Below are 44,771 nucleotides of genomic sequence, written 5' to 3'. Positions count from 1 at the left end.
AGAATACCGAAAACTTGCCCTCCAAGAAGCTGCTTAACTAAATTTTTTTGATTGTCCAACCTCTTGGGTTCACATCACAACTGCAGTGCCTTTTTGGCAGCGGGCATGCGCTCAATAATCGGGATTGTAGATCGTATAAGTTTGATCTGCGGTCGTATGCCAACTAAATGAAGTGTTCGCATCGTTTTCTTTGGTACTTTGGTTGGCCACCGTCGTACTGTCTAGACCTAGTGCCGCGCGCAGCTTATCCGAAACGCGCTGGAGCTCGTCGTTAGAAGGCACTTGGTAGTCTAAGTAGTCGCCGTATAAGTTGGAATAGATCTTTGCGGATTGGCCTTGTAAGGTATCGGTTTTGATGGTGCCGGTGGCCGCACGGTAATTCGTGAAGATCGTGGTCATGTCATTGAAGGTCAAGTTGGTTTGGATATTATTGGAGACAGTTTTCAACAATTGGTTGAACTTGGTGAGGCCGTTGAGGGAGATCGCCTTTTTCAAGATCGCCTTGATCACTTGCTGCTGGCGCTGTTGGCGGCCATAGTCGCCTTGCGGGTCTTCATGGCGCATCCGCGCATAAGCCAGCGCCTTGGCCCCGTTGAGATGCATCGGGCCTTTGGTGAAGTGCCAATTGTGAGAATGTGAATCCGTATAAGAAAATGGCACGTTGACGTCGATCCCGCCAACGGCATCGACCACATTTTCCAAAGCACCCATATTGATCGTCATATAATATTTGATCGGGACATCCACCAGCTTAGACACGGTGTCGATGGCCATGTCGGAGCCGCCCACGTTATAAGCGGCGTTGATCTTTTGCATGTTGAATGATTCTGTGCCGATCAACTGGGCGACGGTATCGCGCGGGATCGACACCATGGTGGTGGTTTTCTTTTGCGGATTGACGACCGCAACGATCATCGTGTCGGAATTTCCTTTATACGAACGCCCTAAAGCGCCAGTATCCACGCCTAGCAATAGCGCGGCAAAAGGCTTCTTATCACTGATGGTGGTGGCGACGGCTTGATTTTTTAAGCCGGAATAGGTGCTGTCTAGGGCATATTTGGTTTGGCTATACAGCCTCAAAGCGTATGCTCCGCCGGAAAATGCCAAGATCCCAATGATCACAAGCACCCACCTGATCCAAGGAAAACGGGATTGCTTGGGGGGATGGCGTCTGGAACTGCGCGTTTGCATGGGCGGCCTCCTTATTTACTTATCCAGTGTACCGCCATCAGAATCTGTTGCGATGGTGAGACGGCCGATTTTAGCGCTTTTTAACGTTTGTGGGAAAATCCTTGCAGCTTTTAGTATAACATTGCCGGCTTAGGGGTTGCATTCTGTGACGAAACTGGTTATAGTATCAGTTGTGGTTAGCACTTAACTATTGCGAGTGCTAAAATCAAAAATGTTTATGGAGGGATTGCCTTGTTAAAGCCATTAGGAGACCGCGTTATCGTTCAAGTCGTCGAAGAAGAGGAACAGACTGTTGGAGGAATCGTATTAGCCAACAATGCCAAAGAAAAGCCTCAATCTGGTAAGGTCGTTGCGGTCGGTGCTGGCGCACAGACCCCAGAAGGAAAAGTCTTACCACTTACGGTTAAGGTCGGCGACGTCGTGGTTTATGACAAGTATGCCGGTTCTGAAGTGAAAAATGATGGTGAAAAATATCTGGTCTTACACGAAAAAGACCTGATGGCCATCGTTGAATAATCGTTGCTCAAACGCTGTTGAGTGACTTATTAAAATAACAATTATGAGGTGAAATTACACATGGCAAAAGAAATTAAGTTCTCTGAAGAAGCTCGCCGCTCCATGCTTGCCGGTGTTGACAAGCTGGCGGATACCGTCAAGACGACACTTGGGCCTAAGGGACGCAACGTTGTTTTGGAAAAGTCTTATGGCTCTCCTGAGATCACTAACGATGGTGTGACCATTGCCAAAGGGATCGAATTAGAAGATCACTATGAGAACATGGGCGCTAAGCTGGTCGCTGAAGTCGCATCCAAGACCAACGATATCGCTGGTGACGGGACCACGACTGCGACCGTATTGGCCCAAGCGATCATTCGCGAAGGCATGAAGAACGTGACTGCCGGGGCTAACCCAGTCGGCATTCGCCACGGGATCGAATTAGCCACTGCCGCTGCAGTTGACGAATTGCATAAGATCTCACATAAGGTTTCTGGCAAGAAGGAAATCGCCCAAGTCGCTTCGGTTTCTTCTGCTAATGAAGAAGTCGGCAACTTGATCGCTGACGCCATGGAAAAAGTTGGCCATGACGGTGTGATCACCATCGAAGAATCTAAAGGGATCCAAACTGAACTTTCCGTTGTGGAAGGGATGCAGTTTGATCGTGGCTACTTGTCTCAATACATGGTCACAGACAATGATAAGATGGAAGCGGATCTGGATAACCCGTATATCTTGATCACCGACAAGAAGATCTCCAACATCCAAGACGTCCTCCCATTGTTGCAAGAAATCGTGCAACAAGGTAAGGCATTATTGATCATTGCCGATGATGTTGACGGTGAAGCATTGCCAACCTTGGTCTTGAACAAGATCCGCGGCACCTTCAATGTGGTTGCTGTTAAGGCCCCAGGCTTTGGCGATCGCCGCAAGGAACAACTCCAAGACATCGCGACTTTGACCGGCGCAACAGTGATCACTGCCGACCTTGGGTTAGACTTGAAAGACACCAAGCTTGAACAATTAGGCCAAGCTGGCAAGGTCACCATTACTAAGGATAACACCACCATCGTTGAAGGGGCAGGCGACAAGGCTGCCATTGACGAACGTGTGGCAACGATCCGCAAGCAAATCGAAGAAACCACCAGTGATTTTGATCGCGAGAAGCTGCAAGAACGCTTGGCTAAGCTGGCTGGCGGCGTGGCTGTGATCAAAGTTGGGGCCGCAACTGAAACCGAACTCAAGGAACGCAAGTATCGGATCGAAGATGCGCTCAACGCGACTCGGGCTGCGGTTGAAGAAGGCTACGTTGCCGGTGGCGGTGTGGCTTTGATCAACACGATCAAAGCGGTCGCTGACCTCAAAGAAGACGGCGACGTTCAAACTGGGATCAACATCGTTTTGCGGGCCCTCGAAGAACCAGTGCGGCAGATCGCTGTTAACGCTGGTTTGGAAGGTTCCGTCATCGTTGACCGCATGAAGAAAGAAGACGTGGGCTTCGGCTACAACGCCGCTACAGATAAGTGGGAAGATATGGCCAAAGCTGGGATCATCGACCCGACTAAGGTGACCCGCTCTGCCTTACAAAATGCGGCTTCTGTGGCTGCTTTGATGTTGACCACTGAAGCGGTTGTGGCTGACAAGCCAGACGAAAATGCGCCAGCAGCCCCTGCAGCTAACCCTGCAGCCGGCATGGGCGGCATGATGTAATCAGCATCACACTAAAAGGCAAGCTGACTTTTCAGCTTGCCTTTTTCTTTGGCGCTTTTGGCCGGGTTTTAGATTGCTTTTCGCGTCGTGCGGGTGTATATTGTGCGCAAGTCAAACATCACGGGGGGATGCGTCATGTTTAAACGTCACAAACCGGACTTACACGTCCTATCAGCATTGACTGCCGCCATTGCGGCGACAGCGGCGATGCCGAAGTTGCAACAACAGTTGATGCAGTTTTCCAGTGATTACCAACAAGGTAAAGTGAGCCGGGTGGCCATTGGCGTGTTTTCCAGCCGCATTTCCCGTGTGATCTATCGGCATGATTACCAAGTGCCAACCGAGGTCTTGACCTTATTGTCTTTGCTCAATCAAAGTACGACGACAGCAGATCCTGGGTGGTCATAAGCAAAAAAGTCTGGCGGCAGCGCCAGACTTTTTTAATGCATCCGGCAATTATGCTATCATGAACTAAAGGAGTGAACGTCCATGAAATTAATTGAAAACCCGATCCGCTTAAATGCGAGTCTGCACAAGATGCTGCCTTATACCATGCGCTACCTTTATGGGAAGCATAACGGCACAGTCAAAATGTTTCGGTTGTATACCCTCGGTTCGGTGCATGTGCATTATGTCGAAGGGTTTACCAAAACCGACGTGATCTTGACGCATGAGCATCGCCAGATCAAGCAAGAAGAAATCGATTTCGTGATCGGCAAGCTGTTTCCTGAAGCAGCCAAAGACCAATTGCGGGTCGATCCAGAAGCAAAGCCCGAAATTGAAGCGGCGGTGCGGCGCAAGCTCCCATTCAAAGATATGGTGATCATTGAATTGCCAACCGCCTAAATGCGGAAAATCCCATCAAGAAGGCTTTTTGAAGCGCTTGGTAGGATTTTTATTTCGCTAGATTTAAAGTACTGATAGCTTTTCAGAAAGTGATGCGCTAGAATAGCTTCTGTTTGTTTTCTAGAAATGGGAATGGAGAAACGAAATGGCTCATTTGAAACGCTTATTAGTGGGGAAACCCCTCAAATCCAATGAGGAAGGGGGGCAAAAGCTCGGCAAGCTCAAGGCCTTGGCGATGCTATCCAGTGATGCTTTATCCAGTGTCGCATACGGGACTGAACAGATCGTCTTAGTATTGACGACGTTGTCGGCGGCGGCTATTTGGTATTCACTGCCGATCGCCGCGTTCGTGTTGATCTTACTGTTGGCCTTGACGATGTCGTATCGGCAGATCATCCATGCTTACCCAAGCGGCGGCGGCGCTTATGTCGTAGCCAGCGAGAATTTAGGGCAAAATGCCGGCTTGGCGGCTGGCGGGAGTTTGTTGATCGACTATATGCTGACGGTGGCGGTATCGACGTCAGCTGGGGCTGAGGCGATCACCAGTGCGATCCCAGCGTTATATGGCCATCAAGTCGCGATTTCATTGGTGATCATCGTGATCTTGGCACTGATGAACTTGCGCGGGATGAGTGAATCGGCGAATTTTTTGATGATCCCGGTTTATTTATTTGTCATTTCCATCACGGCGATGGTTTTTTGGGGCTTGTATCAAATCGCCACCGGGGCGATCCCGTTTCGGGCTACGGCAGTCGTTGGCGGCGTCGTGCCAGGGATCTCTGCGGCACTGATCTTCCGGGCTTTTTCCAGCGGGTCAAGTTCGTTGACCGGGGTCGAAGCGATCTCAAATGCCGTGCCGTTTTTCAAAAAGCCGCGTGAGCACAATGCGGCGTCGACCTTAGCGATCATGGCCGCGATCTTAGGCTTCTTCTTTGCCGGGATCACGTTTTTGAACTATTGGTATGGCATCGTGCCAGAAGCCAAAGTCACGGTGTTATCGCAAGTGGCTGCGCGGACGTTTGGCAATGGCGGCATCATGTATTATGTCGTTCAATTTGCCACCGCCTTGATCTTGGCAGTGGCGGCTAATACCGGATTTTCCGCGTTTCCAGTGTTAGCGTATAACTTGGCCAAAGACAAGTATCTCCCGCATATGTATATGGATCGCGGGGATCGGCTGGGCTATTCCAATGGGATCTTGACGCTGGCGGTAGGATCTGGGTTATTGATCACGATCTTCCAAGGGTCCACCGAGCGGTTGATCCCGTTGTATGCAGTGGGGGTGTTCATTCCGTTCACCTTGTCCCAATCAGGCATGATCCGCCATTGGTGGCGCAATCGCGGCCGCGGCTGGATCGGCAAGAGTTTTGCCAACTTCTCTGGGGCGTTGATCTCTTTTGCGATCTTGGTGATCTTGTTTGTTTACCGGCTGCCAGACATTTGGCCGTTTTTCATCATCATGCCATTGTTGATCGTGGTGTTTTATCAGATCCATACGCATTATAAAGAAGTGGCGGCGCAGCTGCGCTTGCCTGAAGAAGTCCAAAAACACGAGTACTCAGGCTCGACGGTGATCGTTTTGGTCGGTAATGTCACGCGGGTAACGCGCGGGGCGTTGAATTATGCCCAGACCATCGGGGATTATGTCATCGCCATGCATGTGTCGATGGATGAAAATCCGAACAAAGAACATGAGACGCAAGATGAATTCAAGCGCGATTTTCCAGATGTGCGGTTCGTCGATGTGCATTCGTCTTATCGCTCGATCACCGGGCCAACGATCCGATTTGTGGATATTATCGCCAAAAATGCGGCGAAGCGAAACTTCACTACCACGGTTTTGATCCCGCAATTCGTGCCGAAAAAGCCTTGGCAAAATATCTTGCACAACCAGACCAACGTCCGGCTGCGGACGGCATTTGCCTCGCGTGAAAATGTCATCATCGCCACGTATAGCTACCATCTCAAGCGTTAAGGCATGGTCGCGCAAGGAAAAAAAGAAGCTGAGAGCCAAAGCGGTTTTAGCCCATCACAACAGCGCCTTGGCGCCACGATTCGCCTTTAGAATCGCGACTCCAAGGCGTTTGTGTTGCTGGACGAAAATACACTTGTAATTAGTAAGCGAATATGGTGCGGTTTGGCCAAGATCCGACGGCTTGCTGCTAGTTGCCAAGCCGCACAACCAGTGCGTGGCCGGCTTTTGGCCAGTCGGATCGGTGCCGTTGCGTTGTTGCTATGGGCTTAGCAAGTTCATGGCTCGGCCAACACATGAGAGGAAGGGTCGTCTTTGGTCGGGATACGGCAAAGGCGCCTTTTTGCGTTTGAGCGACGCTGTGGCAATCATGATACAATAAAGACAGCCGCGCCAACGCGCAGAATTCGAAGATAAGGTGACAACATGCCCCAAAAAACCCAAGATACCCCAATGATGCAACAATATCAGGCCATCAAGGACCAGTATCCTGATGCCTTTTTGTTTTACCGCATCGGGGATTTTTATGAACTGTTCAATGATGATGCGATCAAAGGCGCGCAATTGCTTGAGTTGACGCTGACGGCGCGCAATAAATCAGCCGATGATCCGATCCCGATGTGTGGGGTGCCGCATCATGCGGCGCAAAGCTATGTCGATATTTTAGTGGATCAAGGCTACAAAGTGGCCATTTGTGAGCAAACTGAAGATCCTAAGCAAGCTGTAGGGATGGTCAAGCGCGAAGTGATCCAATTGGTCACGCCAGGCACGACCATGGACGTGCGCCCAGGCGCCGCCAAAGCCAATAACTATCTCACTGCGGTGCTGCCAAAAGCCGGTCAGTATGGCTTTGCTTATGCGGATCTTTCGACCGGGGAATTGAAGGTCACAGCATTAGCGCATCGCTTTGCCGTGCAAAATGAACTGGCTGCCTTAAGTACCCGCGAAATCGTGGTGCCAGATGATTTAAGCGATGAAGATGCCCAGTGGCTGGGGCAAGGGCGTCTGTTGTCGCCGCAGCCGGCAGTCGCAGCAACAGCAGAAGCCAGTTATGTCAGCCAAGACCTCAAAGACCCGTTGCAAACCGCGGTGGTCGTGATGTTGATGCAGTATTTGCTGACCACGCAAAAAAGGCGCTTGGCCCATATCCAAAAGGCCATCAGCTATCAGCCGTCGAGTTTTTTGGAAATGGATCAAGACGCCCGGACGAATCTTGATATTTTGAAGAATTCGCGGACCGGGCGCAAAGCCGATACGCTGTTGAGTATTTTAGATCAAACTAAAACCGCCATGGGTGGGCGTTTGCTGAAACAATGGCTGGATCGGCCTTTGCTTGATCTGCAACAGATCAAAGCGCGTCAAGACCAAGTGCAAGATCTGCTTGACCATTATTTTGAGCGCAGCGAATTGCAAGAGCGCTTGACGAAAGTGTATGATCTTGAACGCTTAGCCGGGCGGGTGGCGTATGGGAATGTCAACGGCCGCGACTTGATCCAATTACAAACGTCGTTAGACCAAGTGCCGGCGATCCAAGATATTATCGCCAAGCTTGACGATGGGGCCTTTGCCGCGCTGCAACAGCAAATCGATCCGGTACAAGATGTGGCTAATTTGATCCGGCGGGCGATCGAGCCGGAAGCGCCGATTTCGATCACTGAAGGCGGCGTGATCTTGCAAGGGTATGATCAACAGCTGGATACCTATCGCGATGCCATGGCCAACTCCAAGCAATGGATCGCGGATCTTGAAGCTAAAGAGCGTGAAGCAACTGGGATCCATAACTTGCGCATCCGCTACAACAAGGTGGCAGGGTATTATATCGAAGTGACCAAAGGCAACTTAGACAAGGTGCCTGAAGGCCGCTATGAGCGCAAGCAGACGCTGACCAACGCGGAGCGCTTCAGTACGCCGGAATTGAAAGAAAAAGAAACCTTGATCTTAACGGCGCAAGAGTCGGCGACTGCGTTAGAATATCAATTGTTTCAAGATATTCGCCAACAAGTTCAACAACAGATCACCCGCTTGCAAAAACTCGCGGCAGTAGTGGCGGCGTTAGATATTCTCCAAAGTTTTGCCGTGGTTGCCGAAAACAACCATTATGTGCGCCCGGTGATGCATGCCGGCTCGCATGCGGTGGCGATCCATGGCGGGCGGCATCCAGTGGTTGAACATGTGTTGGGCACGCAGCAATATATTCCCAATGATGTGATCATGCAAGACGATACAGACATGCTGTTGATCACCGGGCCGAACATGTCCGGGAAAAGCACGTACATGCGACAGTTGGCATTGATCGTGATCATGGCCCAAGCCGGGTGTTTTGTGCCGGCGGAATCGGCTGACTTGCCGGTATTTGACCAGATCTTCACCCGCATTGGCGCTGCTGACAATCTCGCCGCCGGGCAAAGTACGTTCATGGTCGAAATGATGGAAGCCAATGCCGCTTTGGCCCATGCAACAGCCAGTTCATTGATCTTGTTTGATGAAATCGGCCGCGGGACCGCCACGTATGACGGGATGGCGCTGGCTCAGGCGATCATTGAATACTTGCATGATCATGTGCATGCCAAGACCTTGTTTTCAACGCATTATCATGAGCTGACGAGTCTGGAAGAATCGTTGGTGAAGCTGCGCAACGTTCATGTCGGGGCGGTCGAAGAAAACGGTACCCTCGTCTTTTTGCACAAAATGCTCCCTGGGCCGGCGGATAAGTCTTATGGGATCCATGTCGCCAAGCTGGCCGGGCTGCCGGCTGACCTACTGGCGCGTGCAGATACGATCTTAACGACGCTGGAAGACAATGGCGCCAAAAAAGCGCCGGCTTTGCAAGCCACCCCGCAGGTGCAAGAAGCACAGCTCAGCTTATTTGAAGAAGCGCCGGCAGCTCCCAAGCATGATCCGCTATTGGCCAAGGTGAAGCGGTTTGATCTCATGAATGCTACGCCTATGGACGCGATGAATTTATTATATGACCTGCAAAAGCAATTGAAGAAGAAGTGAGTGTATGCCTAAAATCCATCAATTATCGGCGACGTTGAGCAACCAGATCAGCGCCGGCGAAGTGGTCGAACGACCCGCCAGTGTGGTCAAAGAGTTAGTCGAAAATGCGATCGATGCCAAAAGCACTCAGATCGACATCAATGTTAAAGAAGCCGGCATCGCGTTGGTGCAAGTGATCGATAATGGGATCGGGATCGCTGCCGAAGATGTGCCGACCGCTTTTTTGCGGCATGCGACTTCCAAGATCTTGACGGTCAAGGATCTGTTCAACGTCACCAGCCTCGGCTTTCGCGGCGAAGCGCTGGCATCGATTGCCGCAGTGGCAGATGTCACCTTAGAAACCGCCACTGAATCAGGGTTGGGGACCGTGGCCCAAGTCAAAGGCGGGGAGTTGTTATCTCAGCACACCGCAGCGGTGCGCCAAGGCACGCAGATCTCGGTGCGCGATTTGTTTTACAACACGCCGGCGCGCTTGAAGTACGTCAAATCGCAACAAACAGAATTAGGCAAGATCGTCGATATCGTCAATCGCTTGGCGTTAGCCCATCCAGAAATCGCCTTTACCTTGCGTCATGATGACAAGCTGGTGTTGAAAACTGCCGGCCATGATGACCTGCAGCAGACGATCGCCGGGATCTACGGTGTGGCGACCGCCAAAAACATGTTGGATTTTCAAGGTGAAGACCTTGATTTCAAGGTGTCAGGCTATTTTAGCTTGCCAGATACCACCAGGGCGTCGCGCAATTACTTGACCTTGATGATCAATGGGCGCTACATCAAAAACTACCAGCTCGCCAAAGCGGTGCTGGCTGGTTACGGCTCAAAGCTGATGGTGGGCCGTTATCCGATCGCTGTGATCGCCATTGAAATGGCCCCGTTGTTAGTGGATGTCAACGTCCATCCCACCAAACAAGAGGTGCGCTTAAGCAAAGAAGGACAACTTGCCGATTTGCTGACAACGACCATCAAAGCCCGCTTGAGCAAGGAAAACCTGATCCCAGAAGCGCTGCATAATTTGCGTCAGCGCCCGCCAGTCGATTTGGCGCAACTCAGCCAAACCTTGCAAGAAGTCGGCCCGACCACGTCTGCGACCACCCCGAATGCGCCGGCCCCAACAGCCGTGTCATCTGCAGCAGCGGCGCCGCCTGATTATGGGTTGACCATGGCGGAGCTGGACGCCGCGCCGATTTTTGCAGACCCTGCACGTTTAGCCGCTTGGGATGAAAAATATGGGCCGCAAGCGGTTGCTGACTCACCAAAAGCCGCCACCCAAGCGCCAGCCGCTCAGCCGCGTTTTCCAAAACTGCGCTATTTGGCCCAGTTACACGGGACGTATTTGTTGGCAGAAACACCAGAAGGGTTTTATTTGCTGGATCAACACGCTGCCCAAGAGCGGGTGAACTATGAGTATTATCGCGATGCGATCGGCCAAGTGGCCACCGACCAACAGCGCTTGTTAGTGCCTTTGGTATTGGATTATCCTGCCAGTGATGCGGTGATGATCAAAGCCCGCCAAGCCATCTTGCAAAGTGTGGGATTGTATTTGGAAGACTTCGGCCAAAACAGTTTCGTGGTGCGCCAGCATCCGACTTGGTTCAAGGCCGGTCAAGAAGAAGACACGATTCGAGAAATGGTCGATTGGATCTTGCGCGATGGCAAGTTGACTGTGGCAGAGTTTCGCGAAAAAACGGCCATCATGATGAGCTGCAAGCGCGCGATCAAAGCCAACCACCACCTTGATGACCAACAAGCGCAAGCGTTGTTAGAACATTTGGCCCAAGCCGAAAATCCCTTTAATTGTCCTCATGGCCGGCCAGTATTGGTGCATTTTTCCAATACTGACTTAGAAAAGATGTTCAAACGCATCCAAGACAGCCATGCCGCGCGCGGTGCAGAATAATGCTGGTGTTAGCCAGCCGCTCTCCGCGGCGCCAAGCGTTGATGACGCGGATCACCCCAGATTTTACCGTCTGTCCTGCGGCGATCGACGAGCGGGCACTGCCGGTTTTACCGCCGGCAGAATATGTGCAAGCCTTAGCGCTGGCCAAAGGGGCTGCAGTGGCCCAAACACATTCCAATGCGACGGTGGTGGCAGCAGATACCATGGTGGTGTGGCAAGGCACTCTATTAGGCAAACCCGCCGATCAAGCCGCAGCGGCGCAGATGCTGCACCAACTAAGCGGCCAGACCCACCAAGTGATGACCGGGTTGGCGGTGTATTTTCCCAATGGGCAAACCCGCCACACGGTCGTGACAACAGACGTCTTATTTTGGCCGTTGACGGAAGCGGTGATCGGTGCGTATCTGGCACTGGCGAGTATCAAGATAAAGCCGGAGCCTATGGCATCCAAGGCCAAGGGGCGCTTTTGGTCCAAGCGATCCAAGGCGATTACTACAATGTGGTGGGCTTGCCGATCAGCACCTTGGCGCGGATGCTTGAAATCACGCCCTTTAACGCCTAAAAGGCTACCAAAGCCGGGATTTTACCAGCTTTGATAGCCTTTCTTGCGGTGTTTCAGCCCAACCAATGCATAAGCCATTGGGCACCTGTGACCAAGCCCCATGAATAAGCGGCGATGGTGATCGGTTTGCCTAGGAAAATGATCAAACAAAAGCGCCGCCAAGACATTTGCGTCAACCCGGCGATCAAACATAACGCATCATCAGGGGCGACTGGCAAGACGATCGCTAGCGCAAAAAAGCGATCAAAGCGGCGTTGGTTTTTGGTGTAAGCCATATATTTGTTGAAGGTGTGGGCACTGATGATATGGCGGATGAAGGCTTGACCATAATGGCGGGCCAAGGCAAAATTGATCAGTGACCCAATGACGATGCCGATGTAGTTATAGCTGAAACCGGCAACCGGTCCGAATAATAAAACGCCTGCAGCGGTGCTCACCCCGCCTGGGATCACCGGGATCACGACTTGGATGATCTGGATCAGGATAAACGCCAGCGGCCCGAACCAACCGGCACTGTTGAGAAATCCTTGGAGGCTGTGCAGATCGTGAAAGACCCCAAGGTGGTACCAATAGACGCTGACGGTGATCGCAGCGGCAAAACAAACTAAGGTGCTGGCGTTGAGTACCTGACGTGAGCGGGGTGCTTCCATGGCTCTCCTCCTTCTTTGCTGCTATTAGTGTAGCAAAAAGCGCAGGCCATGCCGATTGGACTTCAGCCCGATATTGGGTGGACGCGCAAACTATGGTAGAATAAACCAAACGTATGTACTGAAAGGATGCCCCATGTACGAATTTATGCAAGGACGAGTCGCAGCAGTTGATCCTGGGTTTATTGTGCTTGCCGTCAACGGGATCGGTTATCGACTGTTAGTCGCTAATCCCTATCACTTTACGGTCGGGGATGAAACGACAGTTTACGTCCAATTGATCATTCGCGATAATGATCAAGCCCTTTACGGCTTTGTTGACGCCACAGACAAGCAGACGTTCAATCAATTGTTGACGGTCACAGGGATCGGCCCGAAATCGGCGTTGGCGATCTTAGCCAATGCCAACACTGAAGGCTTAGCCAATGCCATCGCCCAAGATGATGTGCATTTTTTGACGAAATTTCCTGGTATCGGCAAGAAAACCGCTCAACAGATTATCTTAGATTTGAAAGGCAAATTAGAAGCCAGCGGCCCGCTAATGCCTGACTTGACGGCACAACCGGTCCAAGACCCGCAATTGGCAGATGCTACCGCTGCGTTAGTGGCACTGGGCTATCCGCAAAAAGCCGTGGATAAACTGGTGCCCAAATTGACCGCTGCCGACGCGCAAACCACAGATGCGTATATGCGGCTGGGTTTATCATTGTTAAGTCAGTAAAGGAGGACGTTAATGACTGACGAGCGATTGATGGCAACCGGAGCCAATCCGGAAGAAGATCCGATCGAACGCAGCTTGCGGCCACAATTATTGGCTGATTACATTGGCCAAACCACGGTCAAACAGCAGTTAAGCGTCTATATCCAAGCGGCCAAGAAGCGGGAAGAAGCCTTAGACCACGTGTTGTTATATGGCCCGCCTGGTTTAGGTAAAACCACTTTAGCCTTAGTGATCGCCAATGAGCTGGCGGTGCATATCCGCACGACTTCCGGCCCAGCGATCGAAAAGCCAGGTGATTTGGTGGCGTTGTTAAATGAGCTGCAGCCGGGGGATGTTTTATTTATTGATGAGATCCATCGTCTGCCTAAGATCGTTGAAGAAATGCTGTATTCAGCGATGGAAGATTTCTATATCGATATCGTGGTGGGCCAAGGCCCAACGGCACATCCGGTGCATTTTCCGCTGCCGCCCTTTACGTTGGTAGGGGCCACGACGCGCGCTGGGATGTTGTCGGCACCATTGCGTGATCGGTTTGGCATCACTGAACACATGGCGTATTATACGGCCAAAGAGCTGACTCAAATCGTCCAGCGCACCGCGGGGATCTTCAATATGGCCTTGCCTGGTGAAAGTGCCTTAGCGCTGGCGAGCCGTTCGCGCGGCACGCCGCGGATCGCCAACCGCTTGTTGAAACGCGTGCGTGATTTTGCCGAAGTCGCATCAGCGGATTCGGTTTCGGTCGAGTTGGTCGATCACGCCTTAACGCAATTGCAAGTGGATGACCAAGGGCTTGATCAAATCGATCGCAAACTGTTGTTGATGATGATCCGTGATTATGATGGCGGGCCGGTGGGCTTGTCAACGATCGCGGCGAACATCGGTGAAGAAACTGCGACGATCGAAGAAATGTATGAGCCGTATTTGTTGCAGATCGGCTATCTGAAGCGCACACCGCGCGGCCGGATGGTCACACCAGCCGGTTTTGCCCATTTGCATATTCCCTATTTGACTAAGAAATGATTGGAAGGATAAATTTTGTTAACCACAGAAGATTTTGATTATGATCTGCCGCATGAACTGATCGCCCAAACCCCGTTGAAAGAGCGCGATGCCAGTCGCATGCTGGTCTTGAACGCCACGACTGGCGCCACGCAAGACCGACACTTTTATGACATCCTCGACTACATTCAACCAGGCGATGCGATCGTGATGAACGATACCCGTGTGATGCCAGCCCGCTTGTATGGCGTGAAAAAGGCCACTGGCGCGCATATGGAAGTCTTGCTTTTGCACAATACCGAAGGCGATCAATGGGAAACCTTGATGAAGCCTGCACGCAAAGCGCCAGTTGGCACTGAGATCGATTTTGGCGACGGGTTATTGACTGCCGTGGTCAAAGAAGAGCTCGATCACGGCGGTCGGATCGTAGAATTCCACTATGAAGGCATCTTCATGGAAGTCTTAGATCAACTTGGCGAAACACCGCTGCCGCCTTATATCAAGGAAAAGCTGGATGATCCCGAAATGTATCAAACGGTGTACGCCAAAGAAGTTGGCTCTGCCGCTGCGCCCACTGCCGGCTTGCATTGGACCGAAGACCTGTTGCAAAAAGCGCAAGCTAAAGGCGCTAAGCTGGTTTATTTGACCTTGCACGTAGGGTTAGGGACCTTTAGGCCGGTTTCGGTTGAAAACATCGAAGATCATAAGATGCATAGTGAATTCTATCGCTTCTCTCAAGAAGCAGCGGATACCTTGAATGCTGTGCGGCAAAATTGCGGCCGGATCATTGCCACCGGCACGACCTCGATTCGCACCTTAGAAACTATCGGCACCAAATTTGATGGGGAGATCAAGCCTTCTAGCGGGTGGACGGATATCTTCATCAAACCTGGCTATCAATGGCGCGTCGTGGATGCGTTCATCACCAATTTCCACTTGCCCAAGTCCACATTAGTGATGCTGGTGGCGTCATTTACCGGCCGTGAGAACATTTTGAATGCCTATCACCATGCCATCCAAGAGCGTTATCGCTTCTTCAGCTTTGGCGATGCGATGTTCATTCACAAATAGGGCCAAAAAACGCCGGTGCTGATCCAGCATCGGCGCCCCACGTGGTAGGCGGACCCCATTATCGTTAGTACCTTGACGACGGAGACGTTTCTTCTAGACGCAAACTTGCGCTAAAACATCGAATCAAAAATCGAACGCTTGAATGGCGGCAAAAAAGCTGCCGAGATCGGTTTTTGGATCCGCCTTAACCGCATTATCGCATGTCTTGTAAGCGCGAGCAACATATCTGCTCATCATAAAGGAGTGTTTATGGAACCAGCTGTTAAGTACCGCCTCAAACACGTCGATGCCCACACCGGAGCGCGCCTTGGCGAGTTGATCACCCCGCATGGGACTTTCCCCACGCCCATGTTTATGCCGGTTGGCACCCAAGCGTCTGTCAAGACGCTGGCGCCTGAAGAACTTGAGACGATGGGGGCCGGAGTGATCTTGGCCAACACCTATCATTTGTGGCTGCGGCCAGGTGAAGACATCGTAGAAGCGGCCGGTGGGTTGCACAAGTTTATGAATTGGGACAAAGGGATCTTAACGGATTCCGGCGGCTTTCAAGTCTTTTCGTTAGCTGAATTGCGCGACATCACCGAAGAAGGCGTGCATTTTAAAAATCATCTCAACGGCAGCAAGATGTTTTTATCGCCAGAAAAAGCGATCGCGATCGAAAACGCCTTAGGGCCGGATATCATGATGAGCTTTGATGAGTGCCCACCGTTTTTTGAAAGCTATGATTATGTGGCTAAAAGTGTGGCGCGCACCACCCGCTGGGCAGAACGCGGGTTGAAAGCCCATCAAAATCCTGATTGGCAAGCGCTGTTTGGGATCGTGCAAGGGGCCGGCTTCAAGGATCTGCGCCAACAAAGTGCCCGCGATTTGGTGAGCCTGGATTTTCCTGGCTATTCGATCGGCGGGTTGTCAGTTGGGGAGTCCAAAGAAGAAATGAATCACGTCTTGGATTTCACCACACCGTTATTGCCGGAAGACAAACCGCGCTATTTGATGGGCGTCGGGTCGCCAGATGCTTTGATCGATGGGGTGATGCGGGGGATCGATATGTTTGATTGCGTGTTGCCGACGCGGATCGCGCGCAATGGCACGACCATGACGTCTAACGGCCGCATCGTGATCAAAAACGCGAAATATGCCCGTGACTTTGGCCCCTTAGACCCTAATTGCGATTGCTATACTTGTCGGAATTACTCGCGCGCTTATATCCGCCATTTGATCCATGCGGATGAAGCTTTCGGGATCCGACTGACAAGTTATCACAATCTTTACTTTCTGTTACACCTCATGCAACAAGTCCGTGAGGCGATCGCCAATGACCAGTTAAGTGATTTTCGGGCCGCCTTTTTTGAACAGTATGGCTATAATCGCCCCGGGGCAAAGAGTTTCTAGGGTAGCTGAAAGCCGAATAATCTGTTACAGTGTTCTACGAACAATAAAAAAAACGAGGTGCCTACATTGGGTAATTATTCCATGATTCTACTGATCGTCGTCATGTTTGCCTTCATGTACTTTGGCATGATGCGGCCGCAAAAAAAGCAACAACAAAAGCGCGCCGAAATGCTGCAGCAAATGAAAAAAGGCGATAAGGTCGTGACGATCGGCGGGTTGCACGGTGTGATCGATAGCATCGATAACGCTAAAGGAACCGTTGATCTTGACCTAGACGGGATCTTTTTGACCTTCAACTTGAGTGCGATCCGCACGGTAGAGCCAACGACGACGACGCCGGCGGCCACAAGTGACGCTGTGCAGCCGCAAGATGACGCCAAGTCGACTGACGACAAGCCATATTCTGAACCTACTTCGGAAGATGAGCACAGCGATAAAGACTAACCAGCGTCAAGCCGCCCAGAGATGGGCGGCTTTTTTTGTCCAAATTTTTAGAGTTCGTGAAAAAGATAATACAGTTTTTAATCAGGGGACAAACAGAAATCCAGCTTAAGATTCGACTTAGTTCATGTGGTAACAATTAATAAGCAAGGCCGACTACTCCGTGAAAGCCGATAATACCGGCGTTCCTAAAAAAATCGTGAAAAAAATCACCGAACCTGTTTACAAATTCACAACCATCGGGTATATTGTTCTTGTGAAATGGTTAACGAAAATTTTTCGACTCGTGGAGGGACTGCAACATGCTGAAATCAACTGAGAAAGCGACTACTAAAGAACCCCAAGCTGTTGATGTGGATAAGATGATCGATGAGCTGGTCAAAAATGCCCATGCAGCATTGGAGGTCATGAAAGGCTTCGATCAAGCAAAAGTGGACCATATCGTGCACCGCATGGCGATTGCCGGCTTGGATCACCATATGGAGTTGGCTAAATTAGCGGTTGAAGAAACCGGCCGTGGGGTCTATGAAGATAAAGCTATCAAGAACATGTTTGCCACTGAAGAAATCTGGCACTCGATCAAAGACGATAAAACCGTTGGCGTGATCAACGAAGACAAGCAAAAAAACGTCGTGTCCATCGCGGAACCCATCGGTGTAATCGCCGGGGTAACGCCGGTGACCAACCCGACTTCGACGGTGATGTTTAAAGCTGAAATTGCCATTAAGACTCGCAACCCGATCATCTTCTCGTTCCACCCAGGGGCCCAAAAGTCTTCTGCACGGGCGCTGGAAGTCTTGCGTGATGAGGCAGTGAAAGCCGGATTGCCTGCAGGGGCGCTGCAGTACATCGCCGTGCCTAGCATCGAAGCGTGCCAAGCGTTGATGCATCATCCTGGCGTTGCCACGATCTTGGCGACTGGCGGTCCTGGCATGGTGAAGTCCGCTTATTCTTCCGGCAAGCCGGCTTTAGGCGTCGGCGCCGGGAATGCGCCGGCTTATATCGAAGCCAGTGCTGACATCAAACAAGCGGTCAACGACATCATGTTGTCGAAGAGTTTTGATCATGGGATGGTATGTGCATCTGAACAAGGGATGATCGTCGATGCACCGATTTATGACCAGGTCAAGCAAGAGTTCAAGGACCAAGGCGCTTACTTCATCCAGAAAAAAGACCTGCAAAAGTTCACCGAAACCGTGATCAATACGGAAAAGATGGCCGTCAATCCGCGGATCGTTGGCCAAAGTGCTTGGCAGATCGCCAATTGGGCAGGGATCGATATTCCTAAAGACACTCAGCTGATCATCGCTGAATTACCGGAACCAGGGGATAAATACCCTCTGTCTCATGAAAAGCTCAGCCCGGTATTGGCAATGTTCAAAGCCACTGATCACCAAGACGGCTTTGCTAAAGCCGAAAAGATGCTGGACATCGGCGGCCTTGGGCATACGGCAGTGATCCACACCCATGATCAAGACTTGGCGTTAGAATATGCTGATAAGATGCAAGCTTGCCGAATCTTAGTGAACACCCCATCGACCATGGGCGGCATCGGGGATCTGTATAACAACATGATCCCATCTTTGACACTAGGCTGCGGCTCTTACGGTGGTAACTCAATTTCGCATAACGTGGGGACGATCGACTTGCTCAACATTAAGACATTAGCTAAGCGCCGCAACAACATGCAATGGGTCAAATTGCCGCCGAAGATCTACTTCGAACGCAATTCGGTGCGCTACTTGGAAAAGATGGACGGCCTTGATCGCGTCTTGATCGTTGGCGACCGCGGCATGGAAAAGTTAGGCTATGTACGCATCGTTGAAGATGTCTTGAAGAACCGGACCAACAATGTCGATGTGCAGACGTTCTTGGATGTTGAACCAGATCCATCCAGCAACACCGTTTATAAAGGCACTGCGATCGCCAAAGACTTCAAGCCAGATGCGATCGTGGCAGTGGGCGGCGGTTCTGTGATGGATGCGGCCAAAGGGATCTGGCTGTTTTACGATGGTGATGGGGACTTCTTCGGCGCTAAGCAAAAGTTCTTGGATATTCGCAAGCGGACCTACAAGTTCCCTAAGCCAACTAAATCCAAGCTGGTTTGCATCCCGACTACTTCTGGGACGGGTTCTGAAGTGACGCCATTTGCCGTCATCACCGATTCTGATACAGGCATTAAGTATCCATTAGCAGATTATGCCTTGACCCCGGATGTCGCCTTAGTGGATTCACAATTCATTGAAACTGTACCGCCAAAGGTCGTCGCAGATACTGGCTTGGATGTGATCTGCCATGCCACTGAAAGTTTTGTTTCGACGATGGCCAGTTCTTATACCCGCGGACTGTCGCTGGAAGCGTTGAAGTTGGCCTTTGACAACTTGGAAGCTTCTTATAACGGGGACTTAGACGCCAAAGCCAAGATGCATGACGCATCCACGATCGCCGGGATGGCATTTGCCAATGCGCTGTTAGGGATCAACCACAGTATCGCGCATAAGCTGGGGCAAACCTATCACTTGCCTCATGGCCGCTGCATTGCCATCAGCTTCCCACATGTGGTGCGCTACAATGCCAAGACCCCGACCAAGCGGGCGGTATGGTCTAAGTATAACTACTTCAAAGCCGATGAAGACTATGCCCAAATTGCCCGTTACTTGGGACTCAAAGGCAACACCACGGCAGAATTGGTCGAAGCCTTTGTTCAAGCTTATATCGACTTGGCCGGCCGTGTCGGGGTCAAGATGAGCTTGAAGGAACAAGGCATTGCCAAAGAAGATGTCTTGGCTAATGCTGATCGGATCGCCGAATTAGCTTACGAAGACAACTGCACGGTCACCAATCCTGTGGAGCCGCTGATCGCAGACATGAAGCAGATCGTTTTAGATGAATATGAAGGCACCGCTTCGGATCCATCCGTTCGCGCCTAAGCACTGAATTGTCCCTCCGCATTTCAGTCTGAAGAAGTCGCACTTGTGCGGCTTCTTTTTTTGTGAGATTCATGCCATAATAGAAAAAGACAAATGGCTAAAAAGTAAGGATGCGCTATGACACCAAATAAAGAAGATTATTTAAAAATGATTTTTGAACTGGGCGGCGACACCCAGCTGATCTCTAATAAACAGATCGTGACCGGGCTTGATGTTTCGGCGGCGTCAGTCAGTGAAATGATCACTAAGCTCGTTGAGCAAAAATATGTGACGCATACGCCATATCAAGGGATCAAGCTGACTGCGGCAGGCCAAAAGCGCGCCGCGTTACTGGTGCGCAATCACCGCTTGTGGGAAGTCTTTTTGGTGGCGTCATTGAAATACCCCGTCGATAGCGTGCATCAAGAAGCCGAAAAACTGGAACACGCCACAACGCCTGAAATGGCAGATCGCTTGGCCAACATGCTGGGTGAGCCGCAGTATTGTCCGCATGGCGGGGTGATTCCAGATTCTGATGGCCATTATATCGATCAAAGCCGAGTCCCCTTAGCTAGTTTAGTGACGGGCCAAAAAGCCCATATCGAGCGCGTCGTGGATGAAGCGGCGGTGATCGATTATATTCACGACATCGATTTGCAGATCAATGACCATTTCACCGTCGTCGGTGTTGATCAAGCCACGATCACGATCCACCAGGTGCGCACCGATCGCGACGTGGCCGTTGATCGGGTGCGGGCGGCCCATATTTTTGTGGATCCAGCATTCAATTTGTAAGACATTATAGGAGCAGTGCAATGGCAGAAGAAAAAGCAGCAGTGATCATTTTATTTGGCGGTTCCGGTGATCTTGCCCGACGCAAGCTGTACCCAGCGATGTTCGGGCTGTATCAACGGGGCTTTTTGCAAGACCGGTTTGCCGTGATCGGCACGGCTCGGCGACCGTGGTCGGATGATTACTACCGCGACATCGTCACCAATGCCGTTAAAGACCAGCCTGGGGCGACCCCAGAAACCGCAGAGGCGTTTGCGACGCATTTTTATTATCAATCGCATGATGTGACCGATGCGGCGCATTACATCACCTTAAAAGAGCTGGCCGCAAAGTTGGATGCGCAATATCATGTTGGCGGCAATCGCTTGTATTATATGGCCATGGCACCGAACTTCTTTTCAACGATCGCAGAGCATTTGAAATCAGAATCCTTGTTGACCGCCACCGGGTTCAATCGGTTGGTGATCGAAAAGCCGTTCGGCCATGATTATCAAAGCGCCAAAGCCTTGAATGAATCGATCACGGCCACCTTTGCGGAAAAGCAGATTTACCGGATCGATCATTATCTAGGCAAAGAAATGACCCAAGCGATCATGGGGTTGCGATTTGCCAATCCCTTGGTCGCTGCCGCTTGGAACAAAGAGCACATTCAAAACATCCAGATCACGTTGGCTGAAGCAGTCGGGGTAGAAGAGCGCGCCGGGTATTACGAAAATTCCGGGGCGATGCGCGATATGGTCCAAAATCATGTCATGCAGCTATTGGCCTACTTAACGATGGCGCGGCCGCAAAGCCTCACGCCAGAAGCAGTGCATGCGGTCAAAGGCGCGGTTTTTGATCACTTGCACAGCTATTCTCAAAAAGAGGCGCTGGCTAATTTTGTTCGCGCCCAATATGCCCCAGCGGTGATCGATAAGCTGACCGTCGCAGGGTATCGTGATGAAGCCGGGGTGTCGCAATCGTCTTTGACGGAAACGTTTGTTGCCGGCAAGCTAATGGTCGATACGCCAGAATTTGCCGGGGTGCCGATTTATATTCGCACTGGGAAGCGTTTGACCCGCAAGTCGACGCAGATCTCCGTCGTCTTTAAACCCGTTGCCCATGATTTGTTTGGGACGCAAGCAAAAGCCAATGTGTTAACGATCTATGTTGAACCCAGTGAAGGCTTTTCGTTGACGTTAAACGGTAAAGTGTTAGGCCAATCCACAGAGCTGATGCCGGAAGAATTACGTTTTCGCCATGATGAACGTGCGGCTAAAGCGGCACCAGAAGCGTATGAGCGCTTGATCCAAGACGCTTTGCAAGGCAATCAAACCAACTTCACGCGCTGGACAGAGTTATCGCAAACCTGGCAGTTTGTCGATACGATCATCGCCGCATGGCAAACCACAACGGCAATGCCGACTTATCCCGCCGGTACCATGGGGCCAAAAGAAGCAACTGAGCTATTGGCACGAGATGGCAATCAATGGGTCTGGCAGCCGACGCGGGTGCAATTAGCAGACTGACACTAAAACACAAGAGGGCAAGCCGTTGCGGCCTGCCCTCTTGTGTTGCGCATTGGTCCTCAGACATGCGAAAGGAGGGATGGCGATGGCGTGGTTGGAAGTGCCGTTAACTAATGATATCAGTCGGCGAATTTTGCATATTGATATGGATGCGTTTTATGCGTCGATCGAACAGCGCGATGAGCCGTCCTTGCGGCAAAAGGCGTTGGTGATCGCGCATGATCCGCGCCAAACCGGCGGCAAAGGCGTGGTCACGACGGCTAATTATGTGGCGCGGCAATATGGCGTGCACTCAGCCATGCCTGCCAATGAAGCGTTGAAGCTGGTTCCGCGGCGGCTATTGGTGTTTAAAGCGCCAGACTTTACAAAATATCGCGCCGTGTCACAACAGATCCATGCGCTGTTTCATCAAGTGACCGACTTGATCGAGCCGGTGGCTTTAGACGAAGCATATTTGGATGTGTCGGCGAATCATGATTTTGCCACGAAGATCGACTTGGCCTTGTGGCTGCAAGCCCAGATTCAAGCGACTTGCCAGCTGACATGTAGTTTTGGGTTGTCTTATAACAAATTCTTAGCCAAAGAAGCGTCAGAATATAATAAGCCCAACGGCCGTACCGTGATCTTGCCAGAGCAAGCAGAAGCGTTTTTAGATCGCTTGCCGATCGCGGCGTTTCGCGGTGTGGGCAAAAAGACTTTGCCACGGCTGGAAGCGTTAGGAATCACCGATGGCGCCAGCTTAAAACAACATTCGCAAGATGAACTGATCCAATTATTTGGCAAGATGGGCTTAGGACTGTACCAGCATGCGCGCGGTGTCGATAATCGCCCGGTACATGTCGCCGACGCCAAATCGATCGGCAAAGAGCGGACCTATCGCGCGATCAAAACCACCGATGCCCAAGTCGAAAAAGAGCTGCAAAAACTCGCTGCCCTCGTGCAAGACGCCTTATCACGCAAACAAAAACACGGTAAAACCGTGGTGTTAAAAGTGCGCGATGCCGACTTTAACACCATTACGCGGCGGGTGACAGCGGCCAATTACATCGAAGGGGAGACCGCTATTTTTCAAGCGGCCTGGCAACTGTGGCAACAAAGCCATCCTGCTGAACTGGCGATCCGGTTGTTAGGCATCACCGTGACGGGACTTGATCCGCAGCAATTTGAAAATATCGATCTCCCGCTGTGATTAGTACAGCACTGAGATGTGTTATACTAACACTAACTGAAATGACATGAGGTAAGACAATGGCAACGAAACATGAACAGATCCTACAATTTATCGCAAATCTTGCGGTAGGCACCAAGATCTCGGTCCGCTCGATCGCAAAGCAGCAACAAGTCTCTGAAGGGACTGCTTATCGTGCGATCAAAGAGGCTGAAGCGACTGGTTTAGTGTCGACGATCGAACGCGTGGGCACGATCCGGATCGAACAAAAGCCGATCAACAATATTGATTCTTTGACCTTCAAGGCCTTGTTGAAGCTGATCGACGCCAAAGTCTTAGGTGGCTCTGCGGGGTTGGCCAAGAAACTGGACAAGTTCGTGATCGGGGCGATGACGCCGGATGAAATGATCCGCTACATTACCAAGAATTCCCTGATGATCATCGGGAACCGTGAAGATGCCCAGAAGTTAGCCTTAGAAAATGGCGCCGCAGTTTTGATCACTGGGGGCTTTATGACCAGCGATGCGGTCATTGCCAAAGCCAACGCGGCGTCTTTGCCGGTCATGCAAACCAGTTATGACACGTTTACCGTGGCGACCATGATCAACCGGGCCTTGTCTGATCAGGCAATCAAGCAAGATATTTTGACAGTCGCGGCGATTTATACCCCGCTGAGTAAGACTAAAACCGCTTTGCCAGACGAAACTGTAGCTGAATTTCAACGTTTGCGCGGCGATCAAAGTGACTTTTATCTGCCTGTGATCACCGCTACCGGGCGGCTGGTGGGGATGGTCACCGAATCGATGGTTGCAGGTAAAAAAGGCACGACGCCGCTGGAACGGGTGATGTACAAAGATCCGCAAACCGTCAAGCCTTACTTGAGCGTCACCACAGTGGGCCATACGATGCAAGGCAATGGCTTGAAGGTGCTGCCGGTAGTGGATGATTCCTGGCAGCTGTTAGGCATCGTGACGCGCCAAAGTGTCTTTGCCAGCATGGCAGATCTGAACCATAGCCGCGATGCCGCGACCTTTGCTGATCAAGTGGCGAGTCAAATGACGTTAGTGGAGTCGGCGGCGGTGGATCAAGCCGATTATCGCCTGCACACGACTCCAGTCATGACCAATCAATTAGGGACGTTGAGTTTTGGGGTGTTGAACGAAGCGGTGAATGCCGCTGCGACCGGATATTTGAACCGTGCCGGGCGCCGCAATGTGTTAGTGGCCCAACAATCCTTACACACGTTTCGGCCGATCCAATTAGAAACGACGGTCAACATCCATGTGCGGCCATTAGAAATGACGCGACATGAAGCCACGCTTGACATTGAGTTGGCAACAGACGGTTTGCCAGTGGCTAAGGCATTGGTCACTTGTCAGTTGCTAGAAAGGAACTAACATGAACTTAGATGCGATTTTAGACCAAATCGAAGCCGCAGACACGATCATCATTCATCGCCATGTCAATCCCGACCCGGATGCTTTAGGATCACAAGGCGGCTTAGGGGCCAGCATCCAAGCGGCATATCCGCAAAAAACCGTCTTATTAGCCGGTGGTGATGTGGGGAATCTCGATTGGCTGTCCACGATGGATGATGTGCCGGATTCAGCGTATGCGCAAGCGTTAGTGATCACGGTCGATACCGCGGATACGCCGCGCGTGAGTGATCAGCGTTTCAACTCCGGTAAATTTTTGATCAAGATCGATCACCATCCCAATGATGATGATTATGGCGATTTGACTTGGGTGGTGCCAGAAGCCAGTTCCACCTCTGAGCTGATTTATGATCTGATCCAACATGCTGCTGGGCGTTTAGGGTTTAATGCGGCAGTGGCAAGACTGTTGTATGCAGGGATCGTTGGCGATACCGGGCGCTTTTTGTTTAACAACACCAGCGCACATACTTTGGAAGTAGCCGCGGCGTTGATCCAAGAAGATTTCGATCCGACGGCGTTGAATAACCGGATGAATCAGATCTCTTTGGCCCAAGCAAAGTTACAAAGTTACGTGTTTGACCATTTGCAAGTGACTGCCCATGGCGCAGCCAGCGTGGTGATCCCATTATCAGTCGTGCAGACGCTGGGGTTGACTAGCGACCAAGTGCATGCGGCAGTTGGCACCCCAGGCCGCTTAGGCGAAGTGGTTGCTTGGGCGATCTTCGTCGAACAAGCAGATGCCCCATATCGCGTCAACTTGCGTTCCAAAGGTCCGATCATCAATACCTTGGCTAAGGCCCATCATGGCGGCGGCCATCCGCTTGCCAGTGGTGCTAAAGCGCAAGATCAATCAGAAATCGCCGCGATCCAAACCGAACTAGAAACACTGGTGACCCAATTTGTGGCGCAATAACGCCACGTCCCGATATAGGAGGATTCATGAACCAATTTAAACAATACGCGCTTAGCGCCGACGTGATCGCAGGCCTGGATGCCATGCACATCACGACGCCCACGCCGATCCAAGAACGGGTGATCCCGGCGGTATTACGCGGTGAAAGCGTGATCGGTCAAAGTCAAACCGGTTCGGGGAAGACCCACGCCTTTTTGGTGCCGATCTTATCGCAGATCGCGCCAGAAAAAGATCAGGTGCAAGCCGTCATCACCGCCCCTAGCCGTGAATTGGCGACGCAACTTTACACGGTTGCAACGACTTTGGCTTCGGCACTGCCAGAGGTGCGCATCCAGCGCTATGTTGGCGGCACCGATAAAGCCAAACAAATCGAAAAGCTGAAACACCAACAACCCCATATCGTGATCGGTACGCCTGGGCGGATTCTTGATTTGATCCGAGCAGGTGCGCTAGCTGCGCATACCGCAACGACTTTTGTGGTGGATGAAGCGGATATGACCTTAGATATGGGGTTCTTATCAGCAGTTGACAGTATTGCCGCGACTTTTCCTAAAGACTTGCAAATGTTAGTCTTTTCTGCGACGATCCCGCAGAAGTTGCAACCATTTTTGAAGAAGTATATGGCCAATCCGACTGAAATTGAGATCCGGCCGCAAACCGTGATCGCCGACACAGTCGACAATTGGCTGATCGCCGCTAAAGGGCGCGATAAAAACCAAATGATCTACCAACTCTTGACGATCGGCCAGCCGTTTTTGGTGCTGATCTTTGCCAACACCAAGACCAGTGTGGATCATATTCATCAATATTTGACCGATCAAGGCTTAGACGTCGCGAAGATCCATGGCGGCATCCCGCCGCGCGAACGCAAACGCGTGATGAAAGACGTGGCGGCGTTGAAGTACCAATATGTCGTGGCGACGGATCTGGCTGCCCGCGGCATCGACATCAAAGGGGTATCACATGTGATCAATGCTGAGATCCCTAGTGATAACGAATTCTTCATTCATCGTGTCGGCCGGACCGGGCGCAATGGTATGTCTGGGATTGCCATCACGCTTTATGCGCCTGGACAAGAAGACCAGATCGCTGAGCTGGAGCATATGGGCATTCACTTTACGCCTAAAGCGATCAAGAATGGCGAGATCGTGGATTCATATGATCGCAACCGCCGTACCACGCGCAAAGCCAAAGAAGATCCGCGCTCCTTGGCGATTCGGGGGTTGGCGAAGAAGGAACAAAAGAAGCACATGCCTGGTTACAAGAAAAAGATCCAAAAGGCGATCGCGACTGAACGCCGGCAAAATTCTCGCATCAAGAAGCGCGAAGAATTGCGCGCAGCCCGTAAAGCCAAAAAGTCGTAGCCAACAAATGGGGGAGGATCCGGATGGTCAATGCAGAATTGTTGTTTCCAGAATGGGAAGGGTTAAAGCCACAACGGCGGCAGTTTATTTTTGAGCAGCTGACCCGCTATTTTCTCAGCCCATTGTTGGCTGTCGATCAATTAAAACCGGTGACGGTGGATTATTTTGGCCAAACCCTGAACACCTTTGATGCGCTGATCGGAGGGGAATGGCTGCGGTTTGTCCCAGGCAGGCGAGAAGTCAGTTTAGGCGTCGATCGCCATGAACCGGTGATCGCCGAGCTGTTAGCCCAATTACCGCCGGCTGCCCTCAGCCCCAAGCGGGTCGTGGCGATGCCGCCGATGTTAGTGGCGCGCCAAGCGGTACCGGTGAACGAAGAAGTCATTGGCCAAGTCAACTTATTGACCCAAGTCTTCAAGGGCAATCACTTTGCGTATGTGCCGTATAAGCCGGCTGTGTTATCGTTGCTGCGGCCGACGGTCACCAGTGTCGATCCCGAGGCCCAACCGACTTGGGCGCCGGTGTTAGCTTCTGGCAAGGTAGTCTTGCGCCAAGCCAGTGCGCATCATTATCAAGTGCGCCTGCGGCATGATTGGGACCAAGCTGGCTTAGCTAAAGCACTTGGCGGGTTTGGCTTCAGTCTGCCGACTGAAGACCAATATGAATACTTGCAAGGCGGCGGGTTTGACCAGCTCTTTACCTGGGGCAATCACTTGCCGAAAACATTACCCGCTTATTTGCCTAATCGCTTTGGCTTGACCATTCCCACCCAAACCAGCACCCCAGAGTTAGTGGCTGAAGCAGTGGCCAAACGCGGGGCCGGCTTGCTGGGCTGGTCGCCTTATTACCGCGCGGCGGAGAATGTGCCGTTTGCTGCGCACACCTATCGCAAAGTCGCCGTGATCAGTTTGGATTAGCCGGGATGGCAGTTGACACCAGTCGGACAGCTTCGTATAATTAGCAAACGTTAGGATATGCTGATAAGCCAGTGGTCATACAGAAAGCAGCGGGATGTTGAGAACGCTGCGGATCCGCTTAGCCAGTGCTCCCTGATGCATAACTGAACACGTTAATGAAGAGGTATACGATCAACATCGTTGCAAACAAGGTGGTACCGCGCGTCAGCGTCCTTGGATTGCAGCGGTGTTTTTATATTTTGTGAACAAAATTTTAGGAGGTAACTATGAAGCAGCTTAGCAGTGCAGAAATCCGCCAGATGTTTCTTGATTTCTTTAAGTCCAAAGGTCACGATGTAGAGCCCAGCGCGAGTTTGATCCCGGTGAATGACCCGACGTTGTTATGGATCAATTCAGGCGTTGCGACGTTGAAGAAGTATTTTGATGGCAGTGTCGTGCCGAAGAATCCGCGGATCACTAACGCCCAAAAATCGATCCGGACCAATGATATTGAAAACGTCGGCAAAACTGCCCGGCATTTGACCTTTTTTGAAATGCTGGGGAACTTCTCCGTAGGGGATTACTTCAAAGCGGAAGTGATCCCTTGGGCTTGGGAGTTCTTGACTGCTGAGCAGTGGTTAGGGTTAGACAAGGATAAGCTGTACGTCACCGTCTACCCTAAAGATACCGAAGCTCGCCGTATTTGGCATGAAGTGGTTGGGTTAGCCAATGAGCGGATCTTTGATGTGGAAGACAACTTTTGGGATATCGGCGAAGGCCCATGCGGCCCGGATTCAGAGATCTTCTTTGATCGCGGCCAAAGCTTCAATGATGTGGCTGAAGATGATCCGGAAAACTATCCTGGCGGCGAAAATGAACGCTATGAAGAGATCTGGAATTTGGTCTTTTCTGAATTCAATCATCTCCCAGATGGCCGCTATGTCGAACAACCGCATAAAAACATTGATACCGGGATGGGCCTGGAACGGCTGGTGTCAGTCATTCAAGGCACACGGACAAACTTTGAAACCGATCTGTTCATGCCGATCATCGAAAAAACCGAGGCGTTATCAGCAAATAAACACTATAATGCCAACGCTAAAGACGATGTTTCGTTTAAGATCATTGCCGACCATGCCCGTACGGTGACATTTGCCATCGGGGATGGGGCATTGCCTTCCAATGAAGGCCGCGGCTATGTGTTACGCCGGTTGATCCGCCGGGCAGTATTGAACGGCAAGAAGTTAGGCATCGAATCTGATTTCTTGTACCAGCTCGTGCCAGTGGTCGGTCAGATCATGCAAAGCTATTATCCAGAAGTGCTGAAGAACAAGGAATTCATTGAAAAAGTGATCCGCTCTGAAGAAGCGCGCTTCCGTGAAACCTTAGATGCAGGGGTGGCCTTGCTTAACCAAACGATCGCTGACCTCAAAGCCAAAGGGGAAAGTGTCGTGCCTGGGGCGACGGCCTTTAAATTATTTGATACGTTTGGTTTTCCAGTCGAAATGACCCAAGAGCTTGCAGAAGATGAAGGCTTAAGTGTGGATATGGATGGCTATCAAGCCAACATGCAAGCCCAACGTGAGCGGGCGCGGGCCGCGCGCGGTGACGCGCAGTCCATGGGCAGCCAAGACAAGCTGTTGATGGGGATCGAAACTGAAAGCAAGTTCACCGGCTGGACGGATACTGAAGATCAAGCCGTGTTGCAAGCCTTGATCGTTGATGATGCGTTAGTGGCCCAAGCGACTGCTGGTGTGGCCCAAGTGATCTTTGATCAAACGCCGTTTTACGCAGAAATGGGCGGCCAAGTGGCTGATCATGGCGAGATCATTGATGCAGATGGCGCAGTGGTGGCGCGCGTCTTGGATGTCCAACACGCGCCTAATGGCCAAAATCTGCATACCGTCGACGTTGAAGGGACTTTGAAAAAAGGCGCCACCTATACGTTAAAAGTCGATTTGATCCGGCGGCAGAAGGTCTCTATGAACCATACGGCGACTCACTTGCTGGATACGGCGCTGCGGATGGTTTTAGGCGATCATACGCATCAAGCCGGCTCTTTGGTGGAACCCAACTACTTACGGTTTGATTTCACGAATTTTGGCCAAGTGACCGCCGACCAACTGCAACAAATCGAAAAAATCGTCAACACGCAGATCTGGCGCGCATTGCCGATCACTTGGAAAGAAATGCCGCTTGAAGACGCCAAAAAAGAAGGCGCGATCGCGATGTTTGGCGATAAGTACGGCGATACCGTGCGCGTGGTGACCATTGGAGATTTCAATAAGGAATTCGATGGCGGCACGCATCCGGATAATACCAGTGCTTTGGGATTATTCAAGATCACTGGGGAAAGCGGTATCGGCGCCGGTGTGCGCCGGATCGAAGCCGTCACGTCGCAAGAGGCGTTTGAGTACTTGAATCATCAAGAAGCGCTGCTTCATCAAGTGGCCGCTGCAGTCAAAAGTGAACAACTGGATGCCGTGCCGGCTAAAGTGGCCAGCATCCAAGCGGAATTAAAAGCCAGCCAAAAGCAAGTGGAAAGCTTACAGGCCAAATTAGCGGCCCAAGCGGCCAGCGGCTTATTTGATTCAGCAGAACCAGCCGGCGACTATACGTTGATCAAGGCGCAATTGCAAGTCGCCGGGATGAATGAATTACGCCAGCTTGCTGATGAGTGGAAAGCCAAGCAAGCTTCTGATGTGTTAGTCTTAGCAACGGCGGCTAAAGGCAAAGCCAACTTATTGGCAGCCGTCAGTGCCGACGCCATCAAAAAAGGCGTCAAAGCCGGCGATATCATCAAAGCCATTGCGCCGAAAGTGCAAGGCGGCGGTGGCGGCCGTCCAGACCTGGCCCAAGCTGGGGGGAAGGATCCAGACGGGATCCCGGCAGCATTAGCGGCAGCAGTGACGGTTTTAGCGGCTAAATAATCGCCTATCAGCTTTTGAATTGCCGAGCAAAGGGCAATAATGACCATTTAGTTTGATTGTACTTTGTTGACTTTTCAAGTAGAATAATAGGTGAATTGGACAGAATAGAGGTGTTAAGAATGAGCACATTAGATCAAACCGTCCACTTTGATTTTCGCGATAACGACCCGAAAAATGTTCATGAAACATTAGAAACGGTGTATAACTCGTTGGAAGAAAAAGGGTATAATCCGATCAACCAGATCGTCGGTTATCTGATTTCTGGCGACCCGGCGTATATCCCGCGGTACAACGATGCCCGTAACTTGATTCGCAAACACGAACGTGATGACATCATCGAAGAGCTCGTTCGTAACTATCTCGGCAAGGAGAAAGATTAATGCGCCTAATGGGGTTAGATATTGGGTCCAAAACTGTCGGGGTCGCCATGAGTGATCCTTTTGGGTGGACGGCTCAAGGCCTCGAAATTATTCGAATCAATGAGGATAAAGGCGAATTTGGCTTAGACCGCGTCGCTCAGATCGTGACCGAATATTCGGTCACTGGGTTCGTATGCGGCTTGCCAAAGAATATGAACAACACCTTAGGCCCCCGTGCTGAGAAATCACAAGAATACGGGAAGATGCTTGAAGAACGGTTTGGGCTGCCTGTCGATTTTACCGATGAGCGCCTGACGACAGTTGAAGCGTCACGAATGCTGATCGAAGAAGCAGATGCCAGTCGCAAACGGCAAAAGCAAGTGATCGATAAGCTGGCCGCGCAGATGATCCTACAAAACTATTTGGACCAAAAGGGTCGCTTGACCCGCTAACTTGCTGATAGGAGGCAATTATGGCAGAACAAGAACACTTGCATCCAGGTGATGATGAACAGCTGATCACGTTGATCGACGATAAGGGTAACGAAGAATTATACCAAGTCTTGTTTACCTTTGATTCTGAAGACTATGACAAGAGTTATGTCTTGTTATACCCGCAAAGTGCCAGCGATGATGAAGAAGTCGAGATCCAAGCGTTCTCCTTCACACCTGACGAGAATGGGGATGCGAGCCAAGGTGACTTGTATCCGATCGAAGATGATGATGAATGGGCGATGGTTGAAGAAGTGCTGAATACCTTCTTGGCCGATGACGACGCCGAGTAACCCAACTGGCCGGACTGTGAGTGCTCATGGTCCGGCTTTTTTCGTGTTACTTTTCATGGTAAAATGATTATCGGTATACAATTGAGGAGGCAGTGTTGTGACAGAGCAGAAGCGGCGGTTTAAGGCCGAAATAGCAGGTAAAACCTATACGATCATTGGCCCTGGGACGACCGCACACTTCCAAGCCACGACGGCGTTGCTCAATCAGCAACTCGCCCAGATCCAAAAACTCTCACCGGAGTTGAGCTTGCAAGATGCAGCGGTATTATTAGCGTTTAATGCTTTATCCGATCAAGTGGCAGCACAAGCCGCCAAACAGCTAGAGGAACACGAGGAAAAATAATGGTATCGTTGATCATCCTAGCCGTGTTAGCCTATTGTTTTTATTCTGGTGCGCGACGCGGTGTGTGGCTGCAACTCATTCACGTTGTGGGCTATCTATTCAGTTTAGGTTTGGCATGGGCGACTTATCGGCCGTTAGGAGTCGTCATGACGCAATGGGTCCCATATCCTAGCGCCACCGAACAAAGTCAGTTTGTTTTTTTCACGAATCAAGTCGGGTTGACCTTAGATCACGGCTTTTATAATGGTGTGGCCTTTGTCTTCATGTTAATGGTCGGCTGGCTGGTGACGCGCTTTGTGGCGTTGTGGTTTCACAACTTGACGTATCGCGTCGGTGATCAGCAAGTGAGCTGGCTGGTTGGCGGGGTCTTGAACTTTTTGATGGGCTATTTGTTCATCTTCTTGGTGTTGTATCTGTTCGCTTTGATCCCAGTGACGGCGATTCAAGATATGCTGGCGCATTCCTTGATCGCCCGCTCGATCGTGCGGTATACGCCCGGCTTGACAAGCTTGTTCACCACCTTATGGATCGCGAAATAAACGTTAATATCAACGACGGCTATGCTTGGGGCAGACTCCTTGCATTAGACGTCGTTTCTTTTTGAATTAGGAGGCAGCTATGAATACGAAGATCTTGACGACCTTAGAGTATGGTAAGGTCCGCGCAAGTTTACAAGGGTTAGTGACGACCGCGGTCGGCGCGGAGTTAGTGGCTAAACTCGTGCCTTCCAGCAATCCGCAATGGGTCCAGACTGCTTTAGATGAAACTGCAGACGGCGCATCGATCTTGCGCTTAGCCGGCGGCATCCCGGTGCCGCAGCTCGACAATATTGCGCCTGCACTGAAGCGGGTCGAAATCGGTGCCACGTTGAATGGACGCGAGCTGGCAGCATTGGGACGCGTGTTGAAAACCGTCAGTGCCGTGGTGAAGTTTTTAGATGATCTGCAAGCTCGCTTAGACTTGCGGCGCGTGTATGACTTGCAAGCGCAATTAGTGGCTTTGCCTGCGCTTGAGCGCCGCTTGACGGTCGCTGTAGATGAAGACGGCAGCTTGACTGATGAAGCCAGCCCGGCACTGCGAGGTGTGCGCCAAGCGATCCGCAGTCTTGAAGGCGAGATCCGCAGCCGGATGGAAAAATATACCCGCGGCAGCTCTGCAAAGTATTTAAGCGACCCGATCATTACGATTCGTGACGACCGTTATGTGATCCCAGTCAAAGCAGAGTATCGGGGCCAATTTGGCGGGGTGGTGCATGATCAAAGCGCATCTGGACAGACGTTGTTCATTGAGCCGCAAGCCATTGTCGAAATGAACAATCGCCTCAGAGAAGCACAACTGGAAGAGCAAGCCGAAATCGTTCGCATCCTAGCCGAATTGTCTGAAGCAGTTGCGCCATACACCAAAGAGCTGCGGCATAACTCCCAACTACTCGGCCACTTTGATTTTATCAATGCCAAAGCCAAGTATGCCAAGCAATTGAAGGCCACTGAGCCGCAAGTATCAGCTGAAAACCATGTGGATCTGCTCCAAGCACGCCATCCGTTGATCGATCGGCATCAAGTGGTCCCTAATACGATCACGATCGGTGCTGATTATCAAGCGATCGTCGTCACCGGCCCCAATACTGGGGGGAAGACGATCACGTTGAAGACCTTGGGGTTATTACAATTGATGGGCCAATCAGGCTTGTTCATTCCAGCAGAAGCACACTCGACGATCGGTGTCTATTCCAACGTTTTTGCGGATATTGGGGATGAGCAGTCGATCGAGCAGAGTTTGAGTACCTTTAGTTCGCACATGAAGACGATCGTGGACATTTTAGGCGCCATGGATGATCATGCGCTGGTTTTATTTGACGAACTTGGTGCCGGGACCGATCCTCAAGAAGGGGCGGCGTTGGCGATCGCGATCCTCGATGCCGTCGGGGCAGCGGGGGCTCAAGTGGTGGCGACGACTCACTATCCAGAATTGAAGCTGTATGGGTATAACACGCCTCAGACGATCAACGCCTCCATGGAATTTGACGCGGCCACATTACAGCCAACGTATCGGTTGCTGATCGGCGTACCTGGACGGTCAAATGCCTTTGATATTTCGCAGCGACTAGGGCTTGATCCGACCATCGTCGCGGCGGCTAAAGGTTTGATCGCTGAGGATTCCCATGACTTGAATAATATGATCTCTGATCTGGAAAGCCAGCGCAAAGCCGCGGAAACCGAATATCTGGAAACGCGCCACCAATTGGAAGCCGCACAGCAGTTGCATGATGAGCTCAAACACGCCTATGAAGATTTCTTCACTGAGCGTGAGCGCCAATTAGATCGAGCCAAAGATCAAGCGAATGCGATCGTTGATAAAGCTCAGGCTAAAGCCGATAAGATCATCGGCAACTTGCGCCAGATGCAAAAAGAGCAGCGCGGGGATGTGAAGGAAAATCGCTTGATCGAAGCCAAGACCGCCCTCAAGAATTTGCATCAAGAAAAGGCACAACCCAAAAATCGGGTGTTGCGGCGTGAAAAAAATAAGCAAGCCCTCCACAAAGGTGATACGGTGCGGGTGCTTTCTTACGACCAAACCGGTGAGTTGTTAGACCAAGTGGATGCGAGTCACTGGGAAGTGCAAATGGGCATCATCCGCATGAAAATCGCCACGCAAGACCTCGAAAAAGTCCAACCGCCAAAGACCGAAACGCCAAAGCGTCAAGTGACGGTAGTCCGCGGGGCAACTGGGCCGTCAACCACATTAGATCTGCGCGGGCAGCGTTATGAAGAAGCGATGACGAATCTGGATCAATATATCGATGCCGCCTTGCTGGCCGGGTATGCGCAAGTGACCATCGTCCACGGCCTAGGGACTGGTGCGATCCGTAATGGGGTGACCGCATATCTCAAGCGGCATCGGCAAGTCAAAAAATTCGGCTTTGCACCGCAAAATGCAGGCGGTTCTGGGGCAACGATCGTCCAGTTCAAGTAACATGGTGGTATTTTCTGGGTGGGCGTGGTAAGATATAGTTACAAAAAGTAAGAGGAGGAATCATTAATGGTTCAAGCAGTGACAGATCAGAACTTTGAAACCGAAACCGCGACCGGCGTAACCTTGACTGACTTTTGGGCAACTTGGTGCGGTCCTTGTAAGATGCAAAGCCCAGTCGTTGATGCATTAGCAGACGCACGCGATGACGTGAAGTTTGTGAAGATGGACATCGATGCAAACCCGAATACGCCACAATCCTTTGGGATCATGGCCATTCCAACGCTGCTGATCAAAAAAGACGGCAAGCCAGTTGAAAAGGTCGTCGGTTACCATACCAAAGACCAACTCAACGAGATCTTGGACAAATATACCGCCTAAATAGGCGTTGAAGGCTGAGCCGTTGTGCTCGGTTTTTTTAGTGGTCATTTTGTCAGCAAACGGCTTTGATGCCCTGACATCAGCGGCAGTAAAAAACGCCAACCCGAGCGTCTTCAAGACGCTCGGGTTGGCGTTTTTGTTATAGATCGGCTAACGTCATCTGTGATTCCGCTTTTGGCTGGGGTGTTTTTTCATCAAGGATCACCGTTAACGTGACGACTTGCTTGCGCATATCCACAGCGGCACTGGCTTCGACTACACACCCGAATGTTTGTTGCAAACTTTGGGCTAAAAAGCCTGCCTCCAGGCGAAAATCAGGGGCATCAAAATTGGCCATGCGCGTCGCGACTGTGGTGCCGCTTAGCGTGTAGAGGCGTTGGTGGCGTTTGCTAGTCGAAGCGGTCAGCTCGCCAAAGCCGATCCGCGCAAATAGTGCCGGCAGATCACCTTCTGCGACTGGCAGCCGGCGCGCTAAACTGCGGCCAGCCCAATAAGTGATCGTTTCGGTTTCTTTACCAAGCAGATCTGGCAGTAATAAGTCCCGGAGCATGAGCTGGCCGAATAATGGGCCGGTCGCGGGTAAGTTTAATAATTCTGGATAACTGGCTTTTGGCATGGTACGCCTCCTATTCATTATAAGTATACCCAAAAGCCGCCGGAGTGGCGACTTGAATTTTACCGAAAAACCGGGGACAATGAAGATTCAGAGAAGGGAGCTTTTTCATGAATACTCAGCCGATTGGCTTCATCGATTCTGGCGTGGGCGGTCTGACCGTGGTCAAAGAGGCGCTGCGGCAGCTGCCCAACGAAAATATCGTGTTTTTAGGCGACCAGGCACGTTTACCATACGGCCCGCGGCCTGCGGCACAAGTCCGTGCGTTTACTTGGCAAATGGTGAATTTTTTATTAACGAAAAAAATCAAGTTGCTGGTGATCGCCTGCAACACCGCGACAGCTGCGGCGTTAGACGATTTGCGCACGAAACTGACGATCCCGGTGATCGGGGTGATCCAACCCGGCAGCCGAGCGGCGCTGCGGCATACGCATACCGGCCATATTGGGGTGATCGCAACCGAAGGCACGGTGCGTTCGTGTGCGTATGCGCACACGATCCAAGCCAAAGATCCGCAAGTCAAGGTGACCAGTTTGGCAGCGCCTAAATTTGTGGCCGTCGTGGAATCGAATGAAGCGCATTCTGCCGTTGCCAAAAAAGTCGTGGCCCAAACTTTGCGCCCATTGACGCATACCGATATTGACACCTTAGTCATGGGGTGCACGCATTATCCATTGTTGCGTCCTTTGATCCAAAATGTGATGGGTGAAGGTGTCACTTTGATCGACTCTGGGGCTGAAACGGTGAGTGATGTTTCAATGCTGCTTGATTACTTCGATCTGGCCAATACCAGCGGCCACGCGGCTACGCGGACGTATTATACGACTGCTGGTGCGGCCTTGTTTGAGACCATTGCCAGCGAATGGCTCAACCAGCCGATCACGGCCACGCATGTCGACATCACCCAACAGCCGCAAGACGTGGTGACCGCATTGCCGACAACGGTGGTGGTGGCTTCTAAAAATGCCGGTAAAGTCCGTGAGATCGGGGCTATGTTTGCCAAACTTGGGGTCAGCGTCAAAAGCTTGAGTGATTTTCCTGCATTGCCGACTGTGGAAGAAACTGGGACGACGTTTGAAGAAAATGCCCGGTTGAAGGCTGATGGCTACGCTAAGATGCTGGAGTTGCCAGTCTTAGCAGATGACTCTGGACTGCAAGTGGATGCCTTAGGCGGGCAGCCAGGCGTCTTTTCAGCCCGCTATGCGGGCAAGGGGCATAATGATGCCGCTAATAATGCGAAGCTGATCGCCGAGTTAGCCGGTGTCCCGGCAGCAAAACGCACGGCGCGTTTTGTCAGCACCTTGGTATTGGCAAAGCCTGGCTTGCCCAACCAAGATCTGGTGGTTTCTGGCCATGTGGATGGCGTGATCGTGGGACTGCCACAAGGCGAGAACGGCTTTGGCTATGATCCGTACTTTTATTTACCTGAATTAGGCAAGACCATGGCGCAGTTGACTCCAGATGAAAAAAACGGCGTCAGCCATCGCGGCAACGCGCTAAGAGCACTAGAAGCGCGTTGGGGCGATTGGTATCAAAAAGGCTAAAAGGAGGTCCGCTATGAAGCTTGTAGTCGTGAGTGATACCCATGGGGATGCCGAGATCTTAAAGACGATCCTCAAACAGCAACCAGATGCAGATGGATATTTTTATTGCGGTGATTCTGAACTAACAGCGAATGACCCATTGTTTGACACTTACCAAGCGGTGGCTGGCAATATGGATGATGATCCGGATTTTCCCCTGACCGTCACCCAAGACTTTAGCGGGGTGCGCGTGTGGATGACGCATGGCCATCGCTTCAACGTGAATTTCACGCTGGCGCCTTTATTAGCGGCCGGCCAAGCCCAACAAGCGCAGATCATCTTATTTGGGCATACGCATCAGCTAGGGGTCTTTATGGAGGAGCAGATGCTGGTGTTAAATCCCGGCAGTATCAGTCAGCCGCGCGGCCAATATGCCCGTCTAGGCGGGACTTACGCCGTGATCACATGGACCTCCACCCAATATCATGTACAATATGTGAATCGCGATGGTCAACCGGTGCCGAAACTGGCATTTGACTGGCAGCGCTAAGCAGTATGGGGATGAAAAACTTTTGGCAATATTGCATCAAGACCGCGGCAGATCACGGTTTTGTGCAGCATACAGGCACCTTGAGACGACGGTTTTGATCGTGGGCTTAAGGGGCCTGTTTTGTAAGGCGATCATGGCCTTGTGACTTGTTAGCCACAAAAAAACCGCCAACGGCAACGCCGTTGGCGGTAGGAATAATTACATGAAGACGTTCTTATATAAGGCGATTGCGGTGATTGCAGCCAGCGTTGGTGCAACCACTGGAACCCAGGCATAGCCCCAATCAGAGGAGCCTTTGTGCTTGAGTGGCAGCAATTGGTGCAAGAGCCGCGGCCCTAAGTCACGCGCTGGGTTCAAAGCCGGACCAGTGGGACCGCCAAAGGATGCGACTAAAGTAGCGACCAAAAATCCTAAGGCCATATGCGCAGTCCCTAAATTATTGGCGAAAAATGGTGCCTTGGTGATCCCTAACGCCCCAAAGAAAAGAATAAAAGAACCAATAAATTCGTTGATGAAGCCGTTGAGCTGACTCTTGGTGGCGCTAATGGTGCTAAAAGTCCCTAAAATGTGTTGCGGGTTGGTGGTGAGATCATAATGCGGCTTATAAGCTGCGACGACCATTGCCTGGCCAAAGATAGCCCCAGCAAATTGGATCAAAATATAAGGTAACACTTCAGTCCATGGAAATAAACCAGAAACCGCTAAACCAAGTGTGAAGGCCGGATTGATGTGATTACCAGAAATCCCCCCGATGATCATGGCTGGGATCATGACCCCGGCACCATAACCTACGGCAATCAGCATCCAATCAGAGCCGTTACCCTTAGTCCCTTTCAAATCAACGTTTGCGACTGACCCATTGCCCAGGGCGACCATAATTGCAGTACCGATAAATTCTGCTGCAAGGCGAACGCCTAAATCGTATGTCATTTTTCTCCTCCATAATTATTGTGTGTGCAGACAGCATATGATTACAATGGTACCAAGTTATACAACTATAGTAAATAACTGTTAAGGCCATGTAAAGATTTTTATTTGTATATATCTTCACATGCTTGAATGCGGTAAGATAATAAAGGAAACAAAAAGGAGTGTCCATATGTTCAACCAAGCAATTGATCACATGATGATAGAAAATCGTGAGCACTTTATGATCCCTGGTGACGTGGTCGCGAGCGTCGGGGTTGATAATTCTTTGCGACATGCTTTTTTGCTCTTGACGAAGGTGCGCTATGCAAAGATCCCAGTTTTAGACAATCAAGATCACTTTAAAGGTCTATTATCGCTTGCGATGATCACTGACCAGATGCTTGGCCTTGATGATTTCAGCCTTGAGGCGCTGGATCAACAATGCGTTGGGGATGTGATGGAAACCGATGTGGTGACCATTGATAATCCATATGCCGTCGAAAATGTCTTGCATCTGCTGGTCGATAATCCTTTTTTGCCAGTCGTCCAAGATGATGGGACCTTTACCGGGATCGTGACGCGGCGTGAGGTGATGAAAGGGATCAATTACATTGCCCATAACCTCGATCATTATTACCAAATGACGCCTAAAGAACATGAAACCGAGTGATCTGCCCGCCAAAAAAGGCCAGCCAAAACAGATTGGCTGGTCCTTTTTACTGGATTCAGTGAGCGCGTGACATTATTTTTGCGGCTGGCGCAATTTCGGGGTAGGAATCTGGATCCCAGCGGCTGCCAGCGCGTTGAGATAGGCGCCTAAAAACTTTCGCTGCACCGCTAATTGTTCTCCGTTTTTCACATGCATCATCACTTGGTAGGCGAAAGTCCCATCACCATTGGCGCTCATCCCTAATAAAGCAGGGCCATCGGTAATGGCAGGGGTTTTAGCGAGCAGGTCATGGTTCACGGCGGTCAAGGTTTGACGCAGCAATTCTAAGTCCACATCTGGCGCCACTGGCAAGTTGATCAATACTTGCATTTGACTGCGAGAAAGGTTGGAGACGATACTGATATTGCGATTGGGAATGAAGTTGACCGTGCCGTCGGGGCTTTTGACCGTCGTGGTCCGCAAGCCGACTGAGGTGACGGTGCCAGAAATCGCGCCAAGCTTGACGGCATCGCCGACATCGAATTGGCCTTCTAAGATGATGAAGATCCCGGTGACAACGTCGGAAACGAAACCTTGAGCCCCTAAGCCCAAAGCGATCCCTACGACCCCAGCCCCAGCGATCAAAGTCCCCACTGGTACGCCCAGTACGGACAAAACCGCATAGAAGTAGAAAAACAACACGGTATACGAATAGATGTTACTGGTCAAAGTCCGCATGGTATCCACGCGCGTCCCGCTGAGGCGGCTGCGATTCTTGTAGGAAACGAAGCCGCGGGTGATCAATCGCTTGCCAACGCTGCGGATCACCATGAATAAGATGGTGAAAAAAATGATCTCGCCAATGACGGTGATCAGGTGATTGAAGACCGCATCCCAATTGATGTTGTCCAGATAACGCAGGAGCAGATTCGTTTGTTGCGTAAGGTTTTTGGTTTGGGTGAGAAACAACATGATCGTCCTTTCGCGTAAGCATGATTATGTCTATCTTACCAAAGTCGCACAATGATTTGAACGGCCCCAGTAATGATGATATTCTTAACATAGTCAGCCGTGTGCATCGAAACGCATAGCGGATAAGGAGGGTGTTGCATGACGTTAGGAGGAATTGCCGGACTCATTGCGGCAATCGCATTTTTGATCATCGCCGTCGCATTAGCGGCGATCGGATTTAAAGTTGCCGGTGTGACTAAAGAAGTCAAACAAACGGTCGTTTCGGTCAACGCGACGCTGGATGTGGTGAATGGCGAGTTAGGAACGTTGACGCATGAAGTCGAGGCCCTATTAACGAAGTCAAACACCTTGCTGGAAGACGTTAACGGTAAGGTCGCGGCGATCGATCCGGTTTTTGACGCGATCGGGGAATTAGGAGAAAGCGTTTCGGATCTGAACAGTTCTACGCGCAGTCTTGCGACCAAAGTGGCCAATGGCGCGGCCAATTCAGCGAAGATCACGGTAGCAGCAAGAGTTGGTAAAGCAGCAATGAATTTATTGAAGAAGAAAGACTAGGAGGCAGCTCATGGCTAAAAAAGGACACTTTTTCTTAGGTTTCATTTTAGGTGCAACGAGTGCATTGGCGACGACATATCTGTTGACGCCGCAAACTTCCGATGAATTACGGCGTAAGTTTACCCAAAAGAAAGATGATCTGGCTGATCGGGCCGCGGATTATTATGACTATGCCCGCGAAGCAACCGCTGATTGGCGCGAATCTGCGACTGATCTCGTGGAGAATCTGAAAGATAAAGCAAAACCACAAGACGCTGATCTGAACACGTATGATGACCAAACCCAGGCGTTGAAAGATGAATTGACCGCCGCCCCAGAAGTTGCGGCGAGTGATGATTTTGATGATATCGTGTTAGATGGCAAGAGCGCTTTTGCCCAAGCCAAAGACTCTGCCGACGATGCCAAGCAATCCGCACCTCAGCCGGAACCAGAACCGGAAACAACATCAGATCAAGACGACCAGCAATAACGAGTCAAAAGCGGCGGGCTAAGATCACCAATCCGGTGATCTTAGCCCGCCGCTTTTGACGTGCGTTTTTGACTAGATGATCGTGAATTCCTTGTTAGTATGCGTGAATGGTTCGCAACCATCTGCGGTGACATGGACACAGTCTTCAATGCGGACCCCAGCGACGCCAGGGATATAGATCCCAGGTTCAATAGAGAAACACATGCCTGCTTGTAATGGCATATCATTGCCAGCCATGATCGACGGAAATTCATGCGTCGACATGCCGATCCCGTGGCCCAATCGGTGATTGAAGTATTCGCCGTAGCCGGCTTTTGTGATCACGTCACGGGCGATCTTGTCTAAAGCGGCTGCGGTCAACCCAGGACGCACTGCCGCTTGTGCAGTCAGTTGTGCTTCCAAACAAACATCAAAGATCTCCTTGGCTTTAGGCGAAACCGCACCGCCAAAGGCGACTGTGCGCGTGGCGTCACTCATATAACCGTGATTGTTGGTCCCAAGGTCAAACAACACCAGCTCACCGGGTCGCACAGGGGTCGCTTCTGGGCCGCCGTGCGGGTCAGCGGCATCAATGCCAGCTTGCACGATGGTGTCAAAAGACATATGCATGACGCCTTGTTTCATCATGGCATATTCGATTTCAGCGACGACCGCTTGTTCGCTGATCCCGGCTTTGAGCGCAGCAAAACCGGCTTTAAAAGCCGCATCGGCTTGCTGCCCTGCGACGATCATCGTCTCGAGCTCAGCTGGGGTCTTGATCAGCTGCAGTTGTTCGATCTTCGGGCTGGCATCAGCTGGAAAGCTTGCTTGCGGGAATTCATGCATCAGCGCTTCGAATTTTGAGACGGCTAAGTCGGCTTTTTCGATTCCCCAACGCAGCGGGTTGGGGTTGATGGCACGAATGTGATCGGCGATCAATGCGAAAGGATCTTCGTGATCGAGATAGCCAAAGGCGGCATATGGCCAACCAGATTTTTTGACCGCTTCCAATGATAGTGCCGGGGTAAAAAGGAAGGGCTCGTGATCAGGAAAAACAAACAGGCCAGTCACGCGTTCTTCAGGATCTTGGAAGAAATCCGTGAAATAGTTGATATTGGTAAAATTTGAGATGTAAGCCACATCAAGACCTTCATCTTGGACCCACTTTTGTAGGCTGGTTAGTTGCTGATTCATGGCGAACCTCCACTCATTTTTTGCTCATAATCGTTTTTAGTATAGCATAAGTCGCATCCCGTCGGCTTTCTGAAAAACGCTCTTGAAAGTTTCAGTGAAAAATTCAGTAAAACGCTTGCATTCCCAATTTTATTCTGTTAGAGTGGGTTGTAAATTAAAGCTGAGATATTAGTTCAACTGTGAAATAAGGAGCAATTAAAGAATGGAAAAACAAACAATCACAATTTATGACGTGGCACGTGAAGCCAACGTTTCGATGGCTACCGTGTCACGGGTCGTCAATGGGAACCCGAATGTTAAGCCCGCAACGCGCAAGAAAGTACTAGAGGTCATCGATCGCCTAGATTATCGTCCTAACGCGGTTGCTCGTGGTTTAGCAAGCAAGAAGACCACGACAGTCGGGGTGATCATTCCTGATGTCACGAACATGTTCTTCTCCAGCTTAGCACGCGGGATCGACGATGTGGCAACCATGTACAAGTACAACATCATCTTGGCAAATTCTGATGAGAATAGTCAAAAAGAAGTGCAAGTGTTAAACACCCTTTTGGCCAAGCAAGTGGACGGGTTGATCTACATGGGGCATGATATTTCAGACAGTATCCGCCAAGAATTCTCCCGCAGCAAGACGCCGATCGTCTTGGCCGGCTCCGTTGATCCTGACGAGCAAGTGGGCTCTGTGAATATTGATTATGTTGCCGCAGTCGAAGCCGCGACGACACGCTTGATCGATTCCGGCAATCAAAAGGTCGCTTTGGTTACGGGTCCGCTGGCGCAGCCGATCAACGGTCAGTATCGTTTGCAAGGGTATAAGCAGGCTTTAGCCAAAGCTGGTTTAGCCTATGATGAATCGCTGGTCTTTGAAAGCGAAGCCAGCTACCATGCCGGCTTGGCAATGTTCAAGCAGCTGCAAAAAGCAGGCGCGACCGCCGCTTTAGTCGGCGATGACGAGTTAGCGTTTGGGGTTTTGGATGGGGCATTGGATGAAGGCATCTCCGTACCAGCTGACTTTGAATTGATCACCAGCAACAATACGAAGCTCACCGAAATGGCGCGTCCGCAAATGACCTCCATCGACCAGCCGTTGTATGATATTGGGGCTGTGGCCATGCGGTTATTGACTAAGATGATGAACAAAGAAGATATCGATGCCAAGACGATCCGGCTAGGGTTTGATATCACTACCCGCAAGTCAACGAAGTAAAGCGATAACAAAAAAGAGTGCGCTTGCGCACTCTTTTTTGTTGGCCTTGGTTGCGGTTCAATATAGTCAAAGCAAGAATCCCCCGATTTCAATCGGAGGAGGAATGCAAGTTGGCGAGTACCGCCAAAAATGTAGCTTGACACGGGAACGTGTGTTTGGTATATTGCTTTTACCATGATGGAGGTGACAATATGCCTAAGCCTAAAACAGTAACCATGGTACAACTCCCGTATCACTTCGGCGTACGCCTGCGTGTCTATCCATCGACTGAACAGAAATGCTTGATCAAACGCAACCGCGATGCCAGTCGCTTTATTTATAATGAGCTGGTGGCGATGAATCGTGAACTTTACGCTTTGCGGCAAGTGCACTGCCCGATTATGCTTGTGCAGCAACGAATTGCCACCTTGGTCGCCAGATTGAAGCGTCCCGCTGCCAGCATTGCCAATCTCCA

General features: G+C 51.0%; 41 protein-coding genes and 1 pseudogene. 36 read left to right on the top strand and 6 right to left on the bottom strand.

The window, feature by feature from the left end:
- Positions 1–111: 111 nt before the first annotated feature.
- On the bottom strand, positions 112–1,191 hold the full coding sequence (locus tag EKM91_RS09900; protein ID WP_125753515.1) for an LCP family glycopolymer transferase: 1,080 nt from the start codon (positions 1,189–1,191) through the stop codon (positions 112–114).
- Positions 1,192–1,422: 231 nt separating this feature from the next.
- On the opposite strand from EKM91_RS09900, the gene groES reads away from it, so the two are divergent.
- The 8 genes and pseudogenes from groES to EKM91_RS09860 all read left to right on the top strand — a co-directional run bounded on the left by groES (position 1,423) and on the right by EKM91_RS09860 (position 11,676).
- Entirely contained in the window at positions 1,423–1,707 is a 285-nt protein-coding gene (groES, locus tag EKM91_RS09895) for a co-chaperone GroES (protein ID WP_125753512.1), read from the top strand.
- A 60-nt stretch (positions 1,708–1,767) separates the two neighbouring features.
- Positions 1,768–3,396 (top strand): chaperonin GroEL, encoded by a 1,629-nt coding sequence (groL, locus tag EKM91_RS09890; RefSeq protein ID WP_125753508.1) that lies wholly within the window; start codon positions 1,768–1,770, stop codon positions 3,394–3,396.
- Between the two features lie 135 nt (positions 3,397–3,531).
- On the top strand, positions 3,532–3,804 hold the full coding sequence (locus tag EKM91_RS09885; protein ID WP_125753505.1) for a hypothetical protein: 273 nt from the start codon (positions 3,532–3,534) through the stop codon (positions 3,802–3,804).
- An 81-nt stretch (positions 3,805–3,885) separates the two neighbouring features.
- Positions 3,886–4,242, top strand: a complete 357-nt coding sequence (locus EKM91_RS09880) for a DUF1827 family protein (protein WP_125753502.1) — start codon at positions 3,886–3,888, stop codon at positions 4,240–4,242.
- 145 nt (positions 4,243–4,387) lie between these two features.
- Positions 4,388–6,217 (top strand): APC family permease, encoded by a 1,830-nt coding sequence (locus tag EKM91_RS09875; RefSeq protein ID WP_125753499.1) that lies wholly within the window; start codon positions 4,388–4,390, stop codon positions 6,215–6,217.
- A 423-nt stretch (positions 6,218–6,640) separates the two neighbouring features.
- Positions 6,641–9,214, top strand: a complete 2,574-nt coding sequence (mutS, locus tag EKM91_RS09870) for a DNA mismatch repair protein MutS (RefSeq protein ID WP_125753496.1) — start codon at positions 6,641–6,643, stop codon at positions 9,212–9,214.
- A gap of 4 nt (positions 9,215–9,218) precedes the next feature.
- Entirely contained in the window at positions 9,219–11,114 is a 1,896-nt protein-coding gene (gene mutL, locus EKM91_RS09865) for a DNA mismatch repair endonuclease MutL (RefSeq protein WP_125753493.1), read from the top strand.
- A pseudogene (locus EKM91_RS09860) lies at positions 11,114–11,676 on the top strand (Maf family protein). Before mutL ends, EKM91_RS09860 begins: the two are co-directional and overlap by 1 nt.
- Positions 11,677–11,729: 53 nt before the next feature.
- Here EKM91_RS09860 and EKM91_RS09855 read toward each other — a convergent pair.
- Positions 11,730–12,326: a TVP38/TMEM64 family protein gene (locus EKM91_RS09855; protein ID WP_125753491.1), complete on the bottom strand. Its 597-nt coding sequence runs from the start codon at positions 12,324–12,326 to the stop codon at positions 11,730–11,732.
- Positions 12,327–12,459: 133 nt separating this feature from the next.
- Here EKM91_RS09855 and ruvA point away from each other — a divergent pair, with 133 nt between their 5' ends.
- The 21 genes from ruvA to trxA all read left to right on the top strand — a co-directional run bounded on the left by ruvA (position 12,460) and on the right by trxA (position 35,700).
- A complete protein-coding gene (ruvA, locus tag EKM91_RS09850; protein ID WP_125753488.1) occupies positions 12,460–13,044 on the top strand; it encodes a Holliday junction branch migration protein RuvA in 585 nt (194 codons plus the stop codon).
- Positions 13,045–13,056: 12 nt separating this feature from the next.
- Complete coding sequence (ruvB, locus tag EKM91_RS09845) at positions 13,057–14,064, top strand: Holliday junction branch migration DNA helicase RuvB (RefSeq protein WP_125753485.1); 1,008 nt, start codon at positions 13,057–13,059, stop codon at positions 14,062–14,064.
- A gap of 12 nt (positions 14,065–14,076) precedes the next feature.
- On the top strand, positions 14,077–15,114 hold the full coding sequence (gene queA / locus EKM91_RS09840) for a tRNA preQ1(34) S-adenosylmethionine ribosyltransferase-isomerase QueA (protein ID WP_125753482.1): 1,038 nt from the start codon (positions 14,077–14,079) through the stop codon (positions 15,112–15,114).
- Between the two features lie 249 nt (positions 15,115–15,363).
- Positions 15,364–16,506 (top strand): tRNA guanosine(34) transglycosylase Tgt, encoded by a 1,143-nt coding sequence (gene tgt, locus EKM91_RS09835; RefSeq protein WP_125753479.1) that lies wholly within the window; start codon positions 15,364–15,366, stop codon positions 16,504–16,506.
- Positions 16,507–16,587: 81 nt separating this feature from the next.
- Complete coding sequence (yajC, locus tag EKM91_RS14235; RefSeq protein WP_125753476.1) at positions 16,588–16,950, top strand: preprotein translocase subunit YajC; 363 nt, start codon at positions 16,588–16,590, stop codon at positions 16,948–16,950.
- A 299-nt stretch (positions 16,951–17,249) separates the two neighbouring features.
- Positions 17,250–19,877, top strand: coding sequence for a bifunctional acetaldehyde-CoA/alcohol dehydrogenase (adhE, locus tag EKM91_RS09825; RefSeq protein WP_125753473.1), 2,628 nt, complete (start codon positions 17,250–17,252; stop codon positions 19,875–19,877).
- A 117-nt stretch (positions 19,878–19,994) separates the two neighbouring features.
- Positions 19,995–20,651, top strand: coding sequence for a metal-dependent transcriptional regulator (locus EKM91_RS09820; protein ID WP_125753470.1), 657 nt, complete (start codon positions 19,995–19,997; stop codon positions 20,649–20,651).
- Between the two features lie 20 nt (positions 20,652–20,671).
- Positions 20,672–22,156, top strand: coding sequence for a glucose-6-phosphate dehydrogenase (gene zwf, locus EKM91_RS09815; protein ID WP_125753466.1), 1,485 nt, complete (start codon positions 20,672–20,674; stop codon positions 22,154–22,156).
- 85 nt (positions 22,157–22,241) lie between these two features.
- Entirely contained in the window at positions 22,242–23,345 is a 1,104-nt protein-coding gene (gene dinB / locus EKM91_RS09810; RefSeq protein WP_164508527.1) for a DNA polymerase IV, read from the top strand.
- Between the two features lie 59 nt (positions 23,346–23,404).
- On the top strand, positions 23,405–24,721 hold the full coding sequence (locus tag EKM91_RS09805) for a DRTGG domain-containing protein (protein ID WP_125753460.1): 1,317 nt from the start codon (positions 23,405–23,407) through the stop codon (positions 24,719–24,721).
- A gap of 1 nt (position 24,722) precedes the next feature.
- Positions 24,723–25,673, top strand: a complete 951-nt coding sequence (locus tag EKM91_RS09800) for a DHH family phosphoesterase (RefSeq protein WP_125753457.1) — start codon at positions 24,723–24,725, stop codon at positions 25,671–25,673.
- Positions 25,674–25,699: 26 nt separating this feature from the next.
- Entirely contained in the window at positions 25,700–27,037 is a 1,338-nt protein-coding gene (locus EKM91_RS09795) for a DEAD/DEAH box helicase (RefSeq protein WP_125753454.1), read from the top strand.
- 23 nt (positions 27,038–27,060) lie between these two features.
- The gene (locus EKM91_RS09790; protein WP_125753451.1) at positions 27,061–27,954 is read left to right on the top strand and encodes a hypothetical protein; all 894 of its coding nucleotides are present in this window, start codon (positions 27,061–27,063) and stop codon (positions 27,952–27,954) included.
- A 266-nt stretch (positions 27,955–28,220) separates the two neighbouring features.
- Positions 28,221–30,863, top strand: coding sequence for an alanine--tRNA ligase (gene alaS / locus EKM91_RS09785; protein WP_125753448.1), 2,643 nt, complete (start codon positions 28,221–28,223; stop codon positions 30,861–30,863).
- Positions 30,864–30,982: 119 nt separating this feature from the next.
- Complete coding sequence (locus EKM91_RS09780) at positions 30,983–31,243, top strand: IreB family regulatory phosphoprotein (RefSeq protein ID WP_125753445.1); 261 nt, start codon at positions 30,983–30,985, stop codon at positions 31,241–31,243.
- Entirely contained in the window at positions 31,243–31,674 is a 432-nt protein-coding gene (gene ruvX, locus EKM91_RS09775) for a Holliday junction resolvase RuvX (protein WP_125753442.1), read from the top strand. The genes EKM91_RS09780 and ruvX overlap by 1 nt, the downstream gene beginning before the upstream one ends.
- Positions 31,675–31,694: 20 nt before the next feature.
- A complete protein-coding gene (locus EKM91_RS09770) occupies positions 31,695–32,006 on the top strand; it encodes a DUF1292 domain-containing protein (protein ID WP_125753439.1) in 312 nt (103 codons plus the stop codon).
- Positions 32,007–32,103: 97 nt separating this feature from the next.
- A complete protein-coding gene (gene zapA / locus EKM91_RS09765; RefSeq protein ID WP_125753436.1) occupies positions 32,104–32,349 on the top strand; it encodes a cell division protein ZapA in 246 nt (81 codons plus the stop codon).
- Entirely contained in the window at positions 32,349–32,888 is a 540-nt protein-coding gene (locus EKM91_RS09760; RefSeq protein ID WP_125753433.1) for a CvpA family protein, read from the top strand. Before zapA ends, EKM91_RS09760 begins: the two co-directional genes overlap by 1 nt.
- A gap of 79 nt (positions 32,889–32,967) precedes the next feature.
- Positions 32,968–35,322, top strand: coding sequence for an endonuclease MutS2 (locus EKM91_RS09755; protein WP_125753430.1), 2,355 nt, complete (start codon positions 32,968–32,970; stop codon positions 35,320–35,322).
- A gap of 66 nt (positions 35,323–35,388) precedes the next feature.
- Positions 35,389–35,700, top strand: coding sequence for a thioredoxin (gene trxA / locus EKM91_RS09750; protein WP_125753428.1), 312 nt, complete (start codon positions 35,389–35,391; stop codon positions 35,698–35,700).
- Positions 35,701–35,839: 139 nt separating this feature from the next.
- On the opposite strand, the gene EKM91_RS09745 is transcribed toward trxA, so the two are convergent.
- Entirely contained in the window at positions 35,840–36,316 is a 477-nt protein-coding gene (locus EKM91_RS09745; RefSeq protein WP_125753425.1) for a DUF2507 domain-containing protein, read from the bottom strand.
- A gap of 107 nt (positions 36,317–36,423) precedes the next feature.
- Here EKM91_RS09745 and racE point away from each other — a divergent pair, with 107 nt between their 5' ends.
- Together racE and EKM91_RS09735 are read left to right on the top strand one after the other, a co-directional pair.
- A complete protein-coding gene (gene racE / locus EKM91_RS09740; RefSeq protein ID WP_125753422.1) occupies positions 36,424–37,857 on the top strand; it encodes a glutamate racemase in 1,434 nt (477 codons plus the stop codon).
- A gap of 13 nt (positions 37,858–37,870) precedes the next feature.
- Positions 37,871–38,386, top strand: coding sequence for a YfcE family phosphodiesterase (locus EKM91_RS09735; protein WP_125753419.1), 516 nt, complete (start codon positions 37,871–37,873; stop codon positions 38,384–38,386).
- 198 nt (positions 38,387–38,584) lie between these two features.
- Here EKM91_RS09735 and EKM91_RS09730 read toward each other — a convergent pair whose 3' ends face one another.
- The gene (locus EKM91_RS09730; protein ID WP_125753416.1) at positions 38,585–39,316 is read right to left on the bottom strand and encodes an MIP/aquaporin family protein; all 732 of its coding nucleotides are present in this window, start codon (positions 39,314–39,316) and stop codon (positions 38,585–38,587) included.
- Between the two features lie 169 nt (positions 39,317–39,485).
- On the opposite strand from EKM91_RS09730, the gene cbpB reads away from it, so the two are divergent.
- Entirely contained in the window at positions 39,486–39,965 is a 480-nt protein-coding gene (cbpB, locus tag EKM91_RS09725; protein ID WP_125753413.1) for a cyclic-di-AMP-binding protein CbpB, read from the top strand.
- 72 nt (positions 39,966–40,037) lie between these two features.
- Here cbpB and EKM91_RS09720 read toward each other — a convergent pair whose 3' ends face one another.
- Positions 40,038–40,916, bottom strand: coding sequence for a mechanosensitive ion channel family protein (locus tag EKM91_RS09720; protein WP_125753410.1), 879 nt, complete (start codon positions 40,914–40,916; stop codon positions 40,038–40,040).
- A gap of 138 nt (positions 40,917–41,054) precedes the next feature.
- On the opposite strand from EKM91_RS09720, the gene EKM91_RS09715 reads away from it, so the two are divergent.
- A complete protein-coding gene (locus EKM91_RS09715) occupies positions 41,055–41,471 on the top strand; it encodes a DUF948 domain-containing protein (RefSeq protein ID WP_125753407.1) in 417 nt (138 codons plus the stop codon).
- A 10-nt stretch (positions 41,472–41,481) separates the two neighbouring features.
- Positions 41,482–41,940: a YtxH domain-containing protein gene (locus tag EKM91_RS09710; RefSeq protein ID WP_125753404.1), complete on the top strand. Its 459-nt coding sequence runs from the start codon at positions 41,482–41,484 to the stop codon at positions 41,938–41,940.
- A 72-nt stretch (positions 41,941–42,012) separates the two neighbouring features.
- On the opposite strand, the gene EKM91_RS09705 is transcribed toward EKM91_RS09710, so the two are convergent.
- The gene (locus EKM91_RS09705) at positions 42,013–43,113 is read right to left on the bottom strand and encodes a M24 family metallopeptidase (protein WP_125753401.1); all 1,101 of its coding nucleotides are present in this window, start codon (positions 43,111–43,113) and stop codon (positions 42,013–42,015) included.
- A gap of 202 nt (positions 43,114–43,315) precedes the next feature.
- Here EKM91_RS09705 and ccpA point away from each other — a divergent pair, with 202 nt between their 5' ends.
- Complete coding sequence (gene ccpA, locus EKM91_RS09700) at positions 43,316–44,317, top strand: catabolite control protein A (protein ID WP_125753398.1); 1,002 nt, start codon at positions 43,316–43,318, stop codon at positions 44,315–44,317.
- Positions 44,318–44,508: 191 nt separating this feature from the next.
- Positions 44,509–44,771, top strand: a 263-nt coding sequence (locus EKM91_RS09695; protein ID WP_164508526.1) for a helix-turn-helix domain-containing protein, incomplete at its 3' end; no start/stop codon positions are given.

The sequence above is a fragment of the Lacticaseibacillus baoqingensis genome, from assembly GCF_003946165.1.
In the GTDB taxonomy this organism is placed as follows: Bacteria; Bacillota; Bacilli; order Lactobacillales; family Lactobacillaceae; genus Lacticaseibacillus; species Lacticaseibacillus baoqingensis.
The sequence above is the reverse complement of the archived record's forward strand: the minus strand, read 5'-3'. Positions and strand labels throughout refer to the sequence as shown.

Coding starts and splice junctions, on each gene's coding strand:
- EKM91_RS09900 (WP_125753515.1), bottom strand. CDS start 1,191: ATGCAAACGCGCAGTTCCAGACGCCATCCCCCCAAGCAATCCCGTTTT.
- groL (WP_125753508.1), top strand. CDS start 1,768: ATGGCAAAAGAAATTAAGTTCTCTGAAGAAGCTCGCCGCTCCATGCTT.
- EKM91_RS09885 (WP_125753505.1), top strand. CDS start 3,532: ATGTTTAAACGTCACAAACCGGACTTACACGTCCTATCAGCATTGACT.
- EKM91_RS09880 (WP_125753502.1), top strand. CDS start 3,886: ATGAAATTAATTGAAAACCCGATCCGCTTAAATGCGAGTCTGCACAAG.
- EKM91_RS09875 (WP_125753499.1), top strand. CDS start 4,388: ATGGCTCATTTGAAACGCTTATTAGTGGGGAAACCCCTCAAATCCAAT.
- mutS (WP_125753496.1), top strand. CDS start 6,641: ATGCCCCAAAAAACCCAAGATACCCCAATGATGCAACAATATCAGGCC.
- mutL (WP_125753493.1), top strand. CDS start 9,219: ATGCCTAAAATCCATCAATTATCGGCGACGTTGAGCAACCAGATCAGC.
- EKM91_RS09855 (WP_125753491.1), bottom strand. CDS start 12,326: ATGGAAGCACCCCGCTCACGTCAGGTACTCAACGCCAGCACCTTAGTT.
- ruvA (WP_125753488.1), top strand. CDS start 12,460: ATGTACGAATTTATGCAAGGACGAGTCGCAGCAGTTGATCCTGGGTTT.
- ruvB (WP_125753485.1), top strand. CDS start 13,057: ATGACTGACGAGCGATTGATGGCAACCGGAGCCAATCCGGAAGAAGAT.
- tgt (WP_125753479.1), top strand. CDS start 15,364: ATGGAACCAGCTGTTAAGTACCGCCTCAAACACGTCGATGCCCACACC.
- yajC (WP_125753476.1), top strand. CDS start 16,588: ATGATTCTACTGATCGTCGTCATGTTTGCCTTCATGTACTTTGGCATG.
- adhE (WP_125753473.1), top strand. CDS start 17,250: ATGCTGAAATCAACTGAGAAAGCGACTACTAAAGAACCCCAAGCTGTT.
- EKM91_RS09820 (WP_125753470.1), top strand. CDS start 19,995: ATGACACCAAATAAAGAAGATTATTTAAAAATGATTTTTGAACTGGGC.
- zwf (WP_125753466.1), top strand. CDS start 20,672: ATGGCAGAAGAAAAAGCAGCAGTGATCATTTTATTTGGCGGTTCCGGT.
- dinB (WP_164508527.1), top strand. CDS start 22,242: ATGGCGTGGTTGGAAGTGCCGTTAACTAATGATATCAGTCGGCGAATT.
- EKM91_RS09805 (WP_125753460.1), top strand. CDS start 23,405: ATGGCAACGAAACATGAACAGATCCTACAATTTATCGCAAATCTTGCG.
- EKM91_RS09800 (WP_125753457.1), top strand. CDS start 24,723: ATGAACTTAGATGCGATTTTAGACCAAATCGAAGCCGCAGACACGATC.
- EKM91_RS09795 (WP_125753454.1), top strand. CDS start 25,700: ATGAACCAATTTAAACAATACGCGCTTAGCGCCGACGTGATCGCAGGC.
- EKM91_RS09790 (WP_125753451.1), top strand. CDS start 27,061: ATGGTCAATGCAGAATTGTTGTTTCCAGAATGGGAAGGGTTAAAGCCA.
- alaS (WP_125753448.1), top strand. CDS start 28,221: ATGAAGCAGCTTAGCAGTGCAGAAATCCGCCAGATGTTTCTTGATTTC.
- EKM91_RS09780 (WP_125753445.1), top strand. CDS start 30,983: ATGAGCACATTAGATCAAACCGTCCACTTTGATTTTCGCGATAACGAC.
- ruvX (WP_125753442.1), top strand. CDS start 31,243: ATGCGCCTAATGGGGTTAGATATTGGGTCCAAAACTGTCGGGGTCGCC.
- EKM91_RS09770 (WP_125753439.1), top strand. CDS start 31,695: ATGGCAGAACAAGAACACTTGCATCCAGGTGATGATGAACAGCTGATC.
- EKM91_RS09760 (WP_125753433.1), top strand. CDS start 32,349: ATGGTATCGTTGATCATCCTAGCCGTGTTAGCCTATTGTTTTTATTCT.
- EKM91_RS09755 (WP_125753430.1), top strand. CDS start 32,968: ATGAATACGAAGATCTTGACGACCTTAGAGTATGGTAAGGTCCGCGCA.
- trxA (WP_125753428.1), top strand. CDS start 35,389: ATGGTTCAAGCAGTGACAGATCAGAACTTTGAAACCGAAACCGCGACC.
- EKM91_RS09745 (WP_125753425.1), bottom strand. CDS start 36,316: ATGCCAAAAGCCAGTTATCCAGAATTATTAAACTTACCCGCGACCGGC.
- racE (WP_125753422.1), top strand. CDS start 36,424: ATGAATACTCAGCCGATTGGCTTCATCGATTCTGGCGTGGGCGGTCTG.
- EKM91_RS09735 (WP_125753419.1), top strand. CDS start 37,871: ATGAAGCTTGTAGTCGTGAGTGATACCCATGGGGATGCCGAGATCTTA.
- EKM91_RS09730 (WP_125753416.1), bottom strand. CDS start 39,316: ATGACATACGATTTAGGCGTTCGCCTTGCAGCAGAATTTATCGGTACT.
- cbpB (WP_125753413.1), top strand. CDS start 39,486: ATGTTCAACCAAGCAATTGATCACATGATGATAGAAAATCGTGAGCAC.
- EKM91_RS09720 (WP_125753410.1), bottom strand. CDS start 40,916: ATGTTGTTTCTCACCCAAACCAAAAACCTTACGCAACAAACGAATCTG.
- EKM91_RS09715 (WP_125753407.1), top strand. CDS start 41,055: ATGACGTTAGGAGGAATTGCCGGACTCATTGCGGCAATCGCATTTTTG.
- EKM91_RS09710 (WP_125753404.1), top strand. CDS start 41,482: ATGGCTAAAAAAGGACACTTTTTCTTAGGTTTCATTTTAGGTGCAACG.
- EKM91_RS09705 (WP_125753401.1), bottom strand. CDS start 43,113: ATGAATCAGCAACTAACCAGCCTACAAAAGTGGGTCCAAGATGAAGGT.
- ccpA (WP_125753398.1), top strand. CDS start 43,316: ATGGAAAAACAAACAATCACAATTTATGACGTGGCACGTGAAGCCAAC.